At 36.8% G+C, this 41,538-nt stretch carries 48 protein-coding genes and 5 pseudogenes (1 of these 53 running past the window's edge); 33 read left to right on the top strand and 20 right to left on the bottom strand.

Annotated features, from left to right (window positions below):
- Positions 1–106: 106 nt before the first annotated feature.
- The 3 genes from FJR09_RS07170 to FJR09_RS07160 form a co-directional block, all read right to left on the bottom strand.
- Entirely contained in the window at positions 107–364 is a 258-nt protein-coding gene (locus FJR09_RS07170) for a hypothetical protein (RefSeq protein WP_168654050.1), read from the bottom strand.
- Positions 365–433: 69 nt separating this feature from the next.
- On the bottom strand, positions 434–634 hold the full coding sequence (locus tag FJR09_RS07165; protein WP_168654049.1) for a hypothetical protein: 201 nt from the start codon (positions 632–634) through the stop codon (positions 434–436).
- An 80-nt stretch (positions 635–714) separates the two neighbouring features.
- On the bottom strand, positions 715–1,323 hold the full coding sequence (locus FJR09_RS07160; RefSeq protein ID WP_168654048.1) for an SLOG family protein: 609 nt from the start codon (positions 1,321–1,323) through the stop codon (positions 715–717).
- Between the two features lie 610 nt (positions 1,324–1,933).
- Here FJR09_RS07160 and FJR09_RS07155 point away from each other — a divergent pair.
- The 5 genes and pseudogenes from FJR09_RS07155 (at position 1,934) to FJR09_RS07135 (ending at position 6,322) form a co-directional block, all read left to right on the top strand.
- Positions 1,934–2,206 carry a hypothetical protein gene (locus FJR09_RS07155; protein ID WP_254433052.1) on the top strand — a complete coding sequence of 91 codons (273 nt, stop codon included), beginning with the start codon at positions 1,934–1,936 and terminating at the stop codon, positions 2,204–2,206.
- Between the two features lie 120 nt (positions 2,207–2,326).
- Positions 2,327–3,179, top strand: a pseudogene (locus FJR09_RS07150) (dienelactone hydrolase family protein).
- A 143-nt stretch (positions 3,180–3,322) separates the two neighbouring features.
- Positions 3,323–4,627 (top strand): O-acetylhomoserine aminocarboxypropyltransferase/cysteine synthase family protein, encoded by a 1,305-nt coding sequence (locus FJR09_RS07145; RefSeq protein ID WP_168650727.1) that lies wholly within the window; start codon positions 3,323–3,325, stop codon positions 4,625–4,627.
- A 75-nt stretch (positions 4,628–4,702) separates the two neighbouring features.
- Complete coding sequence (gene metX / locus FJR09_RS07140; RefSeq protein ID WP_168650729.1) at positions 4,703–5,779, top strand: homoserine O-acetyltransferase; 1,077 nt, start codon at positions 4,703–4,705, stop codon at positions 5,777–5,779.
- 12 nt (positions 5,780–5,791) lie between these two features.
- Entirely contained in the window at positions 5,792–6,322 is a 531-nt protein-coding gene (locus FJR09_RS07135; RefSeq protein WP_168650731.1) for a dual specificity protein phosphatase family protein, read from the top strand.
- A gap of 43 nt (positions 6,323–6,365) precedes the next feature.
- Here the strand turns inward: FJR09_RS07135 and FJR09_RS07130 are convergent, their stop codons facing one another.
- The 3 genes from FJR09_RS07130 to FJR09_RS07120 form a co-directional block, all read right to left on the bottom strand.
- Complete coding sequence (locus tag FJR09_RS07130; RefSeq protein ID WP_168653647.1) at positions 6,366–6,908, bottom strand: DUF2808 domain-containing protein; 543 nt, start codon at positions 6,906–6,908, stop codon at positions 6,366–6,368.
- 318 nt (positions 6,909–7,226) lie between these two features.
- Positions 7,227–8,147, bottom strand: a complete 921-nt coding sequence (locus FJR09_RS07125) for a DUF4351 domain-containing protein (RefSeq protein ID WP_168653646.1) — start codon at positions 8,145–8,147, stop codon at positions 7,227–7,229.
- Between the two features lie 206 nt (positions 8,148–8,353).
- On the bottom strand, positions 8,354–9,835 hold the full coding sequence (locus FJR09_RS07120; RefSeq protein ID WP_168653645.1) for a tetratricopeptide repeat protein: 1,482 nt from the start codon (positions 9,833–9,835) through the stop codon (positions 8,354–8,356).
- A gap of 327 nt (positions 9,836–10,162) precedes the next feature.
- Between FJR09_RS07120 and FJR09_RS07115 the strand changes: the two genes are divergently transcribed.
- From FJR09_RS07115 to FJR09_RS07085, 7 genes are all read left to right on the top strand, one after another.
- Positions 10,163–10,582, top strand: a complete 420-nt coding sequence (locus FJR09_RS07115; RefSeq protein ID WP_168653643.1) for a type II toxin-antitoxin system VapC family toxin — start codon at positions 10,163–10,165, stop codon at positions 10,580–10,582.
- Positions 10,583–10,653: 71 nt separating this feature from the next.
- Positions 10,654–11,508 (top strand): ATP-binding cassette domain-containing protein, encoded by an 855-nt coding sequence (locus FJR09_RS07110; protein WP_168653642.1) that lies wholly within the window; start codon positions 10,654–10,656, stop codon positions 11,506–11,508.
- Positions 11,465–12,319, top strand: a complete 855-nt coding sequence (locus tag FJR09_RS07105; protein ID WP_168653641.1) for an ABC transporter permease — start codon at positions 11,465–11,467, stop codon at positions 12,317–12,319. The genes FJR09_RS07110 and FJR09_RS07105 overlap by 44 nt, the downstream gene beginning before the upstream one ends.
- 19 nt (positions 12,320–12,338) lie before the next feature.
- Positions 12,339–12,797, top strand: a complete 459-nt coding sequence (locus FJR09_RS07100; protein WP_168636886.1) for a MarR family winged helix-turn-helix transcriptional regulator — start codon at positions 12,339–12,341, stop codon at positions 12,795–12,797.
- Positions 12,763–14,052 (top strand): MFS transporter, encoded by a 1,290-nt coding sequence (locus FJR09_RS07095; RefSeq protein ID WP_168653640.1) that lies wholly within the window; start codon positions 12,763–12,765, stop codon positions 14,050–14,052. The genes FJR09_RS07100 and FJR09_RS07095 overlap by 35 nt, the downstream gene beginning before the upstream one ends.
- A 92-nt stretch (positions 14,053–14,144) precedes the next feature.
- The gene (locus FJR09_RS07090; protein WP_168650744.1) at positions 14,145–14,564 is read left to right on the top strand and encodes a XisH family protein; all 420 of its coding nucleotides are present in this window, start codon (positions 14,145–14,147) and stop codon (positions 14,562–14,564) included.
- A complete protein-coding gene (locus tag FJR09_RS07085) occupies positions 14,552–14,887 on the top strand; it encodes a XisI protein (RefSeq protein WP_168650746.1) in 336 nt (111 codons plus the stop codon). Before FJR09_RS07090 ends, FJR09_RS07085 begins: the two co-directional genes overlap by 13 nt.
- 28 nt (positions 14,888–14,915) lie before the next feature.
- Here the strand turns inward: FJR09_RS07085 and FJR09_RS07080 are convergent, their stop codons facing one another.
- From FJR09_RS07080 to FJR09_RS25795, 5 genes and pseudogenes are all read right to left on the bottom strand, one after another.
- Positions 14,916–15,173, bottom strand: coding sequence for a hypothetical protein (locus FJR09_RS07080; protein WP_168650748.1), 258 nt, complete (start codon positions 15,171–15,173; stop codon positions 14,916–14,918).
- A 220-nt stretch (positions 15,174–15,393) separates the two neighbouring features.
- Complete coding sequence (locus FJR09_RS07075; RefSeq protein ID WP_168650750.1) at positions 15,394–16,365, bottom strand: ExeA family protein; 972 nt, start codon at positions 16,363–16,365, stop codon at positions 15,394–15,396.
- A pseudogene (locus FJR09_RS07070) lies at positions 16,355–17,301 on the bottom strand (hypothetical protein). Before FJR09_RS07070 ends, FJR09_RS07075 begins: the two are co-directional and overlap by 11 nt.
- Before the next feature lie 4 nt (positions 17,302–17,305).
- Positions 17,306–17,967 (bottom strand): annotated as a pseudogene (locus FJR09_RS07065) (recombinase family protein).
- Positions 17,968–18,146: 179 nt separating this feature from the next.
- Complete coding sequence (locus FJR09_RS25795; RefSeq protein ID WP_256369477.1) at positions 18,147–18,269, bottom strand: hypothetical protein; 123 nt, start codon at positions 18,267–18,269, stop codon at positions 18,147–18,149.
- 102 nt (positions 18,270–18,371) lie between these two features.
- Between FJR09_RS25795 and FJR09_RS25790 the strand changes: the two genes are divergently transcribed.
- Both FJR09_RS25790 and FJR09_RS07060 read left to right on the top strand, forming a co-directional pair.
- Entirely contained in the window at positions 18,372–18,506 is a 135-nt protein-coding gene (locus tag FJR09_RS25790; protein ID WP_256369478.1) for a hypothetical protein, read from the top strand.
- Between the two features lie 182 nt (positions 18,507–18,688).
- Complete coding sequence (locus FJR09_RS07060) at positions 18,689–18,841, top strand: hypothetical protein (protein WP_160170653.1); 153 nt, start codon at positions 18,689–18,691, stop codon at positions 18,839–18,841.
- Here the strand turns inward: FJR09_RS07060 and xisF are convergent.
- Complete coding sequence (gene xisF, locus FJR09_RS07055) at positions 18,825–20,192, bottom strand: fdxN element excision recombinase XisF (RefSeq protein ID WP_015081295.1); 1,368 nt, start codon at positions 20,190–20,192, stop codon at positions 18,825–18,827. The two genes, FJR09_RS07060 and xisF, sit on opposite strands and share 17 nt — an antisense overlap.
- Positions 20,193–20,219: 27 nt before the next feature.
- Here xisF and nifH (FJR09_RS07050) point away from each other — a divergent pair.
- Positions 20,220–20,513: pseudogene (gene nifH / locus FJR09_RS07050) on the top strand (nitrogenase reductase); the annotation flags it as partial.
- Between the two features lie 289 nt (positions 20,514–20,802).
- Here nifH (FJR09_RS07050) and FJR09_RS07045 read toward each other — a convergent pair.
- Complete coding sequence (locus tag FJR09_RS07045) at positions 20,803–21,753, bottom strand: hypothetical protein (protein WP_148279078.1); 951 nt, start codon at positions 21,751–21,753, stop codon at positions 20,803–20,805.
- A gap of 164 nt (positions 21,754–21,917) precedes the next feature.
- Between FJR09_RS07045 and FJR09_RS07040 the strand changes: the two genes are divergently transcribed.
- The 6 genes from FJR09_RS07040 (at position 21,918) to FJR09_RS07015 (ending at position 24,151) form a co-directional block, all read left to right on the top strand.
- A complete protein-coding gene (locus tag FJR09_RS07040; RefSeq protein WP_015081297.1) occupies positions 21,918–22,586 on the top strand; it encodes a hypothetical protein in 669 nt (222 codons plus the stop codon).
- Positions 22,576–22,911 carry a hypothetical protein gene (locus tag FJR09_RS25040; protein WP_254433051.1) on the top strand — a complete coding sequence of 112 codons (336 nt, stop codon included), beginning with the start codon at positions 22,576–22,578 and terminating at the stop codon, positions 22,909–22,911. The genes FJR09_RS07040 and FJR09_RS25040 overlap by 11 nt, the downstream gene beginning before the upstream one ends.
- The gene (locus FJR09_RS07030; protein ID WP_168653639.1) at positions 22,892–23,170 is read left to right on the top strand and encodes a type II toxin-antitoxin system RelE/ParE family toxin; all 279 of its coding nucleotides are present in this window, start codon (positions 22,892–22,894) and stop codon (positions 23,168–23,170) included. Before FJR09_RS25040 ends, FJR09_RS07030 begins: the two co-directional genes overlap by 20 nt.
- A gap of 185 nt (positions 23,171–23,355) precedes the next feature.
- Entirely contained in the window at positions 23,356–23,604 is a 249-nt protein-coding gene (locus FJR09_RS07025) for a type II toxin-antitoxin system ParD family antitoxin (protein ID WP_015081300.1), read from the top strand.
- A gap of 26 nt (positions 23,605–23,630) precedes the next feature.
- A complete protein-coding gene (locus FJR09_RS07020) occupies positions 23,631–23,918 on the top strand; it encodes a type II toxin-antitoxin system HigB family toxin (RefSeq protein ID WP_015081301.1) in 288 nt (95 codons plus the stop codon).
- Positions 23,918–24,151: a hypothetical protein gene (locus FJR09_RS07015; RefSeq protein ID WP_015081302.1), complete on the top strand. Its 234-nt coding sequence runs from the start codon at positions 23,918–23,920 to the stop codon at positions 24,149–24,151. Before FJR09_RS07020 ends, FJR09_RS07015 begins: the two co-directional genes overlap by 1 nt.
- 29 nt (positions 24,152–24,180) lie before the next feature.
- Here FJR09_RS07015 and FJR09_RS07010 read toward each other — a convergent pair whose 3' ends face one another.
- Together FJR09_RS07010 and FJR09_RS07005 are read right to left on the bottom strand one after the other, a co-directional pair.
- Positions 24,181–24,786: a hypothetical protein gene (locus FJR09_RS07010; protein ID WP_015081303.1), complete on the bottom strand. Its 606-nt coding sequence runs from the start codon at positions 24,784–24,786 to the stop codon at positions 24,181–24,183.
- Positions 24,787–24,854: 68 nt separating this feature from the next.
- Complete coding sequence (locus tag FJR09_RS07005; RefSeq protein ID WP_015081304.1) at positions 24,855–26,282, bottom strand: site-specific integrase; 1,428 nt, start codon at positions 26,280–26,282, stop codon at positions 24,855–24,857.
- Positions 26,283–26,392: 110 nt separating this feature from the next.
- Here FJR09_RS07005 and nifH (FJR09_RS07000) point away from each other — a divergent pair.
- Both nifH (FJR09_RS07000) and nifD read left to right on the top strand, forming a co-directional pair.
- Positions 26,393–26,836, top strand: a pseudogene (gene nifH, locus FJR09_RS07000) (nitrogenase reductase); the annotation flags it as partial.
- Between the two features lie 168 nt (positions 26,837–27,004).
- On the top strand, positions 27,005–28,399 hold the full coding sequence (gene nifD, locus FJR09_RS06995; RefSeq protein ID WP_051155216.1) for a nitrogenase molybdenum-iron protein alpha chain: 1,395 nt from the start codon (positions 27,005–27,007) through the stop codon (positions 28,397–28,399).
- A 346-nt stretch (positions 28,400–28,745) separates the two neighbouring features.
- Here nifD and FJR09_RS06990 read toward each other — a convergent pair whose 3' ends face one another.
- The gene (locus FJR09_RS06990; protein WP_168653638.1) at positions 28,746–30,098 is read right to left on the bottom strand and encodes an AAA family ATPase; all 1,353 of its coding nucleotides are present in this window, start codon (positions 30,096–30,098) and stop codon (positions 28,746–28,748) included.
- A 203-nt stretch (positions 30,099–30,301) separates the two neighbouring features.
- Here FJR09_RS06990 and FJR09_RS06985 point away from each other — a divergent pair, with 203 nt between their 5' ends.
- The 5 genes from FJR09_RS06985 to FJR09_RS06965 all read left to right on the top strand — a co-directional run bounded on the left by FJR09_RS06985 (position 30,302) and on the right by FJR09_RS06965 (position 34,600).
- Positions 30,302–30,973 (top strand): vWA domain-containing protein, encoded by a 672-nt coding sequence (locus FJR09_RS06985; RefSeq protein ID WP_168653637.1) that lies wholly within the window; start codon positions 30,302–30,304, stop codon positions 30,971–30,973.
- Positions 30,974–31,066: 93 nt separating this feature from the next.
- Positions 31,067–32,134 carry a PP2C family serine/threonine-protein phosphatase gene (locus FJR09_RS06980; protein ID WP_254433050.1) on the top strand — a complete coding sequence of 356 codons (1,068 nt, stop codon included), beginning with the start codon at positions 31,067–31,069 and terminating at the stop codon, positions 32,132–32,134.
- Between the two features lie 103 nt (positions 32,135–32,237).
- On the top strand, positions 32,238–33,017 hold the full coding sequence (locus FJR09_RS06975) for a lipopolysaccharide assembly protein LapB (RefSeq protein ID WP_174782919.1): 780 nt from the start codon (positions 32,238–32,240) through the stop codon (positions 33,015–33,017).
- A gap of 3 nt (positions 33,018–33,020) precedes the next feature.
- On the top strand, positions 33,021–34,016 hold the full coding sequence (locus FJR09_RS06970; RefSeq protein ID WP_168653636.1) for a protein kinase: 996 nt from the start codon (positions 33,021–33,023) through the stop codon (positions 34,014–34,016).
- Positions 34,017–34,021: 5 nt separating this feature from the next.
- A complete protein-coding gene (locus tag FJR09_RS06965) occupies positions 34,022–34,600 on the top strand; it encodes a hypothetical protein (protein ID WP_015081310.1) in 579 nt (192 codons plus the stop codon).
- A 27-nt stretch (positions 34,601–34,627) separates the two neighbouring features.
- Here FJR09_RS06965 and FJR09_RS06960 read toward each other — a convergent pair whose 3' ends face one another.
- Positions 34,628–35,005: a type II toxin-antitoxin system VapC family toxin gene (locus FJR09_RS06960; RefSeq protein ID WP_015081311.1), complete on the bottom strand. Its 378-nt coding sequence runs from the start codon at positions 35,003–35,005 to the stop codon at positions 34,628–34,630.
- Positions 34,995–35,219, bottom strand: coding sequence for a hypothetical protein (locus FJR09_RS06955; RefSeq protein WP_015081312.1), 225 nt, complete (start codon positions 35,217–35,219; stop codon positions 34,995–34,997). The genes FJR09_RS06960 and FJR09_RS06955 overlap by 11 nt, the downstream gene beginning before the upstream one ends.
- 180 nt (positions 35,220–35,399) lie before the next feature.
- Here FJR09_RS06955 and FJR09_RS06950 point away from each other — a divergent pair, with 180 nt between their 5' ends.
- Positions 35,400–36,176 carry a Uma2 family endonuclease gene (locus tag FJR09_RS06950; protein WP_015081313.1) on the top strand — a complete coding sequence of 259 codons (777 nt, stop codon included), beginning with the start codon at positions 35,400–35,402 and terminating at the stop codon, positions 36,174–36,176.
- A gap of 28 nt (positions 36,177–36,204) precedes the next feature.
- Here FJR09_RS06950 and FJR09_RS06945 read toward each other — a convergent pair whose 3' ends face one another.
- On the bottom strand, positions 36,205–37,572 hold the full coding sequence (locus FJR09_RS06945) for an NB-ARC domain-containing protein (RefSeq protein ID WP_168653635.1): 1,368 nt from the start codon (positions 37,570–37,572) through the stop codon (positions 36,205–36,207).
- Between the two features lie 407 nt (positions 37,573–37,979).
- Here FJR09_RS06945 and FJR09_RS06940 point away from each other — a divergent pair, with 407 nt between their 5' ends.
- Together FJR09_RS06940 and FJR09_RS06935 are read left to right on the top strand one after the other, a co-directional pair.
- Positions 37,980–38,360 carry a phospholipase A2 gene (locus tag FJR09_RS06940; protein WP_168653634.1) on the top strand — a complete coding sequence of 127 codons (381 nt, stop codon included), beginning with the start codon at positions 37,980–37,982 and terminating at the stop codon, positions 38,358–38,360.
- Between the two features lie 199 nt (positions 38,361–38,559).
- The gene (locus FJR09_RS06935; protein ID WP_015081315.1) at positions 38,560–38,775 is read left to right on the top strand and encodes a DUF433 domain-containing protein; all 216 of its coding nucleotides are present in this window, start codon (positions 38,560–38,562) and stop codon (positions 38,773–38,775) included.
- A gap of 603 nt (positions 38,776–39,378) precedes the next feature.
- Here the strand turns inward: FJR09_RS06935 and FJR09_RS06930 are convergent.
- Positions 39,379–40,011, bottom strand: a complete 633-nt coding sequence (locus tag FJR09_RS06930) for a hypothetical protein (protein WP_015081316.1) — start codon at positions 40,009–40,011, stop codon at positions 39,379–39,381.
- A 357-nt stretch (positions 40,012–40,368) separates the two neighbouring features.
- Here FJR09_RS06930 and FJR09_RS06925 point away from each other — a divergent pair, with 357 nt between their 5' ends.
- Complete coding sequence (locus FJR09_RS06925) at positions 40,369–41,103, top strand: Uma2 family endonuclease (protein WP_168650766.1); 735 nt, start codon at positions 40,369–40,371, stop codon at positions 41,101–41,103.
- 66 nt (positions 41,104–41,169) lie between these two features.
- Positions 41,170–41,538, top strand: the 5' portion of a protein-coding gene (locus FJR09_RS06920) for a Uma2 family endonuclease (protein WP_015081318.1). It continues 207 nt past the right edge of the window; the window shows 369 of its 576 coding nt (coding positions 1–369); its start codon is at positions 41,170–41,172; its stop codon lies off the right edge, out of view.

Raw genomic sequence — 41,538 nt, 5'->3', positions numbered from 1 at the left:
AATTTATGAAATTTTTATAATTTTAATAAAGGAATTTATCAGATTTTGAATGAAGTTAGATATTTTCCCATATTGATGCACTAATATAGTATTCTGTCAAGATAATTTAGATGCGTTTCCCCTGGTCTTCGTCGCTATCAATCCCATTTAGTTCTGTTAATTGTTTCCAATTCACCACATTAAGCGACTCGGTAAGTAGGTCTTCTAACGCACTACAAAATCTGTTATATTGCGATTTGTCTTTGAATATTTCATTTTTGAGATTTAAGAAACTATCTTTCAATTCCTGTTCTGATAAATCACAATCTTCAATCCATAAACTAACTTGCCAAGTCTCGTCATTTGAGTATCCGTTACAAGTCATTATTTTTTTATCCAGATAATACAATCATGAACACAACCACTAAGCGGTAGCACTGAAAAAATAAAGCTATCAAAGTTCAGATACCACCATTGTTTTACCGTCAAAAATCTCAACTTTCACAACTTTTTCTAAATTTTCAATCGGGTAAATTCCCACATCGAAATATTTTCCTAGAAAATACTCAATCGTTGATTCATAAGATGCTGTTGCACTGATTGAGGTTTTCCATGTATAGCCTGTAGTGGTTGTGAGTTTTGCTGATTTGAGCATTTATTTCGCTTGATGGATTTGCATAACAAAACCCCTAACTCTGTTGTGAATAGAATTAGGAGTGTTAAAATTAGAAATGATTAAAACAAACTGAATTGAGTATGATTTGGTTTTGGTGGTTGATAAATCGAGACTTCTTTCGTTTTTGGATGAACTTTAATCACAGGCATAAACTTCTTAACTGCCATGCAATAAGTTTTGAAAGCTCCACCTGTAAATCTTCCGTCATAGATTGCAATGCAGACATCAGAATGATCAATCATGTATTTATTTCTGATGTGCATACAATCTACGGTATAGTTGGGTTTGATAATTACTTGATTTTCTGCATATCTGAGAAGGCGATTCCTACGGAGCGCTTCGCTATCGCAATATGTCCTGTGTTGCAAACTCCACAATTCTGATTGATTAGCGCAAGGGATTACAGCCGTCCAAGGTAAATTTCTACTCATTAAAACCTTTGCAGCCAATTGATCTGAACCTAAAGCCATACCAACAAAAAAATGATTTATCCCCATGTCTAAAGCTAAGTCAATTGCTATGTTGATTTGTTTGGTGATATCAGGGATTTTTCTATGACCTGTAAAGCAAGCAATTTTCTGAGAATATAGTTCTGGATATTCTGGCTCATATCTGGTTTCTTCAACAGATACACCATGAGCTTCAATTGTTTGAGCAATATATTTCATGCGAAACTACTACTAAAGACCAAAACCAAAAGGCGGTAGCACAGAAAAAAATGAAATAGATCCTAACCTTCATGATCAGGGGAAACGCATCTAAATCTTATTGACAAAATACCGTTTTAATGTATAAACCAAGAAATTCCTATTTATCGTTTGATTGATTTTTTCAGTATGACAGTGATGGGCTAAAATATTGTCAACAAGTGGTCGTTAATGCGAATAGTTTGGTCATTATTGATAAGATGCGTTTCCCCTGCCTTCATGATGAAAGCTAGGATTCCAATTAATTAAAAATCTATTTCCTCGCGGATTTGCTTATACCGACGTAAATCGTTTTGATTTCTTGCTGTTATTTCATTTAATTTAGTAAGTGCTTCATCAAGGTTCTGAGTGTTATAAATACAATACTGTTTACCCTTTTCAAATACACTATAAAAGCCTGTTAAACCAATACTTTTCCCATATTTTGTCAAATCCGTACACCATTTGACATAAGGACCCTTACTTAGCCGCAGCAGAGAAAGCAATAAGTGTCCGCACTTTAACAGATGCGACTGGATTAGCACCTAATCGTGGTTATTATCTGGCTGCTAAATCTTTTGCTGATAGCAATTTGGATACTCTGAAAACGGTTATTGATGAAGTCAAGAAAGTAAGCGACTGGACAAAAAATAATCCACCTGAAGTTGCTAAGTTACTATCACCTATATTAGGTATAGATGCGGCTGTTTTAGAAATAGCCGAAAAGCGGCGTGAATATGGTGTATTACCTCTAACAGATGAAATAATTACGAAACAACAAGAAGTTGCTGATGCTTTCTATAAGATCAAATTGATTCCTAAAGAAGTCAAGGTTAAGGAAATAGTTTGGCAAAATAATAAATAATCTGGTAATTGGTAATAGGAAAATTACTAATTATCAATTATTTCTAAAAATCTGCCTTTACTCTCTCTGCGTCTCTGAGCCTCTGCGTGAGAAAAAAATAAATCAAGGTAATTAAAAATGATCAAAGAAATAACACGCCGTGAATTTATCGCTACTGCTGCTTTAACAACTGGTTTTGCTTTAGCCGTACAACCTGTTTCTGCTAAAGTGATTACCACAGATACAAAAGGATTAATTGCGGGAGGGGTGAAAATTCCCGTTGAGGGTGGGGAAATTCCGGCATATAGAGCGCAACCAGAAAAGGGTGAAAATTTTCCTATTGTCTTGGTAATTCAGGAAATATTTGGTGTTCATGAACATATACAGGATGTTGTTAGACGCTTTGCTAAATTAGGGTATTTAGCGATGCCTGCGGCGGGCTAACGCCAACGCTCCCGAACTATTCATCCGTCAAGGTGATGTGTCAAAATTAAGCAATATTGACGAAATTCGCGCAATTGTATCCAAAGTTCCCGATACTCAAGTTCTATCAGATTTAGATAATATTGTTACTTGGGCTGTAAAATCAGCCAAGGGTAACGCTGATAAATTAGCAATTACGGGTTTTTGCTGGGGTGGTCGAATTACCTGGCTATATGCAGCATATAATCCCAATGTAAAAGCAGGTGTGGCTTGGTATGGAAGATTGGTAGGCAATGTAACCGAACTACAGCCTAAACACCCTGTTGATATTGCTTCTGAGTTAAAAGTCCCCGTGCTGGGACTCTATGGAGGTCAAGATACAGGTATTCCTGTGGACACAGTAGAACAAATACGAGAAAAACTCAAATCTAGTAGCAATAAATCAGAGATAATTGTTTATCCTGATGCACCTCACGCCTTTTTTGCCGATTATCGCCCTTCTTACCGCGAAAAAGATGCCCAGGATGGTTGGCAAAGACTCCAGGTATGGTTTAAACAGTATGGAGTGTGAGTTTCAATATTTCTAGAACTTACGCAGAAATTACGGATAAACGAACCGCAGAGGCGCAGAGGACACGGAGAAATAAGAGTTTGAGAGGTTTTGCGTAAGTCCGAATTTCATGTTTTGATAGTCAACCTATTTAAATACTAACTATGTCAGAAAATTATCGTTTTGAAACCCTACAAGTCCATGCTGGACAAGAACCTGCACCTGGTACTAATGCCCGCGCTGTACCAATTTATCAAACCACTTCCTACGTTTTTGATGATGCTGAACATGGAGCGCGGTTATTTGCTCTCCAGGAATTTGGTAACATTTATACCCGGATTATGAATCCGACAACGGATGTATTTGAAAAAAGAATTGCAGCATTAGAAGGGGGCGTAGCAGCTTTAGCAACTGCAAGCGGTCAAGCGGCACAATTTTTGGCAATAAGTACGATCGCTCAGGCAGGAGATAATATTGTTTCTACCAGTTTCCTCTATGGAGGAACTTATAACCAGTTCAAAGTTACTCTTCCGCGATTGGGAATAAACGTCAAATTTGTGGAAGGAGATGATCCAGAAAAATTCCGTCAAGCGATTGATGAACATACCAAAGCTTTGTATGTTGAAACCATTGGTAATCCCCAATTCAACATCCCAGACTTTGCTGTTTTAGCTCAAATTGCCCATGAAAATGGTATTCCTTTAATTGTAGATAATACCTTCGGTGCAGGTGGATATCTAGCACGACCAATTGAACATGGTGCAGATATTGTTGTAGAATCTGCTACTAAATGGATAGGTGGTCATGGTACATCTATTGGCGGCGTGATCGTTGATTCTGGTAAATTTGATTGGGGTAACGGCAAATTTCCCCTCTTTACCGAACCTTCCCCCGGTTATCATGGATTGAATTTTCAAGAAGTATTTGGGAAAGGTAGTCAATTTGGGAACATTGCCTTTATTATTCGCGCCAGAGTGGAAGGATTACGAGATTTAGGAGCAGCATTGAGTCCATTTAACGCTTTTCTATTACTGCAAGGATTAGAAACTCTTTCCCTGCGTGTAGAACGTCATGTAAATAATGCTTTAGAATTAGCTAAATGGTTAGAACAACAAGAGCAGGTAGCATGGGTTAATTATCCAGGACTTCCCAATCATCCATATCATGAACGAGCAAAAAAATATCTTCGACATGGCTTTGGTGGCGTTCTTAATTTTGGTATCAAAGGTGGATTAGAAGCAGGTAAAGCTTTCATTAGTAATGTGAAATTAGCTAGTCATTTGGCAAATGTCGGTGATGCAAAAACCCTTGTTATTCATCCTGCTTCTACAACTCATCAACAGCTAAGTGATAGTGAACAAATTTCGGCTGGTGTAACACCTGATTTGGTGCGGGTATCTGTGGGAATTGAACATATTGATGATATTAAGGAGGATTTTGAACAGGCATTTAAGAAGATTTCTGGCTAATATACCAAAAGAAAAAGATCCCCGACTTCTTAAATAAGTCGGGGATCTGGGAATCTATAGCTAATTGCTAATTTTATGAAATACTTAGACTTCATTTCATCAAAAAACCAGTTTTACCAATTGTCAGCACCATTTTCATTAGAATCTGGTGAAGTATTAATTGATGTTCAGGTTGCTTATCGCACTTGGGGAAAATTAAACGCAAACGGCGATAATGGAGTCTTAATTTGTCATGCTCTCACAGGTTCTGCTGACGCTGACGACTGGTGGGGAGATTTGTTTGGTTCAGGAAAAGTCTTTGATTCTGACCAGGATTTTATTGTGTGCAGCAACATTTTAGGAAGTTGTTACGGTACAACTGGAGCAACTTCTATTAACCCAAAAACAGAAAATATTTATGGTGGATCTTTTCCCCGAATTACAATTCGGGATATGGTTCACCTCCAAGCTGCACTATTAGAATATCTGGAAGTTAAATCTCTACGGTTAGCAATTGGTGGTTCGCTGGGTGGAATGCAAGTTTTAGAATGGGCTTTATTATATCCAAAAAAGGTGAGAGCGATCGCACCAATGGCATCACCTGGAAGACATTCAGCATGGTCTATTGGCTTGAGTGAAGCCCAAAGACAGGCAATTTATAGCGATCGCAATTGGCAAGGTGGGAACTATACAATTGATACACCACCAGTCCAAGGATTAGCGGTAGCGCGGATGATGGCAATGATTACCTATCGTTATTGGGAGAGTTTTTCAAATCGTTTTGGAAGGCAGCAGGATGAATCTAATCAGTTTGCAATATCCAGTTATTTACAATATCAAGGTCAAAAACTAATAGAACGTTTTGATGCTAATACTTATATTACATTAACTCATGCAATGGATAGTCATGATGTTAGTTGGAACAGAAAAGATTATCAATCAGTTTTGCAAAGTATTAAACAACCAACTTTAATTATCTCCATTGATTCTGATGTTCTTTATCCTCCAGTGGAACAACAAGAATTAGTAGATTTAATTCCTAATGCTCAACTGGGGTTGCTTAAATCAACTCACGGACATGATGCTTTTTTAATTGATATGGAAGCATTAAATGAAATCCTAGTCTCTTTTAGGAAAGAACTAGATGATGTGAATAAGAGTAAATATTCTTGAAGTTTACCGTAGATGTACAAATTTGCTGCTGCTTGGGAACAAGAAACAATAGTTTTTGGTGCTTCTCAACCTGGATATACTGATCATCAGGTATATGATTGGATTGAGTTTATGAAATCCCACAACATTCAGCGAGTTTACTGTTTACTTAGTGAAAAACAACTAGCTAATTATGCTCATCTTTTAGATATATATCAGCAAGAATTTGGTAATCAACAAGTTTGTTGGACACCAATTGAAGATTTTCATTTATCTGATTTAGAAACACTCACACAGAAAATACTGCCTTTTTTAATCACAGCAAATCAACAAAATGAAAAAGTAGTTGTGCATTGTGCTGGTGGAATTGGTCGCACTGGACATATATTAGCAGCGTGGTTAGTTACTGTGCGGGGATTTTCTAATCAAGATGCAATTTCTGCTGTTATAAGAACAGGGAGAAATCCTCATGAAGCTGTAATGTTAAGTGAAAATCCGTTACAAGTTGCACGAGAATTAAATGTGCTGCTGAATAATTGTCGTCTAGCATTCTTAACTAATTGATGAATATTGCATTTGTATGAAAAATCAGCAATTTCTACACACTTTACCTTTGATAAAATAGGTGATTATCAAAATCATTGTAAAATTGCAAACGAGCAGTTCCCACAACTAAATCATTCGTTTTCTCACCAGAGGAAATAACATGAACTCGAAATAGATAAATACCTTCGCTGGTGGGATTATGAAAAGGTTTTAAACCGATAATAATTGTTTGATTTGCAGAAACTGGTTTATCAAAAGTAGCAATGATAGTTTGTGGTTGAGTTGAACTCTTTGTTAGGGTAATACCTAGCTTTTCTTTTTGTCCACTTGCTTCTATGAAAGCAAAACTGTCTTTCTGATTGAATTCAATATTTTCTACACCTTCTATTTGTGTTAAAACAACCTGTTGCAGTTGCCAATTAGCCAGAGATTCTGGTAATTTGATTGTAAAATAATAAGTTGCATCCCAAGAACCTGTTTGATTATAGGTTGTTTTGGCAGTTAACAACGGTTTTGGTGGTATCCCGTAGGTAGTAGGCACAGATAATAAAAAGATTCCTGTACTAATAGCTAGGGTTTTACAAAGAGTTTTAAAGTTGTTCATGTTTTTAGGATTTGATATTTTAAATAGGTTTTTCCATTGCATTACACCCTTTTAGTTTAGCAAGTGGAACTTATTAATGATTACAATACTGTTTAGTTAAGAGTTTTTGTAGGTTGGGTTAAGCGACAGCGCAACCCAACAAACGTCCGTAAATGTTGGGTTTCCTAACGTCAAACGCCATTCGCCACAAGCCGGGAAACCCGTCCAAGGCGATGGCTCCCCAACCTACCTGATTTAATGTTTTTAGATTATGACAAGTATAGGTTGTTTGAAAAATGGTTCTAATTGCATAATTAACTCCCTAATAATCAAAATGAATTAGATTGAGTGTTGGGTTAACCAAGCTTCTAAATCAGCAACACTAGAAAAGTCTAATAACGCCTCTCCTAAGTTTTCTAACTGTTCAATTGATAATCCTGTAATTCGCTCGATTAATAACGAATCAATTTCCCCAATCCGACGATGTAGTAGACGCAGTATTAAGTTTTTTTCTCCTTCTTGCTTTCCTTCTTGCTTTCCTTCTTGTCTTCCTTCTTCTTTAGCTTGTTCTCTATTTCTTTGATAAAGTGGTTCTAGTCGCATAATTAACTCCCTATCATCTGTTTCTAGTTCTTGATTTACTCTCAAATTTTCGCGCAAGTTGTAAACTAATTCCAGGGTGGCTTTTTGGTATGGATGATCTAATGGTAACGCTTGCAACTCGATAATTGCTTGTGATTGTACGCTTCCCCTACCCAAAAGCCTCAACCATAAAGTCTCCGGTGTTTGTGGTAGTTGGTGTATTGCCACAATTGCTGTTCGCAAGGCATCTGCTAAAAAATGTACTCCCGATAACCAACCTTCTTTTTGGATAGTTCCAAAGCTAGATAAACGAGTTTCCGATATGGTGGGGGTTAAAATCCACAATTTAGGAATTTCTGACTCCTGAAGTTTGATTTTATTGGCTTTGGCTTCTCGTCGCAATGAAGCCTTGACTTCTAATAACTTGAGAATACAGTCGCAGATTTCATCGCTAGAAGCTGGATTGCGGTATGGTTCTATTATTGCAGGGTTTTCGGCAAGTCTTCCTAGTAACCCCAGTATTTGTAATTTAGAAGTTTGTTGTTTAGCAGGTGTGAATAAAACATCTATTTCTTTAATTTCTCCTGAGACTTTTTCTGATGCTTTGACTTCTCCGTAATCTTTTAATAATTCTTCTAGATAGTCTTTGGCGAATTTATCATGTATAAACCTAGTCATTAAATTTTAATTTTGAGTAAAATCTGGGAAATAATTTAGACTCCTATTATATAGCAGTTATGAATTTTCCGTAAGAGGATGTTTGAAAATTTTTGTGTTGTATTGAATACTTTTAGATCCCCGACTTCTTTGAATGATGTTCATTATTGACAAAAAATTTAATTCAGAAGTCGGGGATCTTTCTTACCTGGCTTAACTTATATTCATTATTTGTTAATTTCTCTGATCATCTCTATAGCCTTTTGATAGTCTGTTTCCTTACCTTCTTTTTTATATATATTTGCGGCTGTTTGGAAATCTTTAATTGCAGCCTGTTTATCTCCTTCTCTTAAAGCATAACGGACAACTCCCCGGTTGGTGTAGGCACCAGCATAGTTAGGATTAATCTTGATAGCTTGGTTGTAATCATCTATTGCTCCTTGCTTATCTCCTAATTCATAACGGACAACTCCCCGGTTGTAGTAAGCTAAGGCATTGTTAGGATCAGTCTTAATAACCTGAGTTAAATCATCTATTGCACCCTGATTATCTTTTAAATTATAACGAGCAACTCCCCGTTCATAGTAAGAAAAAGCATTATTGGGATCAATTTTGATAACGTGAGTGTAGTCATCTATTGCACCCTGCTTATCTCCTAAATCAAAACGAACAACTCCCCGCATCAAGTAAGCAGCATTGTTGGAATTAATCTTGATAATGTGATTACAATCATCTATTACACCCTGCTTATCTCCTAAATCATAAAACCTGACCAAGCTTCGCTGAAAGTAGGCATCGACATAGTTAGGATCAATCTTGATAGCCTGAGTGTAATCATTAACTGCACCCTGCTTGTCTCCTAATTCAGAACGGATAAGACCTCTGCCGTAGTAACAATTTGCATAGTTAGGATCAATCTTAATAGCCTCGGTACAATCCTCAATTGCACCCTGCTTATCTCCTAATTTATAACGGGCAATACCTCTTACTTTGTAAGCATCAGCATTATTTGGTTTCAGTTGCAATACTTGAGTACAATAATAAGAAGCACTTTGATAATCTTTTTTTTCAAGACACTCATAACCCAAGCGCATATATTCGTCAGCTTCAGAAGATGTCAAACTCTCTAAATAGCTACGTAAACCTCCAGAATAAAGCAATTCATCTATTCCCACCAAGGCTTTACCAGCAGCCGATTTAATCATATTAGTTGGTAAAAATCCCGCCAAAATCAGATTGTATTCAGCCTGAGCCTCGCTGACTTCTTCTTGAATTAAAATACAAACTAGAACAGCATTTTTTTCAATTTCTTCTCGACTAATTGACCATTGAATTTTATCAAAATTACCATTACGGGCTTTAACCTGAATACCAATTGATGAGTCAGAAGTTAAGGTAAAATCAACTTTTCCATCACCACCAACGCGCTTTTCATAGTCAACTTCCGTGACAAAATCAGCTAAACGGGATTTAACAACTTCCTCACCCAACTTCCCCTTCATATTGTTGATAAAGTAATTTTGGGGATCATTTGGTTTATACTTTCTGATCATCTCCCAGCAAAAATTCCGTAATGGCTTTGATCTCTCATCAGAAATGACAGTTAATTCACTATGCTGGCCTTTTTCGTCACAATGGAGTAATTTAGCAGATTTAAGTCTTTGAATAAAATCAGTCTGTTGTGCCTTGAGTGGTGTTGTCCAGTCCATATTGGTTTAAATAATCTATCCATAAGAATAGTATAGCGATCGCTCTACTTTAGTCTAAACTCCAGGCTGAAAGTACAATAAAATTATCCTTCATTTAAACCCCATCATGGTTATCCCAGAACTCGAACAACAACTCCTTCAGCTTTCGCATGACGATAAACTGTATATTATTCAACTCCTTGCCCAAAGCCTAACTACAGGCAATAACAACTCAGAACAACCTACTAAAATCTCAGAATTTTTCCGTCAATCCCCCTTGGCTGAACTCAGTGAAGAACTCGACTTGAACCGAGATCACAACAGTCTACCCCGCGATACCTTCACCCCATGACCTACCTCCTTGATACTTGTCTAATTTCTGAACTTGTTGCCAAACAACCAAATCAAAAAGTTTTAGATTGGGTAGATGCCCAAATGCCAGAAACACTTTACCTCAGTGTAATTACTATTGGCGAAATCGCTAAAGGCATCTGCAAACTTACTCCATCTAAGAGAAAAGAATCTCTCACAACTTGGCTAAATGAAACCCTACCCAATCGCTTTGAAAACAGAATCTTAACTCTAGATGTCTCCACAATGGTGTTATGGGGAAATTTAATCTGTCAACTAGAACAGAATGGCCGACCTCTACCCGCTATGGATTCTTTAATTGCTGCTATCGCACTTCAACACTCTTTATCACTTGTTACTCGCAACGAAAAAGATTTTGCTGGTACTGGAGTTGTCATCATTAATCCTTGGTATTGACTTTTAGAAAAAATATGTCAAACTAATATTTAGATACTCTAATTATTTGAACAAGGAAGTAAATCCGACTCGTGACGAAACTTACGGGAAGAATAGAATCTGCGGAAATACCTGCACAAGTTCCAAAATCAGTAATATTACAAACCTTGGAACTGACGCGCCGCTTTGAAAAATCAACAGCCGTTGATACTTTGAATATCTCCGTTGCATCGGGAGAAGTTTTTGGTTTACTTGGTCCCAATGGTGCGGGAAAAAGTACAGTAATTAAGATGTTAACTACCTTGCTACCAGTCAGTAGCGGGAAAGCATACTTAGCCGGTTATGATGTGACTCATCAACCTGATGCAGTCAGAAGAGTCATCGGTTATGTACCCCAGGCTTTATCAGCAGATGGGACTTTAACAGGTTATGAAAATCTGTTAATATTCTCTAAATTGTATGATATTCCCCCTCGACGCAGAAAACAGCAAATCGCTGAAGTGCTGGAATTCATGGGTTTGGAGAATGTAGCACATCAGTTAGTGAGAACCTTTTCTGGGGGAATGATTCGGAAATTGGAAATTGCCCAAGCCATTTTACATCAACCCCAAATCTTATTTCTAGACGAGCCAACAGTCGGATTAGATCCAGTTGCTAGAACACAAGTATGGCAACTTGTACAGCAACTGCGGATTGAGTACGGTACAACCATCTTTTTAACTACTCACTTTTTAGAAGAAGCGGATCATCTTTGTAATCGAGTCGTGATTATGAATCAGGGTAAAGAAATTATCACCGGTTCACCCGCAGATTTAAAAGCAGCTATTGGGAAACCAGAAGCAACCTTAGATGATGTCTTCATCCACTACGCAGGAAATCAATTAGTATCAGGAGTGAGTTATCGTGAGACTGCAAGAACCAGACGTACCACTCAACGGTTGGGTTGAACCCAGATATAATCGCCCCAAAGGGATTTTTTCTAATATTAAAGAACTATTTACTAAAACCCTGGTAATTACTGAATTGGAAGTGCGAAAACTCCGCCATGATCCTAGTGATTTAGTGATTCGGGCTGTACAACCGGCTTTATGGCTGCTGATATTTGGGCAAGTATTTACTCGGACTCGTGCTATCCCTACAGGTAATTTACCTTACTTGGATTTTATGACTCCCGGTATTTTGGCTCAGAGTGCGCTGTTTGTTGCTATTTTTGCTGGGGGAATGACATTAATTTGGGAACGGGATTTAGGGATTTTGCAGAAATTCTTAGTTGCACCCATACCCCGTGCAGCGATTGTCTTGGGCAAAGCTTTTGCGGCTGGGATTCGTTGTTTTTTCCAAGTGGTGTTTATTTACCTTTTAGCGTTTTTGTTAGGTGTACACCTCAATCTCAATCCTTTGGGTTTCTTGCAAGTTGTCCTAGTCATATTTTTGGGAGCAGCTTGTTTTTGTACCTTTTCACTGATCATTGGCTGTTTGGTGAAATCGCGGGAAAGATTTACGGGTATTGGGCAATTAATCACCATGCCGTTGTTTTTTGCCAGTAATGCCATCTATCCTATTTCCTTAATGCCAAGTTGGTTAAAGGTCATTTCCCACTTGAATCCTTTGACTTATGAAGTGGATGCTTTACGCGGTGCAATGCTGGCAAATGGCTCAAGTATTTATGGGTTTGGGTTAGATTGTACAATTCTCTTGCTAACATTAATAGGTTTAACCTACATCTGTGGCCGACTTTATCCACAGGTGGCAATGTAATCTGGAGAAAAACGGTCTTATGAGTTTGGATAAACCCTCTGAAGAATGTGCCGCTAGGGTGATGGAAACTGTCCCCTTATTGATGCGGTTTATCCGATCTGAAATGCGATCGCACAGTTCTGACTCTTTATCTATACCACAATTGCGATCGCTCGCTTTTCTGAATCGCAATCCTGGTGCTTCCTTGTCTGAGGTAGCAGATCATCTCGGAGTTACCTGTGCTACAGCATCCACAACTATAGAAAAATTAGTCCAACGTAATCTGGTGCAACGGACAGATAATCCTCAAGAACGACGACGAGTAGTCCTGAATTTGACAAGAGAGGGAAAACTGCTTTTAGAGCAATCTCAGGAAAAAACTCGCGGGGAAATTGCGGAAATTCTGGAGAGTTTGACACCAGAGCAGGTATCACAAATTGAATCAGGCTTGACTCTACTAAAAAATGTCTTCGAGCAAACAGAAACCAACTCACCATAACAATAAGGCTGCACAACACGATCCTTTTGCAGCCATGAGATTTCGAGATTATCGGCTATTTACCATTGGGCGTGTAGTCCTCTTCACAGGGGGACAAATGCAGACGGTAGCACTGGGATGGGAGCTATATGAGCGAACAAATTCAGCGATGGCCTTAGGTGGCATCGGGCTGGCGCAGGTTTTACCAATGATTGCCCTAACTTTGATTACGGGACACGTTGCTGATAAAAGCGATGCCAAAGGCGGGCAAAGCCAACGCAAAAAGATTACTTTATATTCAATGCTGCTATTAATGTTTTGTTCTCTAACTTTAGCGGCTATTTCCTATTATCAAGGTGCAGTTTTTCTAATTTATGCTTGCTTATTATTAACAGGTGTAGCCAGGGCATTTCTCAAACCTGCGGGTGATGCGCTGATGTGGCAGTTAATACCGATGAGTGCTTTTACTAATGCAGCGACTTGGAATAGTAGTAGTTTTCAATTAGCGTCAGTAATTGGGCCAGCTTTGGGAGGATTTAGTATTGCTCTGTTCAAGAATGCGACGGGAGTATATATATTATCGGCGATCGCTGCACTTTCATGTTTTTTCCTCACCGCAGCCATTAAACCCCAAAAAACCAACTTTAAAAAAGAACCAATATCTTTAAAAACCCTAGCTGCTGGGGCTGAATTTGTTTGGAATAATCAACTCATTCTTGCAGCTATCACTTTAGATTTATTTGCTGTTTTGTTGGGTGGTGCAGTGGCATTATTACCCGTTTTTGCCAAAGATATTCTGCACGTTGGTCCTGTGGAATTGGGCTATTTACAAGCAGCACCATCAATAGGTGCATTAATTATGGCAGCATTGTTGGTATATTTGCCACCTATCCGCAAAGCTGGTCCGGCCTTACTTTGGTCGGTTGTCGGGTTTGGGATTGTGACAATTATTTTTGGTTTATCCCGTTGGGTGTGGCTGTCGTTGTTGATGTTGGTATTAAGTGGGGCGTTAGACAGCATTAGCGTGGTGATTCGTCATACTTTGGTGCAAATTCGTACTCCTGACCATTTACGGGGTCGAGTTGCGGCTATCAATAGTGTGTTTATCAGTGCTTCTAATGAGTTGGGGGGTTTTGAGTCTGGTTTGACTGCGGCTTTATTTGGTCCCGTGTTTTCTGTCGTTGGTGGGGGTATTGGGACGATTTTGGTGGTGGTTGCAACAGCCGTAATTTGGCCGGAGATACGGAAGTTGGGGGCGTTGCATGAGGATTTATAGGGGAAAGTATCTCACGCAAAGGCGCAAAGGCGCAAAGGAAGAAATGCGTTAATATTGTAAGATATATGTAGGAAATATAATTAGGGATCAGTATGTCGGCTAAAGATGTCTTTCATGAAGTTGTCAAAAAAGCTCTACAGAAGGACGGTTGGCAGATTACTCACGATCCCCTATCAATTAGTGTAGGCGGGGTAAATCTGTCTATTGATTTAGCCGCAGAAAAGCTGATTGCAGCGGAAAGAGAAGGAGAAAAAATTGCTGTTGAGATCAAAAGTTTTTTGGAGAGGTCGTCTGCAATTTCGGAATTTCATACAGCGTTAGGACAGTTTATTAATTATAGAGGTGCATTAAGAAGAAGACAGCCAGATCGTGTTTTGTATTTAGCAGTACCTTTAACAACCTATAAGACATTTTTTAATCTTGATTTTCCTAGAGATATGATTGAAGAGAATCAAGTCAAAATGATTATTTATGATGTAGAGAATGAGGTAATTGCAGAATGGATAAACTAACTAAATATCGCCAGCTTGTACAGCAGATTTTACAAGAATATAGCGAACAAAGACCTGCTAACGGGAATATAGAAGTTGAGACAATTTTTGATACACAACGTGACCATTATCAAATAGTTCATGTAGGTTGGGAAGGTCAAGAATGGATACATAGTTGTATTATTCATATTGATATTAAGGGTGAAAAAATTTGGCTGCAATGGAATGGTACTGAAGATGATATTGCAGAGAATTTAGTAGCTGTGGGAGTTCCAAAGGAGGATATTGTTTTGGGATTTCAATCTCCTTTTATGAGGAAGTTTACAGAATATGCTGTGGGTTAGGGAATTATTGATTGATTATCAATTAAGTCTATACCCTACCTTGGTAAGTATGGCGTTGTTGGTCAATTTCTGCAAATATTTCTGTTAAATCTGGTTGATTTTTCCACGCACCAAATAATTTATTTAATTTAGCTAATTTCTCTTCTTCTGTTAAATGTATTTTTGGTTCTGGTATTTGCTTTTCAATAAATTCTAAGTCAATTATTATTTCTGTTCCATCTGGAATGTTATTTAGTTGTTCTAATAGCTCAATATTTTGACCGCGTTTTATTCTTCTAACCTTCATATTGATTTATCCTCATAATTGTAGCGACCTGCAATTATAAATGCCCAAACCTGCAATCAAGACATTTTCAAACCAGGATTAAATGCAACTATAATTACACTTCAGCCAGAATTAATTGCAACTGAACCAGGATTAAATGCAACCAACCTGCAATCATCGCTTTCAGCCAGGATTAATTGCAACTATAAATATTAACATTTTTATCGCAGTTTCAATCCGCTCAAAGTGGCAGTCCCGCCGCCAACATTTGCTCGTGTAATTCACGAGAGCGCGCTGGGTCAAGTTGTCCGCGAAACAGCAATTTAATTTCCGCTGGTTTGGCATTGAACTGTTCCGCCAAACCTCTGACATCGTAGCCATGCCGGGTTAAGGTGGGTTCCAAATCGTCAATTTGCTTAGATAAAACCGACTCAATAATCGCTGTGGTAACTGTTTTTTCTCCAAAAAGATATGCAGCCTCGAAAGCTAGTGTCAAATGTTGCTCGATTTGCAATGGTGTCCTCAGCCGCGTGGCAAGTAAGTCAATAGCATCCGGTTCCAATATGTCACTTATTTGAGTATCTTCAGTAGTACATTTAGATACCAACCATTCAATATATTCTTTTTGACTACCAACAATACCCTCCAAAGAAAAGACTGTTGCCCGATAGCCAATTTCTTCCATAGTTGGACGGCGTAAATCATTTTTCAGCTTAGGATGACCAGCTAACACCACAGAGAGCGTACCACCACCGTCTTCAACTACCTCAATTAAACGTTTGAGTCCTGTGAGCGTACTGTAATGTAAGTCGTGAGCCTCATCTACAAACAACGCCACAGGCTTTTTACCTTTTCTAATCAGGTCACGCAGTTCCCGCTCCCGTTTTTCCCCAAGTGCAGGAATTTTAATTTCCTTATCTGTTGATAAATCGTAAAATAAGGCAGCAATCAGTGTTGGCAGTGTCGCTCGGTTTTTATCAACAGAAAGCGATTTCGAGACTAAAATCTTGCCTTCTTTCTCCAAAACCTCAAATAAACGGCGTAAAGTCGTCGTCTTGCCACACCCGATAATTCCCGTAATGGCAACCAGCTTGCCTGAATGGATTGCGACTTTAATATCCTTAAACAATTGTTTTTGATGCTCTGTCTCGTAGTAACCAGCCTTACGAAACTCCCTGAGCAACCGAAAGTGTTCCATGACTTCAGTGAGCATTTTGTTCCTCTCCTTTATTTGAGCGGAAATATTGCCGCACTCGTTCAATAATCGCTTTTTTATTCAGAGTTTCAGCCAGCAGGGCATCAATGAATGTTAACTGTTCGGGAGACAATTTAGCCAAAGGTTTGGCCAGTTGTTCAGAAATCGCCCTTTTAGCAAACAATACAGTAGGATAAGTAAATTCTTGGTATGGGTCGGGGTCATTAAAAGGTGTAACAGTTGGCTCCAATTCCTTATATTTATCCACCAGAAATTGTAAGTCCGCGTTTTTGTCCAAGGCAGTCCGTGGCAAACCCAACTTTTTAGCTAAATTGGCAATTTTATCTGCCCGTTCTTCAGTTTTAGTTTTCTTAAATTTACGGTAGCGGTGTAAGGGGATAGGTCTGTCAACTGGATAAAATGGTCCGTAACGACGGTCTTCTTTCTCTACGTACAGTTCGTTGTCAAACAAACCCCACCATAGCACGACAGTTTCTCCTGCTAAGTCCGGTTCTACCCACGATGGCTGTTTTACGTGTTTTAAATCAGATGGGCTGAGGTCGAAATGCCAACATTCGTTGCTATACTCTGCTTGAAAACGCACCGCAGGCGGTTGCCTAGTCATGCGTTCTTGGTCATATCCCCACGTTTTTAAGTAATAATTGACAGTGCTTCTAGTTAACGCACCTTTATCTGGTTGGACAAAACCATCGGGTGTTTCCATCCCAAACTCCTCCAACAGTTCAATCGCTCGGACTGTGGAGATATGTCGCCCTTTCTTGTTACTAGTACGGATTTTCATGGCCGTGATGAGTTACGCAAAGCGCGATATAGTGTATCTGTTGACACTCCGTATAATGCTGCTGTCTCTTCGATGAGAATTCGCCGCTCTTGACAACGGCTGGGCAATCCGTCGAGGCGGTGGCGTAAATTAATAAGTGCCTCTACAGGGATTTGCTTATGTACCATGTTCAGTTTTTATCTCTGCAATATAGTTGTAGAGCGTTGGTTTGGAAATTCCCATTAACTTACATATTTCAATAATTGTGTATTGTTTTTCCGTATAAAGTCTTACTGCTAATTGACGTTTAGTTGGATCAAGGGCTTTTGGTCTACCTCCCCTATGACCACGCACTCGTGCTGCTACAAGTCCAGCCGTCGTGCGTTCACGGATGAGGTTGCGCTCAAATTCAGCCAATGCACCGAATAAATGGAAAATCAATCTACCACTGTTATTTGTGGTGGTGATGGATTCTTGCAAGCTAGAAAGCCCAATTCCTCGCTTATCCAAGGTTTCCATCATTAGACATCTCCGAAAAAGATCGTAGAGACGTTCCATGGAACGTCTCTACAAGGGTTTCAAGTCACGTACATTTAATTCTCGGAGATGTCTATTGAAATCAGATCTTTGAGTGACCTTCCCAAGCGGTCTAGTCTCCATACAACCAAAACATCACCAGTCCTTGCTACTTCCAATGCCAAGGAGAGTCCAGGTCGTTCTGCTTTTGCACCGCTGATTCGGTCGGAGTAAATTTTCTCGCAACCAGCCTGCTGCAAAGCATCCTTTTGCAGATTCAGATTTTGGTCATCTGTTGAAATTCGGGCATAGCCTATCAACATACTTTGAACCCCAACAAGTAAATAAACTCGTTACCTAACAGCATATATTGCCTTTGATATAATTACCCAGTTTCGTTACTAAACTTAATTCAGTTTTGGTTTTGTTTGATGGAAGTAATAGCGGTAAAAGAAACGACCGTTTTTTTACCTTTATAGTTGCATTTAATCCTGGCTGAAGTTCAAATAGTTTTGTTGATAAATTGGGGTGTTTTTTGAGCAAACTGGACAACTACCGTTTGACGGGACTTTCGGTCAGTTGCAATTAATCCTGGTTGAAAGCGATGATTGCAGGTTGGTTGCATTTAATCCTGGTTCAGTTGCAGTTAATTCTGGTTCAAATGAAATTATAGTTGCAAATAATCCTGGTTTGAAAATGTCTTGATTGCAGGTTTGGGCATTTATAATTGCAGGTCGCTACAGCTAGTAAAGCCTTAGAAATGATTGCTGATTACAAAGCTAACCGTAATGGGAACTACGTTAAAAAATTTCCCCTGACTGTGCAGGATGCAGACACATTACCAACGGTGGTTAAGGAATAGTTTAGAATCAGAGAATACTGATAAATAATTCATACAAAACAATATGAGATTCTTGATTCTTGAGAAACACAAAACTTGATTTGATATTTGATTTTGTGTCTGAACAATAAATTTGTTCATCATAAACAGACAAAAATATCAAAAAATAGCTAAACTAGTTATAAGACTTCATCTATTATGATATGCAAGAAACAGCGACTCAAGTATTGATTCGTGTCTCTAAAAAATGGTATAGGATTCGCTATTTAGATCCTTATACCAGAAAGAGATTAATGTTATTATCAGAGGAAGAATTTGAAGTAGAACTTCAAGGGCTGCTTAAACCCGCAGCTTGACTTCTTTGATTTCACCATTGGCAACTTTTACGTAATCAACTAATTCTTTATATATTAAGGATTTATCCGCCCAGGGTGTTTCATCCCAAAAATTAATATTGCTACAACAAAACGCAAGAATATCAAATAGTTCGCTGTTGATTTTGTTAACTACCGTTTCTTTTTGTTTGATTTTATTGATCTCTAAAATTGTTTGGTCAATGGCATCTTGAATGATTGGGTTTTTAGGTAAGCGTCTCAGTGCTTTTAGTTGTTCTTGCCTAGCAATCAATTCGGGGCTATCCTGTGTTTCTACATTTGAACTTGTAATTGCATATTCCTTAATTTCCCTGTGCCGTTCTACTAAGGTTTGATCCACTGCTGAAATAATATCTGGTAGATAGGTGCTAATTTTGTTGCTACAAAAATTATTTCCCATGTTTTCATGTTTTTTGCAACGGACTCTATATGTCGAATTTCGTTTCTTACAAAAACATTTATAGCCGCAGTCAGCGCAAATAATCTGCCCCGCTAGTGGGAAAATCTCTGTTTCCTTTTTTTCTCTACCGTAGCTGTATTTAGATTTATTTTCGTCAAGTTTTGCAACTATCCGTTTGAAGATATTTTCACTAATTAAAGGTTGGTGAGTATCTTCATGAATATCCCAATTCTCAGGTTTATTTAAATTGTCTTTGATATTGTAGGCGGTACAGCCTCTCAGTACAGGGTTTAAAAGCCAGTAACGCAGTCCGGCAGCAGTCCACTTGAGATGATAAGTTTGCAGTAAATATTGCGCCGTACTCCTCAATGTAGCCCCATCACCGAGGAAATATTCAATCATCTTGTGAGCGATCGCCCATTTACTAATTCCATTCATCTCAGATAAATCAGGAGCATACTTTTCATCCACGCGACAATACCCAAAAGGTGGACGGGGAGAAGCCTTTTTCTGCTCTCTAAAAAAGTTCATGCCATTTTTGATCCGATTAGCAAGTAGCCTAGATTCAAATTCAGCCAAACCAGCCATCTGATTCACAGAAAACCACCCAAAGGGGGAAGTTGGGTCAACGGGGGCATCCAAAACCGTGAGTTTGACCTTATACTCCTCAAAGATAGCGATCGCTTTGTGAATCCCCACCACGCTGCGTCCTAGTCGGTCAATTCTCGTACAAATGACTTCAGTGATTTTGCCTTGTTTGCACTGAGCAATCATTTTATTAAATTCTTTCCTCTTGTCGCTGCGACCGGACTCAACATCTGAGAAGATGACAATAGCACCAGCCCTTTCTACTCGTGCTGTTTGTTGCTCCAAAGCATTGCCTTCATCCTGTTCACGGGTGGAAACCCTCACATAACCTGCTTTCATGATCATTCCTCATACTGCCCATATTGTTAATATAACTCTACTCGTTTGATGCTTCACTCTAAGGCTCAAACAACCGTTCTTCACTTGGCTGCTGAAAGAGGATCTGTTGAAGACCTAGAACTTCATGAAGTAATGCTCAAAGGTTTCCGCGATGTTAAATGCGTGGAATCCGGTGGTCCAGAACCCGGTGTAGGTTGCGCCGGTCGTGGTATTATCACCGCTATTAACTTCCTAGAAGAAAACGGTGCTTACACAGACTTAGATTTCGTATCTTACGACGTATTGGGTGACGTTGTATGCGGTGGATTTGCTATGCCTATCCGTGAAGATTAAGCTATTTTGTCTAGGGTTTTTGTGAATGCAATTGGTTGGGAATTTTTATTTTTTTATGCCCTATTTTTGCCCTGGGAAATTTTAGAGAAATGGGATTTTTGTGAGGATTTATTCTTTTATTTACCCTATTTTGTCCCTAGCGTCAAGGGGGATACATGATTTTTGATAAATGTGTTACTGATTTTTTACAACAGTTCTAACAGTTGATTACAAATACCCTATCATAATTTTAGCTAATAGCTACTACAACATTGATGGGTATTTGATAACACATGATATCACTCTACTTTTTTGGAAATGTTCTATAAGTTAAGTCCCAACTTCCATTTGGCATGGTGGTAAAGTCTTCTCGACAGTTGCGATTGGAAAACTGACGCAAAATTTCACCGCTGATAAATTGAGTATTCATCACAAATCTTCCTAGATCCAATCGTGAGAAGTTCTGAGCCTCGTACCGACTTTGAACATATTTTGGTAAATCCTGAACCACGAATAGGAGTGTTTCTCTGTTGAGATTGGGTAGATGATCAGCCGTTTTATTCACTAGATTTTCAAGATTATGCCCGTAGTCCTCCTTATTATTTTTATCTTTTTTATTTTTAGGTTTTTTATTTGCCAAAGTTTCTTCATCAAAACCAAAAGTTATTAAAGCACCTTTTAAAAGTAGCTCAGTTGCAATACAACAGTTTTGGATTACGGCGTATTTATTGAATGAGCCTAAAAGTGTTGCTGCTGCTGCTTCAAGCTGCTGTTTTGCCAAATACCACCATTCCACTGTTTTATTTGGCAGGTTCCCCATTTTTTCAACATCATCGAGTCCATACGCAAAATCCATCAGATCGATAACCTGGTCAAAGAATATTAAGCCAGTCTGTTGATCATTAAACAGCCATTGTTTTTGTATATCAGGTACGTCTATTAGAAAATCTACTGGATTAATTGCTGGTAAGCTAGAAAGTGGAATACGTAGCGGAAAGAATACATCTCGAAACATAAATACTCCCATATACATAGGTGGCATTACCAAGTCTGTTAAACGATATAGTTTTTTGTATATCTGATCAACAGCCTTAAATAGGGGATCATAGTCCAGTATGAAATTGCTGCCTGGTTTTAACTTTTGTGCAATTATAAAGTAGGCAGATAGAGGACGTTGAAAGGGTTCTGCCCCTTTTTGAATAAGCTCATCATCTACTTCGATTACAAGTTTCATCAAATCAATTTCTTCTGTCACTTCTGCACTCCGACCAAAAATTTACACTACACATTATAATTGTATATGATGTTGCAAGTAAGTGTTTTCTTACAGTTGCTTCGAGAAATTTGATTATATAGGTGATTTTTGGTCTATCCTATTTGTCAAATTAAAGTTTTTAGTAAACATGAGGATCTTTTGTTATGTCACTTCTAAAGTTGCTACAAACATTCATTTCTGGTACTCATAATCCTGAATTGGATGCGGGACGAATAAAGCATGATAACTTGCCTGAAAGTGAATATTTTCAGGATGAGAAACTTTCAACAGATGAATTAAATAAGGATAAACAGATAACTTTCCAGAGAGGTTATGAGTTGGGGCAGATTTTGAGGGCAGCTATAAAAGAACATTACTCTCCGGCAGAAGAACAGCGAGTTATTGATAGTCTCATGAAAGCGATGGTATACCTTGGTAATAACGCCAGGATATTTCCTGATATGGACTATGAGAATATCTGGTACACAGATTACTATGACCTAATTGAATTAGCGAAAGATATGGGCTTAGGAGATAAAACCTTACCTCACTGGCCTGAAGAGTCAAATCTCTTAAACCGCTATCTAGAACTGACTACTTCTGATCTGCTTCAAATATTTCTTGGTTTTTTAGAAGAAGCTTTGCTTGATGAGTATAAATTTGGCGCAGATTTGGATAGCTGGGTTAGGTACTTGTTAAGAGAAACTTTGAAGTCGAGACAGCGGTTGGCTCGTGAACGACAAAAGCACGATGAAGCTTTCCGTTTTTCCCCTCAAATTCTAAAGACAACTGAGCAGAATAAACGCGATAACAGTAAGATATTTGAACGTTAAAAGCTCTTCCGGTGTTGTGGGTTATCGGAGCGATCGCATTTCCGGTGTGTGGTTTAGTGCGATCGCTTCTACTAAAAACGGTATAATACTTTTATTCTCAAGGATAATACTCATGGAAATCCAAGAACTTAAAGCAATAATCAAAGAAAGCATCCGCGAAGTTTTGCGAGAAGAAAGAATGTTGCTCTGTCAAGTCCTTATACCCTATGTAAGTGATGAAGAACAAGAAGAACTAGATGAAATGTTTGGTTCACCATCAGATTATCAAGATGAAGAATTAGTTGATATGACAGAGTGGGTAAAACATGGCCATAAAATTTCGTAAGAATGCTATTAAGTTTTTAGAAAAGGCAAATCTTGAAGATGCTGAGAAAATTCAGGAAAAAATATCTCAACTTCTACTTTTTGTCGAAGAACAAGCCATTATTCCCTTTACAGAATTTGATATTAAAAAAATGAAAGGAGATTGGGAAGGATTTTATAGATTACGTATTGGTAAAATCAGAATTGTCTTTACAGTTAATACCCAATCTGGTGAAGTTGAAATTTTCACAATTGGTGCAAGAGGAGATGTTTATAAATAAAAGTTTTTAAATTAATAAAGATGTGCATTGTGGGGATGCGATAGCGTTCGCGGTAGCGTCCCGGAGGGAACTAGCGCGACCTAGGAATCATATTTAGTGTGTCCAAGTAAGTGATTTAATGCTTTAATTAGGATTAAGGATATAACTTTGAGAATTGTTATCAATTCAAAGATAAGGAGATAAAGATGCAAATTGCAGTCAAGCCAGATCAAGAAAAATACATTCTTGAAAAACTACAACAAGGTAAATATAAAAGCATTGATGAGTTATTATCTATAGCTTTTCAACTTTTAGAACAACATGATGAAAAAGAAAAACAACTCAGTGAATTAAGACGAAAAATTGCTGAAGGAACAGAACAAATTCGTCAAGGTGAAGTAATAGAAGGTGAATTAGTTTTTCAACAACTACCACAAAAGTTAAAATATGACTAAATTACTACAAAATCACAGTTTTTCAAATGCACATTATTATTCGTAAACGACTAAATGAATTTGCTAAACTTTATCCAGATACAAAAAATGCTCTATCTCAGTGGTATCAATTAATAAAGGAAAATGAATTTATCTCATTTGTAGAACTCCGTCAAATATTTCCATCAGCCGATCAAGTTGGTAAATTGACAGTTTTTAATATTGGTGGTAACAAAGTTAGACTAATTGCAGCAATTCATTATAACCGCCAAAAAATCTATATCCGTGCTGTGCTAACACATTCAGAATATGATGAAGGAAAGTGGAAAGAATAATGCAAACTTTAAACTTTGAAAAAACCATTAATGCTTGGTCATCCATTGCCGAAAATGTCTTTGTTCCTCACACAGAACAGGAATATGAACACTTAGTTGATATACTAGATTCTCTGATAGATCAAGTTGGTGAAGATGAAAACCATCCCCTTGCTTCACTCATGGAAGTCATCGGAGTTTTAATTGAAAACTATGAAAATGAACATATTCCTGAACTAGAGGATATAGATTAACTATTGGGAAGTAATTTTTAATTACTGAATTAACCCCCATTTTGCATCATCCAAACTAACATACCCAAAATTTCTTCCACAGGAGGTAGAGAATAATCCATTAAATCAATAGTAACAAGATCATTTTCCAACTTCAGGAAACGCCATTGTGTACCACTACTAATTACACCATAAATAACACGAAGGGGATTATTTTTAGCAGCATTAAATCTTTGCGCGGCCACCATCTCTGCAATACATTGTCCAAACCCAGTTCTTAAATCAGCCTTTTTTGCTTCAACAATGACAATTACAGGGGCTTCAATTTCTAACACTTCAGGAGAACTACTTAATAGAAAATCGCAAATTCCATTAAGTCCCACTGACTCATCAACTGTAAAATCTTCACCCGAAAATAAGCTAATTTGCCGATTTAAAATTCTTCTGACTTCTAACAAAACTGGGTAAATAATCCCTTCCGAACGGGCTTTTTCACTAGCAGAACCAGCCAGCGGTAAACTTTCTTCAAGATATGCTTTTAGCGTCACAGATGGTTCAATTTTTTCAAGAATAGGAATAAAACGCCCACCTTCCTGAGTTTTTAAACCAAAAGCTTCTTTAACCTTACCAATAGATGTAAATTGACTATAAGACATATCTTGTAACATTCCTAGTTTTATAAAATTACTCTTTGCGCCTCTGCGTCTTTGCGTGAGGCTAACTCTTATCCTAACTCAATTTTCATCAAACTGTGTCCCATCTGCAACCTCAATCTTTCATTGTCAATTCTCAACCTTTCATTTTCCTGTTCCAATCTAATCACCATATCCTGTAAATCTTCCACCTTTGATTTTTTCTTAATCGCTTCCTCAATTGCAACCTTGCGATTTTCTAAACTAAACCACTTTTGATAAATGGATGTGTGCATATTCACAGAATGACCCAAATTATCAGCAGCAGCTTTAATAGGAATCCCCATCAAATGCGCTCGAATTGCCCAAGCATGGCGTAAATCGTAAGGTTGAAAGGGAATCCCCACAAATCTAAACCATCTATCTGTACCATGTCGTACAGCGTTGATTTCTCTACTGGTAATTTTATTTTGGATTTTTGCTTTTAATAGTGCGATCGCTTCGGTATCCGTGGTTAAATTAAAAGTTTCTACCCAACGGGGATATAATGGTAAAGCTTCCCTTTCTCCCGTTTTACATTCTTCATTTACGCGCCATGTATTCATGACATTATCTGATGATAACCACCAATTTAAATCAGGATTAACAAAAATTTCAATGGGTCTTAATCCATAGGTTGCTAACATCCCATAAACCCATCTCCACAATTTCCAATTATTTCTATCTTCCCTAGTTGTTAACTTACTAGAACGATTAATAGCATAATTTTCAAACTTGAGATATTCCTGTTCTATGTCTGCATCAGTGGGTATATCACGTTTACGTTGAGAAATAGCCTTAATTTTTAAATTACTTAATTCTGGAACTTCTAAACCAGAGCATTTACATAAAACCCGAATTACCTTAATTAACTCATTTTTCACACTATCCGAAGATGGGCAAAATTTCACAGCATCAATAAAATTGGCATCTATAGCTAGTTTATCCTTTGGCAAATGTTTGTTAGCAATATAAAAATAACTATTAAAAGTATTATTACTTTTGAGAGTGCGTTTCCTAGTTTGGAAATAGTTGTTTTCAAACTCAGAAACCAACTCAAACATGGTGAGTAACTTAGCTTTAAATCTAGTTTTGCCTAAATATTTATCAGTCCAAATAAATTGTTTTCTGGCAATTAATTTTCCCAACTCATTAGCTTCTTCTTCTGCCGTATTTAACCCATCAAAACTAAAAGGAATACCCAAAGAAATATCATATTGCTTTGTGCTGCTACCGTTTTTATCAATATCACCTGGTTTAATAGGTAAGGTAGTTCTCAACTGTAATGAATTGCCGGATTTTCTGACAGAAACACTCACCCTAGCGGCTCTTAGTCTAGCATTAATTGCCTTTAATTCTGTGGTCAGTTTTGCCGTTAAGTGATTTTCTTGATTTTCTACTGCTTGCATTCTGCCTAAATATCCCCCGTCGGTAATAGCTGTTTGGTGAAAATCGGCAAATGCTTCCTGTGTTCTGTCCATACCCTAGATTTACCCTAATAAAAAAACTGTTCACTCCAGACAATGATTGCGGCAAACATAGTTGAGAATGAACATTTTCCGGCTTTTAAAATTATCTTATTACTCTTTCCCGTGAAGGTAAAGCACAAGAAATCTACATCGTTACATCAGGTGAAATGATGGCGATGTATGCTGCAAACAACATCGCTCGTGGTGTACTTAAATATGCTCACTCCGGTGGAGTTCGTTTAGGTGGTTTGATCTGTAACAGCCGTAACACAGACCGAGAAATCGAATTAATCGAAACCTTGGCAAAACGGTTGAACACCCAAATGATTCACTACGTTCCCCGCGACAACATAGTTCAACACGCTGAATTACGTCGGATGACAGTGAACGAGTATGCGCCTGATAGCAAACAAGCTAACGAATACCGCGCACTAGCTAAGAAGATCATCAACAACAAAAACCTCACCATTCCTACACCTATCGAAATGGAAGAGTTGGAAGAATTGTTGATTGAGTTCGGTATTCTCGAAAGCGAAGAAAACGCTGCAAAAATGCTGGCTAAATAGGCATAATTCGCTACGAAGAAAGAATTTTCTAGTACCAGGAAAAAGGCAGAGAGCAGCACATCAAAAGCTCTCACCTTTGACCAACATTTCCCTATCGCTACAGGGGACTTCATGTCCCCAAACACCTCATCCCTATTTCCGTTCCTTTAGGAGCAAGAGAGATTAACAATGACTTCGACCGACGACAAGAAGATTGTTGAACAAAGAAAAGAACTAGTTAAAGAAGTTCTCAAAGCTTACCCCGAAAAAGCTGCTAAGAAGCGTGAGAAGCATTTAAACGTATTTGAAGAAGGTAAGGCTGATTGTGGTGTTAAATCTAACATCAAATCCTTACCTGGTGTAATGACCGCTCGTGGTTGTGCTTACGCAGGTTCTAAAGGTGTGGTTTGGGGTCCTATCAAGGACATGATCCACATCAGTCACGGTCCCGTAGGTTGCGGTTACTGGTCTTGGTCTGGTCGTCGTAACTACTACTTAGGTACAACAGGTATTGATACCTTTGGTACTATGCACTTCACCTCCGACTTCCAAGAACGCGACATCGTGTTTGGTGGTGACAAGAAACTGACTAAATTAATTGAAGAATTAGATGTATTATTCCCCTTGAATCGTGGGGTTTCTATTCAATCTGAATGTCCTATCGGTTTGATTGGGGATGACATCGAAGCAGTAGCTAGAAAGACATCCAAAACCATCGGTAAGCCAGTTATTCCCGTCCGTTGCGAAGGTTTCCGTGGTGTGTCTCAGTCTTTAGGACACCACATCGCTAACGACATGATTCGTGACTGGGTATTCCCCAAAGCAGATCAAGGTAAGAAAGACGGTACATTGAAGTTTGAAGGCACTCCTTATGACGTAGCCATTATTGGTGACTACAACATCGGTGGTGATGCTTGGGCCAGCCGGATTTTGTTAGAAGAAATCGGTTTGCGCGTTGTTGCTCAATGGTCTGGTGACGGTACAATCAACGAAATGTTGATGACCCCCAACGTGAAGATGAACCTCATCCACTGTTACCGCTCGATGAACTACATCAGCCGTCACATGGAAGAAGCTTATGGTATACCCTGGTTAGAATATAACTTCTTTGGTCCTACCAAAATTGCTGAATCTTTACGCGAAATCGCTTCTAAGTTTGATGCGAAGATCCAAGCAAATGCTGAAAAAGTAATTGCTAAGTACCAACCTACTATGGATGCGATCGTTAGTCAATATCGCCCCCGTTTGGAAGGTAAGACAGTTGCAATGATGGTTGGTGGTTTACGTCCCCGTCACGTTGTTCCCGCTTTCCAAGATTTGGGAATGAAGATGATTGGTACTGGTTATGAGTTCGCTCACAGTGACGACTATAAACGTACTACTCACTACATCGAAAACGGAACTATCGTTTATGACGACGTTACCGCTTACGAATTTGAAGAGTTCATCAAAGCATTGAAGCCAGACTTAGTTGCTTCTGGTGTGAAAGAGAAGTATGTCTTCCAAAAGATGGGTCTTCCTTTCCGTCAAATGCACTCTTGGGATTACTCCGAACTTGATTATGTTGGTGGAAAGGTGCGGTAATTTGAGGTTTTTTGGTTGGGGAATTAAGAGAGTTTAATTTTTAGACTAAGTGAAATTTATATAGTTTGTGAGTAACATTGTTTGTTAGATACTGAATATAGTATAATTCTGATTCAGTCTGGTTTTGAAATTTGGCTTAAATTTGGCTTAAATCAAGAATGTTAAATGGAAAACTTTTTTATTGGGAATTTTTTTAGACTAAACTGAGTTTAACTTGAAAACCATAGTTTTTTGTAATTATGGTAAATCAACGGATATTGCAAGGGTTTAGCAATGCTCAACCCCTACGAAAGATGTAGTTTTTTACCATTATGTATAATAAGCCAATTAATATCTATTTAGACCTTTAGTGGTTGACAATATCCAATTGTTTAACATATTCCCTAAATACAGGAGATAAATTAAACAAAGTTTTCTCTCTTTCTATTAATGTAAATAAATAGCGTCTATTTAAAGACTGTAAACCATTAATCAAATCTGTAGAAGATAAAGATAAAGCTTGTTTTAAATCTTCTCTTGATATTGCTTCATTAGCTTTACTCATTTTTAAAATAATCTGTTTCTCTATGGATGATACTCGGTTAAATAATTCATTTAATTGAGATTTCATATTTTCTGTTAAGAGTAAATTATTCTCACTGATAAATTCTGAAGTCTTACCTTGAAAAATATTCCTAATCAAATTAGCAATATCTTGTAAATAGACTGGATTACCTTCATATAAATTAATGAGTTTTGACCAGCTTTCCTCATCTTTTAGTCTTTGATTTTTCAAAATATCTGTATTATCTAAACCTTGTAATTCTAAGCATTTAACCGGATACAACTCTTCATCTATGCAAATCATCTCTTGACATTGTTCTTGACTAATTAAAATCAAACTACTTTGATGTTCAATTTCTGTGATCATGGTTAAAAAGGTTTTATAGTCTTTATATTCAGGTTTATACTTTCCAGCAAGTTGTCCTGGGGTAAATAGTTCTTGGATATTATCAATAATAATTAAACATTTTTGCTGACGGAAAAGATTAAAAAGTTGAGTTAGTTTATTTTCAGTTTGAATAAATTCGGAATTAATCGCTTTGAAAATTTCAGCGATAATGGAATCTAAAGAATCGGATAGTTTAATATTTTTCCAGATGATGATATTGAAATTTTGTAAGTTTAGGTCAACAAATCTTTTAATTAAGGTAGTTTTGCCAATTCCAGGTAATCCTAAAACAGAGATAAGACGGGCATTCTGATTGATTAAGAAATGGGATAGGGTTTGTAGTTCTCTTTCTCGTCCGTAAAAATGGGTGATTTTTGGTGCAATTGTTAAATCATGATAGAATAGTTCGTTGTTTGATTTTTCTTCATGAGATTGATTTTTATCCGGTTTAGGATAATTAGAACACCAGTTAATTTTAGTATTTACTAAACCAACAAATTGAGGAGAATTTATAACTCTTTCTAAAGTCCAACAAAAATTATATTTATTAATATCTTCACCTAACTGTTCTGATAAAGTTTTAAATAACTTACGACTAACATCTCCAATATAGTTTTGACTATTGTATCCCGATTCGTCTGCTATTTGATTGTAAGTTTGACCTTGCCAAAGTCCTTTGAGAATAGCTTTTTCTAAATCGTCTAGATGTTCTCCTGTTTGTTTCTGGACGACTTGATCCACAAATTGTAATAACTCTGTAACATTCATATATTCTAGGCTGGGTAAGTATTACAGCAACAATTATAACTTAATTTCAACCATGAAAATCATACTTTTTCAGTGTTTTTCGGGTTACTGAGTTTATATTTCGTTATATAAATGCGAGAAAAACAGGTTTTTTTGGTGTAGAAAGTTCAAAAGAGAACATTTAGTATAAGAACTAGCTAAAACATAAGTACGGATATAAATTTATGGCTGACAATCAGGGTGTAACCTATGCAGTGGACTTAGTAATGTGTATTGATGGCACAGGTTCAATGGGTCATTTGATTGAAGAGGTGAAATCAACCGCTCTGAAGTTTTATGAGCAGCTAGAAGCCAAAATGAAGGAAAAAACTAAGAAAATTGACCAACTTAGAGCTAAGGTAATTGTATTTCGGGATTATTGGGCAGATTCACCAGAAATTGCGATGCAGTGTTCAGAATTTTTTGATTTGCGATCGCAGTCCCCAGATTTTGCTAATTTTATCTCTGGAATTAAGGCTGAAGGTGGTGGAGATGAACCCGAAAACGGCTTAGAAGGATTGGGGTTAGCACTTAAATCCGACTGGCAAAAAGGGAATTTTAGCAAGCAAAGATATGTGGTAGTTGTTTACACAGATGCCAGCGCTCATAGTTTAGAAAAAGGTGGAAAACCTAGCAACTACCCTAATAATATCCCAAAAACCTTTGATGAATTGACAGATTATTGGCACGAAATTCCAGTATCAGCCAAACGATTGCTTTTATTTGCTCCTGATGCTTCACCTTGGACGGTTATGAGTAGCTGGGAAAATACAATTCATTATGTTTCCGCAGCGGGTAATGGATTAGAAGAATTAGAAAAAGATCAGATTTTAGATGCGATCGCTAACAGTATATAAGCAATGACAGTTAACTTAATCATGAAAATATGAGTGGTTAAGTTAAGTTTCTTAATTAAAATAAAAACTTCAACAAGGACTTTAGTAATGGTTATGACAAAATTTCAGTTCGTAGTAAATTTAGAAGTAGCTGAAAATAAAGGTGAAGATGATAACCTAATCGAATATTTTGAACGAACACAAATTTATTTGATGGGAGTATTTGATGGTTTAGGAGGTCGTTCTGCTGGTTATGGTGGTCAAACTGGAGGACGGATTGCTTCAGAAATAGCATCGAAAATTAGTAAAGAATTTTTCAAACAATGGAATGGTAAGATAACTTCAGAAAATGCTATAGAATTACAAAAAAAAATTTGTCAAGCACTAAAAAAAGCCGCAGATGATAATAATATGCGAACCACTTCATCTCGGCTTAAAGGTTCTTTAATAGAGCATAAACTTTGCACAACAATTGCCTTAGCTAGTATTCCTAAACAACAAACTCAGGATAAAATTTTTGAAGCTAATTTAGCTTGGATGGGAGATTCACGAATTTATTTTCTTAGTCCCACTAAAGGATTACAGCAATTAACTAAGGATGATTTAGTAACTTCCAAAGATGCCTTTGAAATGCTCAGACAAGATCCACCTATGTCCCAATATTTAACTGCTGATATTAATCCCAAATGGCAAATCCATTTTCAGAATTATAGATTTGAAGAAGCTGGCTGTTTTCTAGCTTGTACTGATGGTTGTTTTCAGTATTTTTCTGCTCCTTGGGAGTTTGAAAAATTGTTACTAGAAACACTTTTAAATTCAGAAGGTGATAAAATAGAAGATACTAATTGGAGAGAATTAATTGATCAAAAATATACCGAAATTAAACAAGATGATGTTTCTTTAATTATTTATGCGGCTGGTTTTAATGTAATAAAACATCTTAAAAAATCTTATCAAGAGCGATTAAAATATCTCCAAAGTAACTTTATTGCTGATACAAATAACTATGATAGCTTAAAAAAGCTATGGGAAAATTATAGAATTGATTATGAATATTATCTACAATTTATTCAAGATATTCCACCTATTTCTCATGTAACTGGTATAGAAGATAAATCTTATATACCAGTTACACCAGTTACTATACCCGGATTTCTCACCAAAATTCTCAAACCCTTATAAAATCTGGATTCTGGAGTTTCACACTATATCAAAAGTCAACCCCGTAAAAAATGCCTGAAACCGATTCTCTATCCGGGTTATACAAATTACGATTACATTATTCGTGAGAAATACGGGTATAGCTATTGCAAATCCAAGTACAAATAACCTGTTTGAACAATTTAACGAATTGTCTAAACAAAAAGCAGATGAAGAAGTTAAAAAGCTTTATGATCGTGCTAACTATTGTTATGAACATTCTCAGTTTCAAGAAGCGCGAAAATTATGTAACCAGGCTTTACAAATAAGACCAGACGAAATTAATCCTAAATATCTATTAGGATTAATTTACTATGAATTAGCAGAAAAAGAGTATAATTATCAAAAGAAAAATCAATTTTTAACTGATGCTGCCTTTCATATTAAAGAAGTTATTAACCGTCCACCAGAAAAGTCAATGGAAATATTTGTAGAAGCATATCAAATTTTAGGTGGAATTTACTATAAATTAAAAGATTGGAGAAAATCGGTTGAATTTTATGAGGACTTTTTTAAATGTGAAGGTTCGGAAAAATATGTAAATTCTACGGATTTTGATCAGCACTTAGAGTTTTTTGTTGCTTCTCTTATTCAATCAAGGGTTGAGCAATGTCAGCCAGCCAATACAGCAATTCAGTTCTGTCTACGTATAATTAATAGTAGTTCAATTTTACCTTATGGCAAAAAACCTTCGATTTACTATTTTATGGCAAGGTTACAAGAAATAGAAGGCGAGTTTAACGCTGCATTAAATAGTTTAGAAACACTCTTGAAATTAGATTTGCGTTCAGATTGTCGAATGGAACGAAAAGCAAACAAAAAACATCAAAGTATTTTGAATAAATTAAATAATAGGAGATATTAATCAATGTCTTATAAAACAGGTGATCTAATTGCTGATAAATATTTAGTAACCCGTGAATTTGACAGCGCGAATGGTGGGCAATGTCAATGGGGTTTTGCTGTAAATATAAATGATGGTAATGAGTATTTTGTGAAAAAATTTCTGAGTCCCGTATATCCAGGAGATAAAGCACCAGGAAGTGAAAAAGGTAAACAGAAAAGACGTGATCAATGCGATAAATTTGCTATGAAACAATTACTAATTCAAGAAGCACTATCTGCTTGTGGTGCTGGTGGTTCAGTTGTTGTCACGGTAGACTTTTTTAAATATGGTAATGAAAATGGTGAACATTTCTTTAAAGTTTGTCAAAAAGTAGATACTAGCTCTTTATCAAAAGTCATACATACATTAGAACCAAAAAAGCGTTTATTTGTCATGCTAACAGCGGTAGGAGGGCTTAATATCTTACATGACAATGGCATTGTTCATCTTGATTTGAAACCAGATAATATCCTAATTCAAGAATGGGAAGGAAAACAAGTTGCCAAAATTATTGATTTTGATAGCAGTATTATTAAAGGAGAATCAATAGCAGTGGAATTTTTAGTAGGTGATCCAGTATATTATTCACCTGAGTTTGCTAAACATATTTCTACAAATGGAGAAACACCAGCACCAAACAAGAAATCTGATATTTTTTCCTTGGGGTTAATTTTATGTGAATATTGGACCGGTAGTCGTCCATTTTTATCAGGAAGCTATACTTATGCCCATGAAGCAGTTCTAGATGGAAAAAAACTTGAATTACCATTACCACAGAGTAAAAGTAAATTACGGGGAACTATGATTCAAACTCCACTGGATATAGAAGTGCGTCATCTCATAGGAAAAATGTTAATTTTAAGTCCTGAAAAAAGACCTCAAATAACTCAAGTACAGCAACAGATTAAATATCTTTATAATAATGGTACTTTACCTAAAAATAAAGATGCCAAAAATAAGTTAATTATGAATTTTTAACTTCCATGAAAAAAACATACAAATGTAAAAGTTGTGGCTGTGAAGTTGTATCTCTGATGAAACCTTCTGAATGTCAAGTTTGTGGGGGAAGAGAATGGATGATGCTAACTACTACTAAAACCGTTAATTTAGGAGATGAACCAATGGCTATTGATAAAGACTTATTATCTTCATTCAAATTTCGATCAACAATACAGAATTTCTGCCAAACTGTTGGCTGGAATCTTTATAGTATTGATGATACAATAGCTATCCTGAGATTTAATATGGATTCAGGCAGCACACAAACTGTATTTATTATTAAATACGATTCAACTCTTGAATTTTCTTGTCCAAGTAGCTTAAAATTGGATGATATAGATGATATACCGCATAGGTTATCTACGTTACTTCTTAAAAAAAATGCAGGTTATAAATTTGGTTTTTGGTCTATAAAAGAAATAGCAAATAAGCAGATTTTTTCAATTATTCATAACGCAGAAATGAGCTTAATTGATATTAATTATTTCTGTAAAATAGTTGATAGACTAATACAAGAATGCGATGAATTTGAACAAGCAATAGCAAACATAATGAATAGCTAATAATAATTATAGGAGGCGAGGCGATCGCTACCAATTAATGATCTTCAAACTGTTGATCTTTGCAAATTCTTGATCAGCAGTCACTAAGCTTGCTGAATTTTGGATTGTTATTGCAGCAATTACTGCATCAGGTAATTTTAACCGATATTGCTGACGAATTTCGATAATCTTGTCAACTAATACCGGATCACCTGCTGCCAAACCAACAATTTCCACTCGCTGAATAAATTGTTGAAAAAGTTGGAGATCGCTTTGGGTTAGCCCAGAAAAAACCAAAAATTCAATCTGGCTAATAATCGAAATCCCAATCCAATTAGCATTTTGAAGTAATTGAATAAGTTGGGTATTACCTTGTAACAGGGCAATGATCGCATTCGTATCTAGCACATAGCGATTACCATTCATCTCTTAATGTCCTTTGCATCACTACTGCATCTCCTTGCCAATTTAACCGTCCTACCAAATCAGAAAAATCATACTTGAGATTTTGATCTTTAGATGGGACAACTGGATTAATTACCAGCACAATACTTACTTCTCCCGGATCAAGTTGTGTGGGAATGTCAAGATGCAAATGACCTGATGAATCCACTATCGTTGTAAGTTGAAGAACTTCCATTTTGATGTTAATAATTGGATATCAATTTTATTTTAGTCCAAACTCAAGTAACAATCATCATAAATGATAAATAAAATTCTGTAAATCCTAAAATCCTGGATATCCTGATAGCGAAGCGTGGCGTTAGCCATTTCAGACAATTAATGCTACAATAAACAAATAATTACTTGGTATCATATCATGATGATTACTCAAGCACTGGAATTACAACCTAACATCTTAGAAGATATATCAGAAGATATCATTTTCCCCCCCAGTGACCTATATAGTGATGAACCTCCCGTGGAAACAGAACTGCATCTCGAACAAATAATGCTCTTAATAAAATCTCTCAAATGGTTATGGAAAGAGAGAACTGATTTTTATGCTGTTGGAAATCTGAGTATTTACTATAGTCCTCATCAAAAGAAATCAGAAGATGTGAGAGGTCCAGATTTTTTCGTAGTTTTAGGAACAGAACGGAAAACTAGAAAAAGTTGGGTAGTGTGGGAAGAAAATGGTAAATATCCTAACCTGATTGTGGAAATTCTCTCACCAACCACAGCTAAAACTGATAGAGAAACTAAAAAAGAACTTTATCAAGATACTTTCCGCACACCTGAGTATTTTTGGTTTGATCCCTATACTTTAGAATTTGCAGGTTTTTATTTAATACATGGTAAATATCAACCTGTAGAACCCAATGAAAAGGGACATTTATGGAGTCAAGAATTAGGTTTATATTTAGGAATTGTTCAGGGTTTATTAAGGTATTTTACATCTACTGGATCTTTAGTTCCTACACCGGAAGAAAGTGCAGAATTTGAAACCCAAAGAGCAGCAATTGAAACCCAAAGAGCAACAATTGAAGCCCAAAGAGCAACAATTGAAGCCCAAAGAGCAGCAATGTTTGATGAAAAAGCTCAACGGTTAGCAGCAAAGTTGCGAGAATTAAATATTGATCCAGATACAATTTAATTTAGATCCCATTTAGATCCCCGACTTCTCAAAGAAGTCGGGGATCTAGTTTGTGGTAAAATTTCCTAATCAGAGATGAAATCTCTAAACTCACTTCTGCATTTATCTGTTGAGTAGAAAGAAGGAAACGCCTTTTTAGGGATTGAATACTACTAACTATTGGCTCATAAACCTGATAACTATTTTCCAGTTCACTTAGTAAAACTGACCCTTTTTGACTAGCTATAAAATGCAGTAATTCTATTTCTGATGCTGGTAAGATATCTAAACTTTGCTCTAAAAAAGCCGTTAATTCAATATCTAAAAAAGGTTGATCTAGCTGCAAAAATTTATTGGTGTCACCTGCAAATAATTCTTGAATAAGATAACCAATTATTTGTAAATATTGGGGAGTTCCTTGATAAATATTCAGCAATTTTCGATAATTTTCCTCATTTTTCAAGCCAAATTTTTTAAGAATGTTTACACCATCATCATCTAATCCCAATAATTCCAGGGTGAAAACATGACTATGATCATTTTGTGATTTAGATAATTGACGAATTTCTTCACTACTATTAATAATTAGACAACTTCGATGTTTGGTTGTTGATAATAATTTAAATAGATTCCCGTATTCTTCATATCCTGGTTGATATTTACCTGATACTTGATGCTTTGAAAAAATATAGTTAACATCGTCAATGATAATCAGATAAGAGTGTTTTTCTATGGCTTTTTTAAATTGTGAAAGTTGATGAGGTGAATTATCTGGAATAAGCTGATCATTAAGGTAAATTATCTCTGTGATTAGTTGTGTTAAACTGGGTAGAGATTTTAAACTTTTATAAATAACGAACTCAAAACTTTCTTTGATATGATCAACTAATTTTAAAGCTAAAGCAGTTTTTCCAATACCTTTAATACCCAGTAAGGTTATTAAATTACATTTTCCTTGGAGGATTTTTTGTTGTAGTAATGATAATTCTACTTTCCGTCCATAAAAATCACCGATTTCAGGTGCATCTTTTAAGTCTAAATGAGAGGTTATCTGTTCTTGTTTATGGATCATTTCATCATTTTCTGATGATGGTGCAGATTCTTTAAATATATTACCACTATTGATTTGTATTCCTTTGAAAATATTAGTTGAAGAGAAACTACATTTACCTAAAGTTGACTTGACATTAAATTTATTAACTTTTTTTCCAACTGCTTGAGATAAGGATTTCCACAGTTTACTGGCGCTATCCTTGATGTATTTTTCGCTGTGTTGGTGTTCCTTGGCGATATCTGCGTAAGTTCTACCCTGTAGTGTCCCTTCTAGGATAGCTCTTTGTAAATCATTGAGATGCTGTCCTTGATGCTCAAAGACTTGGTTATCTGCAATTTCAATTATCTCTTCAATATTTAACACTACTCCCCCCCTTCAAGTCAAGACTTTTTGATATTCTATCATGCTTTTAATACGTCTTCTAGCGAAACTACATAGGTAAAAATCATCTGCGCTGGTTGTAAACTTGTTAGCCTGGCGACTGGAAGTCACGGCTACACAGACAAAACCCCCTTTGCGGGTTTGGTGTAAGAGATAAATTTTTGACTAATAGCGTTTATGAAGATTTTTATGGGTGACACAATATTACGTTTAAAGACTTTTATATTACTTCCACATACCTTTGAGGGCTTTACATCTTCTTTTGGGCATATTAAAGTAAGTATGTTTGATCACTATCGTAATTTATTGTGGGTCGGGTAGTGAATTTCATATTTATCTACATTTAGTCCCAATAAGAATTTGTACGTTATTTAAACGGGGGAATTGACATGAATAAGATCATATCATCTGCGATCGCTGTTTCTGCCATTACTGTATCTACTGTCTTTGGTTTAACTTTAGTTAACGTGCTACCAGCTCAAGCTGAAGCAGATGGTTGTACGGGTGTGCCCGACTTCAAATTTACAGATGCATGTAACTCACATGATACGTGCTACTCATATTCAGAAGCCCCCAAAGCATCTTGCGATAAAGTGTTTCTCAAGGATATGCAAAACACTTGTAATACATTGTTTACTCCAAATACACTAAAACACAAAGGATGCTTAAAATTGGCAAATACATATTACAGATTCGTAGTAGTATCTAATGAAAGTCAAAGACGCTTTGATAAAGCAAGAAACGAAAGTGGCAGACCCAGCGGAAAATGATCCGTTTCAACTGAGCAACTAATTATCCTCAAATTAGCAACCTGTTTTGGTCTGATTAGAGTTATTTCAGATACCCGACTTCTCTAAGAAGTCGGGTATCTAAGCGATGATAAATCACATCCTGAAAATCCTCATATAGCTTGCGCCACGCTATCAGATAAATGCTACAATTAATTAGTAACGACAAACAGTAAACAAAATGGAAAGTAGAATAACTATTCATCCAGATATTTGCAATGGACGACCTATTATTACTAATACTCGAATTTCTGTACAAACAATTATGGAGTTTTTAGGCGCTGGTGATTCAATTGAGGAAATTCTGGAAGAGTACCCCTCTCTACAACGAGAAGATATTTATGCTTGTATTCAATTTGCAGCAAATCCAGAGTTTGGCCAGAAATTGAAATTTTAGTGGCTGATCATCAGTTAATTAATATTTATTTGGATCAGATTGAAGCTTTTAAATAATTAATGTTTGATACTAGAAAGCGATCGCTTAAAATGATAAATCACATCCTGTAAGTTATCAGACAATTGACCACAGCGATCGCTCACCAATTAATCACCGTCAAATTAGCAACCTCATCCTGTAAATCCTGAAATCCTGGAAATCCTGATTCAGACAATTAACCACCGAATACCTCATCCTGTAAATCCTGAAATCCTGGAAATCCTGATATGGCTTGCGCCACGCTACGCTATCAGACAATGTACCACAGCGATCGCTCACCAATTAATCACCGTCAAATTAGCAACCTCATCCTGTAAATCCTGAAATCCTGGAAATCCTGATTCAGACAATTAACCACCGAATACCTCATCCCGTAAATCCTAAAATCCTGGAAATCCTGATTCAGACAACCAGAGCGATCGCTCGAATTAACCACCGAATCCTTCATCCTGGAAATCCTGATTCAGACAATTAATTACCGTCAAATTAACAACCTTATTTTAATGCGATTAGAGTTATTTCATATCCCCGACTTCTCTAAGAAGTCGGGGGTCTATTTCATATTTATTTTGGACTATAGGGCAGAGAAGAATGGTGTAGAATAATACGCAATTTACCATCACCACCTCTAACAAACTGCCAGGTTTTATCTACCGTTGTGACTTTACCTGTTTTATCAGTTATGGAAACATTACCCATAGTGGTAGCAGTATTACCAAGAATAAAAATACCAGCGTTGCGAATTTCCACCTTTCGCCATCCTTTGAGAGCAAAACCAGTATCTTTAGGGAAGGAGGAATCACCACCCACAAAATAAGACAAAGCTCCTTTGTGTGTCGTGCGGAAGGTCTGGTCTCCAGTTGTCAAGGTTGGCTTGAACAACACCAATCCCGATTGATAAGCATATGCTTTATCTATTATATTGTCAGCCAATGCTCTAGCAGCGGCTATCCCCTTTTCATCATAGGTGGTACTGATGGAAACCAGTGCTTCACCCCAGGCTTTTTGAGCAGCCAGCACTTCAGCCTCAGTAATGGATATATTAACTACTGATGTCTTAGAATTTGATGAGGTCGGCTTAGTGGTGGTACTATTAACTTGACCATGAGCCATTGATGGCGCAGTAACCAACAAGGCTATAGTAGCAGCGGTTACAGAAAGATTGGCTTGTAATTGTTTAAAGGGGTTGGTATGCATACTAACAGGAAATATCAAAGGGGAAGTTAAAAAACGTCTCAACAATATTTAACAACCTTGTGCCAACTCAGTCCAATAGTTACTATAAATAGTTACCATAAGTAATCATCTATGCTACCATTTAATGATCTAGGATTAGCCATTTCAATGTGTGTTAATTTTCTGCTTAACGAGTGACAAGGCGGTTGATGAGATATGGGGCTTGTTCTTAAGGTAAGTTCCTTTTGGTCGAGCAATTTTTAGATCGCGTGGATGACGGCAAAAAGCTATGGCAAATGTTTAAGAGATTTGCGATAATTCAGTGAAAGTAATTGACAATTAATGCTACAATAAATCAATAATTACTTGGTATCATACATGATGATTACTCAAGCACTGGAATTACAACCAAACGCCTTAGAAGATATATCAGAAGATATCATTTTTCCACCCAGTGACCTATATAGTGATGAACCTCCCGTGGAAACAGAACTGCATTTACGTCAAATTATTCTTCTTTTCAAATGTTTAGAGTGGTTATGGAAAGACAGAACAGATTTTTACGCTGTCGGAAATCTGAGTATTTACTATAGTCCTCATCAAAAAAAATCAGAAGATGTGAGGGGTCCAGATTTTTTCGTAGTTTTAGGAACAGAACGAAAAACTAGAAAAAGTTGGGTAGTGTGGGAAGAAAATGGCAAATATCCTCATGTCATTGTCGAAATTCTTTCACCAACCACAGCTAAAACTGATAGAGAAACTAAAAAAATACTTTATCAAGATACTTTCCGTACACCTGATTATTTTTGGTTTGATCCTTATACATTGGAATTTGCAGGATTTAATTTAATCAGTGGCAAATATCAACCCTTAGAACCTAACAAAAAAGGACATTTATGGAGTGAAGAATTGGGGTTATATTTGGGGATTCATGAGGGTTTATTAAGATATTTTACATCATCAGGAGTTTTAGTTCCTACACCGGAAGAAAGCGCAGAGATGGAAGCTACAAGAGCAGCAATGGCAGCAGAAAAGGCGAAAATATCAAATGAAAAATCCCAAAGGTTAGCCGCAAAATTGAGAGAATTAAATATTGATCCAGATACAATTTAATGAAATCTAAAATCCAATTGTGTTTGTTTTCATTACCCCAACTTTGTATATTAGGAGGATGATTTTATGTTAATTATGACAATTAAAGATGTAGAACAAGTCCAAACCGCTTTTAGTGAAGCTGGTTTAGATTACGATGTTGAATTAACAAACGGGAGAATTTCTATCGTGGGTCCATCGGATATTGTATCTAGTGAAGTTGGTATTCTTTTTAGTCGGCTATTAGCTAATTGGGTTTATCCTCGTCGTTTAGGAAGAGTATTTGATTCTGCTGGTGGTTTCATTTTACCTGATAGCAACCTCACCGCACCAGATGTTTCTTTTGTGCGGGCTGCACGTCTGCGTCAAAGTCCCCGTTATTTTGGCGAACTTGTGCCAGATTTAGTAGTAGAAATTAAATCTCAAAGTGATAGAATTAAACCTTTAGTTACTAAA

This window comes from Dolichospermum sp. UHCC 0406, assembly GCF_009712025.1.
GTDB classification, from domain to species: Bacteria; Cyanobacteriota; Cyanobacteriia; order Cyanobacteriales; family Nostocaceae; genus Dolichospermum; species Dolichospermum lemmermannii.
Note: the sequence above shows the minus strand (reverse complement) of the source record. Positions and strands in the feature narration are given on the sequence as shown.

Coding starts and splice junctions, on each gene's coding strand:
- FJR09_RS07170 (WP_168654050.1), bottom strand. CDS start 364: ATGACTTGTAACGGATACTCAAATGACGAGACTTGGCAAGTTAGTTTA.
- FJR09_RS07165 (WP_168654049.1), bottom strand. CDS start 634: ATGCTCAAATCAGCAAAACTCACAACCACTACAGGCTATACATGGAAA.
- FJR09_RS07160 (WP_168654048.1), bottom strand. CDS start 1,323: ATGAAATATATTGCTCAAACAATTGAAGCTCATGGTGTATCTGTTGAA.
- FJR09_RS07145 (WP_168650727.1), top strand. CDS start 3,323: ATGTCAGAAAATTATCGTTTTGAAACCCTACAAGTCCATGCTGGACAA.
- metX (WP_168650729.1), top strand. CDS start 4,703: ATGAAATACTTAGACTTCATTTCATCAAAAAACCAGTTTTACCAATTG.
- FJR09_RS07135 (WP_168650731.1), top strand. CDS start 5,792: ATGTACAAATTTGCTGCTGCTTGGGAACAAGAAACAATAGTTTTTGGT.
- FJR09_RS07130 (WP_168653647.1), bottom strand. CDS start 6,908: ATGAACAACTTTAAAACTCTTTGTAAAACCCTAGCTATTAGTACAGGA.
- FJR09_RS07125 (WP_168653646.1), bottom strand. CDS start 8,147: ATGACTAGGTTTATACATGATAAATTCGCCAAAGACTATCTAGAAGAA.
- FJR09_RS07120 (WP_168653645.1), bottom strand. CDS start 9,835: ATGGACTGGACAACACCACTCAAGGCACAACAGACTGATTTTATTCAA.
- FJR09_RS07115 (WP_168653643.1), top strand. CDS start 10,163: ATGACCTACCTCCTTGATACTTGTCTAATTTCTGAACTTGTTGCCAAA.
- FJR09_RS07100 (WP_168636886.1), top strand. CDS start 12,339: ATGAGTTTGGATAAACCCTCTGAAGAATGTGCCGCTAGGGTGATGGAA.
- FJR09_RS07095 (WP_168653640.1), top strand. CDS start 12,763: ATGTCTTCGAGCAAACAGAAACCAACTCACCATAACAATAAGGCTGCA.
- FJR09_RS07090 (WP_168650744.1), top strand. CDS start 14,145: ATGTCGGCTAAAGATGTCTTTCATGAAGTTGTCAAAAAAGCTCTACAG.
- FJR09_RS07085 (WP_168650746.1), top strand. CDS start 14,552: ATGGATAAACTAACTAAATATCGCCAGCTTGTACAGCAGATTTTACAA.
- FJR09_RS07080 (WP_168650748.1), bottom strand. CDS start 15,173: ATGAAGGTTAGAAGAATAAAACGCGGTCAAAATATTGAGCTATTAGAA.
- FJR09_RS07075 (WP_168650750.1), bottom strand. CDS start 16,365: ATGCTCACTGAAGTCATGGAACACTTTCGGTTGCTCAGGGAGTTTCGT.
- FJR09_RS25795 (WP_256369477.1), bottom strand. CDS start 18,269: ATGCAACCAACCTGCAATCATCGCTTTCAACCAGGATTAATTGCAACT.
- FJR09_RS07060 (WP_160170653.1), top strand. CDS start 18,689: ATGCAAGAAACAGCGACTCAAGTATTGATTCGTGTCTCTAAAAAATGG.
- xisF (WP_015081295.1), bottom strand. CDS start 20,192: ATGATCATGAAAGCAGGTTATGTGAGGGTTTCCACCCGTGAACAGGAT.
- FJR09_RS07040 (WP_015081297.1), top strand. CDS start 21,918: ATGTCACTTCTAAAGTTGCTACAAACATTCATTTCTGGTACTCATAAT.
- FJR09_RS07030 (WP_168653639.1), top strand. CDS start 22,892: ATGGCCATAAAATTTCGTAAGAATGCTATTAAGTTTTTAGAAAAGGCA.
- FJR09_RS07025 (WP_015081300.1), top strand. CDS start 23,356: ATGCAAATTGCAGTCAAGCCAGATCAAGAAAAATACATTCTTGAAAAA.
- FJR09_RS07020 (WP_015081301.1), top strand. CDS start 23,631: ATGCACATTATTATTCGTAAACGACTAAATGAATTTGCTAAACTTTAT.
- FJR09_RS07015 (WP_015081302.1), top strand. CDS start 23,918: ATGCAAACTTTAAACTTTGAAAAAACCATTAATGCTTGGTCATCCATT.
- FJR09_RS07010 (WP_015081303.1), bottom strand. CDS start 24,786: ATGTCTTATAGTCAATTTACATCTATTGGTAAGGTTAAAGAAGCTTTT.
- FJR09_RS07005 (WP_015081304.1), bottom strand. CDS start 26,282: ATGGACAGAACACAGGAAGCATTTGCCGATTTTCACCAAACAGCTATT.
- nifD (WP_051155216.1), top strand. CDS start 27,005: ATGACTTCGACCGACGACAAGAAGATTGTTGAACAAAGAAAAGAACTA.
- FJR09_RS06990 (WP_168653638.1), bottom strand. CDS start 30,098: ATGAATGTTACAGAGTTATTACAATTTGTGGATCAAGTCGTCCAGAAA.
- FJR09_RS06985 (WP_168653637.1), top strand. CDS start 30,302: ATGGCTGACAATCAGGGTGTAACCTATGCAGTGGACTTAGTAATGTGT.
- FJR09_RS06980 (WP_254433050.1), top strand. CDS start 31,067: ATGACAAAATTTCAGTTCGTAGTAAATTTAGAAGTAGCTGAAAATAAA.
- FJR09_RS06970 (WP_168653636.1), top strand. CDS start 33,021: ATGTCTTATAAAACAGGTGATCTAATTGCTGATAAATATTTAGTAACC.
- FJR09_RS06965 (WP_015081310.1), top strand. CDS start 34,022: ATGAAAAAAACATACAAATGTAAAAGTTGTGGCTGTGAAGTTGTATCT.
- FJR09_RS06960 (WP_015081311.1), bottom strand. CDS start 35,005: ATGAATGGTAATCGCTATGTGCTAGATACGAATGCGATCATTGCCCTG.
- FJR09_RS06955 (WP_015081312.1), bottom strand. CDS start 35,219: ATGGAAGTTCTTCAACTTACAACGATAGTGGATTCATCAGGTCATTTG.
- FJR09_RS06950 (WP_015081313.1), top strand. CDS start 35,400: ATGATGATTACTCAAGCACTGGAATTACAACCTAACATCTTAGAAGAT.
- FJR09_RS06940 (WP_168653634.1), top strand. CDS start 37,980: ATGAATAAGATCATATCATCTGCGATCGCTGTTTCTGCCATTACTGTA.
- FJR09_RS06935 (WP_015081315.1), top strand. CDS start 38,560: ATGGAAAGTAGAATAACTATTCATCCAGATATTTGCAATGGACGACCT.
- FJR09_RS06930 (WP_015081316.1), bottom strand. CDS start 40,011: ATGCATACCAACCCCTTTAAACAATTACAAGCCAATCTTTCTGTAACC.
- FJR09_RS06925 (WP_168650766.1), top strand. CDS start 40,369: ATGATGATTACTCAAGCACTGGAATTACAACCAAACGCCTTAGAAGAT.